This is a genomic window from Tessaracoccus pujii, assembly GCF_055326215.1.
Map to the genome: position 1 here is coordinate 127,270 of NZ_JBUZNP010000007.1, position 53,211 is coordinate 180,480.

The 53,211-nt window shown below is 68.1% G+C and carries 44 protein-coding genes (1 of these 44 only partly in view); 24 read left to right on the forward strand and 20 right to left on the reverse strand.

Annotated elements, in window-relative coordinates:
- Both ACZK5N_RS11270 and ACZK5N_RS11275 read left to right on the forward strand, forming a co-directional pair.
- A protein-coding gene (locus ACZK5N_RS11270) for a transglycosylase domain-containing protein (RefSeq protein WP_459018549.1) crosses the window boundary here: on the forward strand, positions 1-789 show its 3' end. It extends 1,497 nt beyond the left edge of the window; the window shows 789 of its 2,286 coding nt (coding positions 1,498-2,286); the start codon falls outside the window, past its left edge; the stop codon is at positions 787-789.
- Positions 790-835: 46 nt separating this feature from the next.
- Positions 836-2,197 carry a glycosyltransferase family protein gene (locus ACZK5N_RS11275; protein ID WP_459018550.1) on the forward strand — a complete coding sequence of 454 codons (1,362 nt, stop codon included), beginning with the start codon at positions 836-838 and terminating at the stop codon, positions 2,195-2,197.
- Here ACZK5N_RS11275 and ACZK5N_RS11280 read toward each other — a convergent pair.
- A complete protein-coding gene (locus tag ACZK5N_RS11280; RefSeq protein ID WP_459018551.1) occupies positions 2,194-3,219 on the reverse strand; it encodes an alanine racemase in 1,026 nt (341 codons plus the stop codon). The two genes, ACZK5N_RS11275 and ACZK5N_RS11280, sit on opposite strands and share 4 nt — an antisense overlap.
- Positions 3,220-3,221: 2 nt before the next feature.
- Positions 3,222-4,349 (reverse strand): lipid II:glycine glycyltransferase FemX, encoded by a 1,128-nt coding sequence (locus tag ACZK5N_RS11285; protein ID WP_459018552.1) that lies wholly within the window; start codon positions 4,347-4,349, stop codon positions 3,222-3,224.
- A gap of 63 nt (positions 4,350-4,412) precedes the next feature.
- Here ACZK5N_RS11285 and ACZK5N_RS11290 point away from each other — a divergent pair, with 63 nt between their 5' ends.
- Positions 4,413-4,784 (forward strand): FKBP-type peptidyl-prolyl cis-trans isomerase, encoded by a 372-nt coding sequence (locus ACZK5N_RS11290; RefSeq protein WP_459020456.1) that lies wholly within the window; start codon positions 4,413-4,415, stop codon positions 4,782-4,784.
- Positions 4,785-4,878: 94 nt separating this feature from the next.
- Here the strand turns inward: ACZK5N_RS11290 and ACZK5N_RS11295 are convergent, their stop codons facing one another.
- The 3 genes from ACZK5N_RS11295 to ACZK5N_RS11305 all read right to left on the reverse strand — a co-directional run bounded on the left by ACZK5N_RS11295 (position 4,879) and on the right by ACZK5N_RS11305 (position 8,576).
- The gene (locus ACZK5N_RS11295; protein ID WP_459018553.1) at positions 4,879-5,277 is read right to left on the reverse strand and encodes a VOC family protein; all 399 of its coding nucleotides are present in this window, start codon (positions 5,275-5,277) and stop codon (positions 4,879-4,881) included.
- Between the two features lie 103 nt (positions 5,278-5,380).
- Positions 5,381-7,909, reverse strand: coding sequence for a sodium-translocating pyrophosphatase (locus ACZK5N_RS11300; protein WP_459020457.1), 2,529 nt, complete (start codon positions 7,907-7,909; stop codon positions 5,381-5,383).
- A gap of 268 nt (positions 7,910-8,177) precedes the next feature.
- On the reverse strand, positions 8,178-8,576 hold the full coding sequence (locus ACZK5N_RS11305; RefSeq protein WP_459018554.1) for an SRPBCC family protein: 399 nt from the start codon (positions 8,574-8,576) through the stop codon (positions 8,178-8,180).
- A gap of 129 nt (positions 8,577-8,705) precedes the next feature.
- Between ACZK5N_RS11305 and ACZK5N_RS11310 the strand changes: the two genes are divergently transcribed.
- The 3 genes from ACZK5N_RS11310 to ACZK5N_RS11320 all read left to right on the forward strand — a co-directional run bounded on the left by ACZK5N_RS11310 (position 8,706) and on the right by ACZK5N_RS11320 (position 12,975).
- Positions 8,706-9,593: a pyruvate, water dikinase regulatory protein gene (locus ACZK5N_RS11310; protein ID WP_459018555.1), complete on the forward strand. Its 888-nt coding sequence runs from the start codon at positions 8,706-8,708 to the stop codon at positions 9,591-9,593.
- A gap of 112 nt (positions 9,594-9,705) precedes the next feature.
- Entirely contained in the window at positions 9,706-12,354 is a 2,649-nt protein-coding gene (ppdK, locus tag ACZK5N_RS11315) for a pyruvate, phosphate dikinase (RefSeq protein WP_459018556.1), read from the forward strand.
- A 192-nt stretch (positions 12,355-12,546) separates the two neighbouring features.
- Positions 12,547-12,975 (forward strand): DUF222 domain-containing protein, encoded by a 429-nt coding sequence (locus tag ACZK5N_RS11320; protein WP_463624959.1) that lies wholly within the window; start codon positions 12,547-12,549, stop codon positions 12,973-12,975.
- On the opposite strand, the gene ACZK5N_RS11325 is transcribed toward ACZK5N_RS11320, so the two are convergent.
- Positions 12,929-13,588, reverse strand: a complete 660-nt coding sequence (locus ACZK5N_RS11325) for a TetR/AcrR family transcriptional regulator (protein ID WP_463624960.1) — start codon at positions 13,586-13,588, stop codon at positions 12,929-12,931. The genes ACZK5N_RS11320 and ACZK5N_RS11325 overlap by 47 nt on opposite strands.
- A 138-nt stretch (positions 13,589-13,726) precedes the next feature.
- Between ACZK5N_RS11325 and ACZK5N_RS11330 the strand changes: the two genes are divergently transcribed.
- From ACZK5N_RS11330 to ACZK5N_RS11385, 12 genes are all read left to right on the forward strand, one after another.
- Positions 13,727-15,286 carry an ABC transporter substrate-binding protein gene (locus ACZK5N_RS11330; protein WP_463624961.1) on the forward strand — a complete coding sequence of 520 codons (1,560 nt, stop codon included), beginning with the start codon at positions 13,727-13,729 and terminating at the stop codon, positions 15,284-15,286.
- Positions 15,287-15,301: 15 nt separating this feature from the next.
- Positions 15,302-16,243 carry an ABC transporter permease gene (locus ACZK5N_RS11335; protein ID WP_463624962.1) on the forward strand — a complete coding sequence of 314 codons (942 nt, stop codon included), beginning with the start codon at positions 15,302-15,304 and terminating at the stop codon, positions 16,241-16,243.
- Positions 16,240-18,036 (forward strand): dipeptide/oligopeptide/nickel ABC transporter permease/ATP-binding protein, encoded by a 1,797-nt coding sequence (locus tag ACZK5N_RS11340; protein ID WP_463624963.1) that lies wholly within the window; start codon positions 16,240-16,242, stop codon positions 18,034-18,036. The genes ACZK5N_RS11335 and ACZK5N_RS11340 overlap by 4 nt, the downstream gene beginning before the upstream one ends.
- Positions 18,033-18,908 carry an ATP-binding cassette domain-containing protein gene (locus ACZK5N_RS11345; RefSeq protein ID WP_459018562.1) on the forward strand — a complete coding sequence of 292 codons (876 nt, stop codon included), beginning with the start codon at positions 18,033-18,035 and terminating at the stop codon, positions 18,906-18,908. Before ACZK5N_RS11340 ends, ACZK5N_RS11345 begins: the two co-directional genes overlap by 4 nt.
- A gap of 82 nt (positions 18,909-18,990) precedes the next feature.
- Positions 18,991-21,399: a glycoside hydrolase family 3 protein gene (locus ACZK5N_RS11350; protein WP_463624964.1), complete on the forward strand. Its 2,409-nt coding sequence runs from the start codon at positions 18,991-18,993 to the stop codon at positions 21,397-21,399.
- Positions 21,396-22,883 (forward strand): glycoside hydrolase family 43 protein, encoded by a 1,488-nt coding sequence (locus ACZK5N_RS11355; protein ID WP_463624965.1) that lies wholly within the window; start codon positions 21,396-21,398, stop codon positions 22,881-22,883. Before ACZK5N_RS11350 ends, ACZK5N_RS11355 begins: the two co-directional genes overlap by 4 nt.
- A gap of 209 nt (positions 22,884-23,092) precedes the next feature.
- Entirely contained in the window at positions 23,093-23,752 is a 660-nt protein-coding gene (locus tag ACZK5N_RS11360; protein ID WP_463624966.1) for a DUF2291 family protein, read from the forward strand.
- Complete coding sequence (locus ACZK5N_RS11365) at positions 23,749-25,320, forward strand: sugar ABC transporter ATP-binding protein (protein ID WP_463624967.1); 1,572 nt, start codon at positions 23,749-23,751, stop codon at positions 25,318-25,320. The genes ACZK5N_RS11360 and ACZK5N_RS11365 overlap by 4 nt, the downstream gene beginning before the upstream one ends.
- Positions 25,317-26,444 carry an ABC transporter permease gene (locus ACZK5N_RS11370; RefSeq protein WP_459018567.1) on the forward strand — a complete coding sequence of 376 codons (1,128 nt, stop codon included), beginning with the start codon at positions 25,317-25,319 and terminating at the stop codon, positions 26,442-26,444. The genes ACZK5N_RS11365 and ACZK5N_RS11370 overlap by 4 nt, the downstream gene beginning before the upstream one ends.
- A 63-nt stretch (positions 26,445-26,507) precedes the next feature.
- Positions 26,508-27,521, forward strand: a complete 1,014-nt coding sequence (locus ACZK5N_RS11375; protein ID WP_463624968.1) for a D-ribose ABC transporter substrate-binding protein — start codon at positions 26,508-26,510, stop codon at positions 27,519-27,521.
- A gap of 94 nt (positions 27,522-27,615) precedes the next feature.
- On the forward strand, positions 27,616-29,013 hold the full coding sequence (locus ACZK5N_RS11380; protein ID WP_459018569.1) for an FGGY-family carbohydrate kinase: 1,398 nt from the start codon (positions 27,616-27,618) through the stop codon (positions 29,011-29,013).
- Positions 29,014-29,018: 5 nt separating this feature from the next.
- Entirely contained in the window at positions 29,019-30,020 is a 1,002-nt protein-coding gene (locus ACZK5N_RS11385; protein WP_463624969.1) for a sugar-binding transcriptional regulator, read from the forward strand.
- An 80-nt stretch (positions 30,021-30,100) separates the two neighbouring features.
- Here the strand turns inward: ACZK5N_RS11385 and rbsD are convergent, their stop codons facing one another.
- From rbsD to ACZK5N_RS11410, 5 genes are all read right to left on the reverse strand, one after another.
- Complete coding sequence (gene rbsD / locus ACZK5N_RS11390; protein WP_463624970.1) at positions 30,101-30,487, reverse strand: D-ribose pyranase; 387 nt, start codon at positions 30,485-30,487, stop codon at positions 30,101-30,103.
- Positions 30,484-31,383, reverse strand: coding sequence for a ribokinase (locus ACZK5N_RS11395; RefSeq protein ID WP_463624971.1), 900 nt, complete (start codon positions 31,381-31,383; stop codon positions 30,484-30,486). Before ACZK5N_RS11395 ends, rbsD begins: the two co-directional genes overlap by 4 nt.
- 1,124 nt (positions 31,384-32,507) lie before the next feature.
- On the reverse strand, positions 32,508-32,663 hold the full coding sequence (locus ACZK5N_RS11400) for a hypothetical protein (protein WP_463624972.1): 156 nt from the start codon (positions 32,661-32,663) through the stop codon (positions 32,508-32,510).
- A gap of 95 nt (positions 32,664-32,758) precedes the next feature.
- On the reverse strand, positions 32,759-33,541 hold the full coding sequence (locus ACZK5N_RS11405; protein WP_463624973.1) for an IclR family transcriptional regulator: 783 nt from the start codon (positions 33,539-33,541) through the stop codon (positions 32,759-32,761).
- 164 nt (positions 33,542-33,705) lie between these two features.
- Positions 33,706-34,125: a PfkB family carbohydrate kinase gene (locus ACZK5N_RS11410; protein WP_463624974.1), complete on the reverse strand. Its 420-nt coding sequence runs from the start codon at positions 34,123-34,125 to the stop codon at positions 33,706-33,708.
- Positions 34,126-34,168: 43 nt separating this feature from the next.
- Between ACZK5N_RS11410 and ACZK5N_RS11415 the strand changes: the two genes are divergently transcribed.
- The 5 genes from ACZK5N_RS11415 (at position 34,169) to ACZK5N_RS11435 (ending at position 38,849) form a co-directional block, all read left to right on the forward strand.
- Positions 34,169-35,158, forward strand: coding sequence for a TIM barrel protein (locus ACZK5N_RS11415; RefSeq protein WP_463624975.1), 990 nt, complete (start codon positions 34,169-34,171; stop codon positions 35,156-35,158).
- A complete protein-coding gene (locus tag ACZK5N_RS11420; protein WP_463624976.1) occupies positions 35,155-36,042 on the forward strand; it encodes a transketolase in 888 nt (295 codons plus the stop codon). The genes ACZK5N_RS11415 and ACZK5N_RS11420 overlap by 4 nt, the downstream gene beginning before the upstream one ends.
- The gene (locus tag ACZK5N_RS11425; RefSeq protein WP_459018578.1) at positions 36,039-36,974 is read left to right on the forward strand and encodes a transketolase family protein; all 936 of its coding nucleotides are present in this window, start codon (positions 36,039-36,041) and stop codon (positions 36,972-36,974) included. Before ACZK5N_RS11420 ends, ACZK5N_RS11425 begins: the two co-directional genes overlap by 4 nt.
- A gap of 133 nt (positions 36,975-37,107) precedes the next feature.
- A complete protein-coding gene (locus ACZK5N_RS11430; RefSeq protein ID WP_459018579.1) occupies positions 37,108-38,097 on the forward strand; it encodes a nucleoside hydrolase in 990 nt (329 codons plus the stop codon).
- Positions 38,098-38,195: 98 nt separating this feature from the next.
- Positions 38,196-38,849, forward strand: coding sequence for a hypothetical protein (locus tag ACZK5N_RS11435; protein WP_463624977.1), 654 nt, complete (start codon positions 38,196-38,198; stop codon positions 38,847-38,849).
- Between the two features lie 67 nt (positions 38,850-38,916).
- Here ACZK5N_RS11435 and ACZK5N_RS11440 read toward each other — a convergent pair whose 3' ends face one another.
- From ACZK5N_RS11440 to ACZK5N_RS11480, 9 genes are all read right to left on the reverse strand, one after another.
- Positions 38,917-39,039 (reverse strand): methionine/alanine import family NSS transporter small subunit, encoded by a 123-nt coding sequence (locus tag ACZK5N_RS11440; protein ID WP_459018581.1) that lies wholly within the window; start codon positions 39,037-39,039, stop codon positions 38,917-38,919.
- Complete coding sequence (locus tag ACZK5N_RS11445; protein ID WP_459018582.1) at positions 39,036-40,589, reverse strand: sodium-dependent transporter; 1,554 nt, start codon at positions 40,587-40,589, stop codon at positions 39,036-39,038. Before ACZK5N_RS11445 ends, ACZK5N_RS11440 begins: the two co-directional genes overlap by 4 nt.
- A 141-nt stretch (positions 40,590-40,730) precedes the next feature.
- Positions 40,731-41,501 carry a peroxide stress protein YaaA gene (yaaA, locus tag ACZK5N_RS11450; RefSeq protein WP_463624978.1) on the reverse strand — a complete coding sequence of 257 codons (771 nt, stop codon included), beginning with the start codon at positions 41,499-41,501 and terminating at the stop codon, positions 40,731-40,733.
- A 92-nt stretch (positions 41,502-41,593) separates the two neighbouring features.
- Positions 41,594-43,300 (reverse strand): FAD-binding oxidoreductase, encoded by a 1,707-nt coding sequence (locus tag ACZK5N_RS11455; protein WP_463624979.1) that lies wholly within the window; start codon positions 43,298-43,300, stop codon positions 41,594-41,596.
- Positions 43,297-44,097, reverse strand: coding sequence for a lysophospholipid acyltransferase family protein (locus tag ACZK5N_RS11460; protein WP_459018585.1), 801 nt, complete (start codon positions 44,095-44,097; stop codon positions 43,297-43,299). The genes ACZK5N_RS11455 and ACZK5N_RS11460 overlap by 4 nt, the downstream gene beginning before the upstream one ends.
- 1 nt (position 44,098) lies before the next feature.
- On the reverse strand, positions 44,099-44,875 hold the full coding sequence (locus ACZK5N_RS11465; RefSeq protein WP_459018586.1) for an SDR family NAD(P)-dependent oxidoreductase: 777 nt from the start codon (positions 44,873-44,875) through the stop codon (positions 44,099-44,101).
- Positions 44,876-45,041: 166 nt separating this feature from the next.
- Entirely contained in the window at positions 45,042-46,229 is a 1,188-nt protein-coding gene (locus ACZK5N_RS11470; RefSeq protein WP_463624980.1) for an acetate kinase, read from the reverse strand.
- A gap of 15 nt (positions 46,230-46,244) precedes the next feature.
- Positions 46,245-48,302, reverse strand: a complete 2,058-nt coding sequence (gene pta, locus ACZK5N_RS11475; RefSeq protein WP_463624981.1) for a phosphate acetyltransferase — start codon at positions 48,300-48,302, stop codon at positions 46,245-46,247.
- A 139-nt stretch (positions 48,303-48,441) separates the two neighbouring features.
- Positions 48,442-51,528 carry a S8 family peptidase gene (locus ACZK5N_RS11480; protein ID WP_463624982.1) on the reverse strand — a complete coding sequence of 1,029 codons (3,087 nt, stop codon included), beginning with the start codon at positions 51,526-51,528 and terminating at the stop codon, positions 48,442-48,444.
- A gap of 116 nt (positions 51,529-51,644) precedes the next feature.
- Here ACZK5N_RS11480 and ACZK5N_RS11485 point away from each other — a divergent pair, with 116 nt between their 5' ends.
- A complete protein-coding gene (locus ACZK5N_RS11485) occupies positions 51,645-53,054 on the forward strand; it encodes an IS1380 family transposase (RefSeq protein ID WP_459020375.1) in 1,410 nt (469 codons plus the stop codon).
- Positions 53,055-53,211: the final 157 nt, after the last annotated feature.

A 53,211-nucleotide genomic window follows, 5' to 3' on the forward strand; every position in this document is an offset into this window, starting at 1 on the left:
AACGGCGGCACCCGCAACACGCCGCACGTCGTGGCCAAGGTGGAGGGCCGCGGCGGCGCGGTGCTCTACGAGGCGCAACAAGAAGGCGAGCGGACCATCGACCGGAATATCGCGGCCAACGTGACCGACGCGCTGACGTCCGTCGTCAAGGAGGGCACCGGGCGCCGCGCCGCCGAGCTCGGCCGCCCCGTCGCGGGCAAGACCGGCACCAACGGCGTCGAGGACACCATCACCTCGGCGTGGTTCGTCGGCTACACCCGGCAGATCTCCACCGCCGTCATGTACGTGGCGGGTGACTCGGGCAGTGAAGATCTGGAGGAGTACAAGCGCCCCCAGGACCGCACCTTCTTCGGGTCCAGCTACCCGCTCATGACGTGGGTGGAATACATGGCGCAGGCCAGCGAGGGCATGCCGGTGGAGGAGTTCGACGAGCCCCGCGAGATCCGGGCGACGACGGGCTCCGAGAGCGCGTCCCCCACGGCGACCCGGAGCCATAGCCCGTCGCCCACTCCCTCGGAGACACCGTCGCCCACCCCGTCGGAGGAGCCGTCCGAGGAACCCACCACCGAGGCCCCGTCGGAGGAGCCCACCACCGAGCCGCCGACCGAGGAACCGACCCAGGAGCCGTCGCCGGAACCCACCCCGGATCCGAAGCCCAGCAAGGAGCCAGGTCCCCCCGAGCCGGACCCCAGCGTGAGCGAGACTGCCGGGTCAGCCGGGGCCGGCGCCGGCGTCGAGATCCCGCCCGGACAGAGCCGCCCCACGCCGACGGCGACCGCGACCGCCTAGCTGCCGAGGCCGTCCGACGGCTGAGGGCGGGGCTAGAGTGACGGGCGTGACGAACGCTCTGGTGCCCGGCCTCGGCGGGCCGATGGGTCGCCACGCCGCGAGCCGCGGGGCTTGGTTCACGCCGCTGCCGTGGGCGCTCGGGGCGGGCACCGTCCTCTACCTCGTCCTGTTCCTCCGGCACACGCCCTGCGTGCAGACCGACGCCACGGCCCAGGCCAACAGCTACGCGTTGCTCTGCTACTCCGACATCCAGGCCACCTTCCTCGGCCAGGGCTACGGACTGGGCGGCACCCCCTTCTCTGCCGACGCCCTGATGTTCGCCCCGCTGGCGGCGGTGGCCGTCCTGCTCGCGTCCCGCCTTGCCACGTTCATCGCAGGCGCCGGGGCGCCTGGCGCGGAGATGCAGGATCAGGTGGACGCGAGTGTCGCGTTCTTCGGCGTCACGGCCGTCGGTCTCTTCGTCTGCTTCATGGTGCTGATCCTGGCGACGGCGGCCCTGGGGCGGCGGGCCGACGGCCGATTCGCGTCCTGGGACGTGATGCTGGTGGCGGCCTCGCCCATCGTGCTCGCCTCGGGGTTGATCAGCTGGGACCTGCTGCCACTGGCCATCACGGCGGTGGGCCTGGCGCAGTACGCGCGGGGACGCGCGATGGAGGCCGGCATCGCGCTCGGTCTCGCCGCGTCCGCCGGGACGATGCCGCTGGCCGTGGTGCTGGCCGTGACCGTCGCGGCCGGGCTCCGGGGTGGGGTGTGGCCCGCGGTGAGGTTCGCAGCCCCGGCGGCCGTCACCTTCGCCGTGGTGCACCTGCCTCTCCTGCTGACGAATGCCGGCGCGGTGTACGGCTTCTACCACCGGGAGGTCCACAAGGAGGCCGGCTACGGTTCGCTCTTTTACCTCCTGTCACTGCTGGGACGGCCGCTGCGGCACGCCGGATCCCTCGGATTCATCATCCTCGTGCTGGCCCTCGGAATCCTGGTGGCGTACCTGTACGTGACGCGGAAGCGGCCCCGCGTCGGATCGCTTGTGGCGGTGATGATCCTGACCACCACTGTCCTCGGGCCGTCGTTCCCGCCGCAGACGTCGTTGTGGGTGCTGTTCGCCGTGGTGGTGTCGCGGCCGCTGCGTCCCGAACTGATCGCAGTGACCGTCGCCCACGTCGTGCACTGCCTCGCCATCTGGGGCTGGCTGGCGGGCAGCCTCACCACCAGCCAGTTCGGCCCCTACGGCGTGTACTGGGGGGCCATCGTGGCGCGTGCCGCCGTGGAGGCGTGGGTGCTGGCGGCGTCCTTGGCGGACATCGTCGAGCCTGGCCGCGATCCACTCCGCACGCCCGACGAACCGGACCCGCTCGGGGGCGAGCTCAACGCCGGCGAGCTTCAGCCACGCCCCGCGCACGCCGTCGGCTAGACCAGATGCGTCTCGTCGACGGTCACCGTGGTCATGCGGGTGGTGACCGGCACCTCGTCGCCGATCCTGGCGGGCGCGTCGGCTCCAGGCACGAAGACCATCGACGAATGCATGTGCGGCGGCTCGGCGAAGGCGCGCTTCCGGCCGGCGATCGAGAAGGGCGACAGGGTCCTGCCCACTGCGTCGAGCAGGCCTTGCGCCACCGTGACCCCCCGCTGGCGGAGCGAGCGCTGCGGTGTGGGTGCCGTCATCGCGACGCCGTGGGCCGTGCCGCCGGAGACGATCACGAGCCAGCCGTCCCTGGGGGCCTTGACCCCGTGGTAGCCGAGCGTCGCGCCCGCCCTGATGCGGTGTACGTCGAGCACTGTGGCGGTGGTGCGGTAGGCGCGCTTCTCACCCAGCCAGAGCCGAGTGCCCACCCGCAGGTGGGTCCGGACGCCGAGGGCGGTGCGGAGGACTCGGTAGTCCGTCACGCTCAGGTGCGACACCCATACCGGCGCACGGCGCACCGCAAGGGCAGCTCCGGCGAGACGCCTGGCCTCGTCGAGCGATCCCTGGGCAGGGAGATGGATGGCCCACCCCTCGAACGTCATGGCACCCAGATCACGCTCCGTGAGCTCGCCGGGAGCCAGGCCGTGCCGGTGCATCGAGGTCTCGATCTCGACGATCACCCGGGTGCGCGGATGCGAGGCGGCCAGCGCCCGGAGGTCCTCCGCGCGCGACACGGTCGTGATGACGCCGGGATCGTCGAGCAGGGCGGTCGCGGCATCGTCGAACGGGCGCCAGGGGTTGAGGACCACGACGTCTCCGGTGAAGCCCCCGTCGCGCACGGCGGGGACCTCCTGGGCGATGCCGACCGCGATGGTCTTCACGCCGAGCCGCGCAGACTCGGCGGCGAGCAGCCTCAGACCGAACCCGTACCCGTTGCCCTTCGCCACCGGGACCAGGCCGGGCGCGTCGTCGAGGAGCCCGCGGTGATGGGCGTGCCAGAGCTGGCGATCGATCGTGAGGGTCAGGGGCATCGTCAGCGCTTCTTCAGGTAGAGGTCGAACGCCCAGTACAGGGGCTTGTTGATGGGGAAGTCCCATTCCCCGAGGTACGCCACCGCTTCCCCGCCCGTGCCCACCTTGAACTGGATCAGCCCGATCTCCGGGTCGTCGGCGCCGACACCTTCGACGATGCCGCGCAGGTCGTAGACGGCGCAGCCGGCGGCGCTGGCGTCGCGGATCATCCGCCACTGCACCGCGTTGGAGCCACGGACCTCCCGCTTGGCGTTGGTGGAGGCGCCGTAGGAGTACCAGGCGTGCTCACCGACACGGACGAAGGTGGTGCCCGCCACCAGATCCCCGTCGTGTTCGGCGAGGTACACGCGCATGCGGTCGGCGTCCTCGGCGTTGAGGGCGTCCCACATGGTCTGGAAATAGGACAGCGAGCGCCCGGTGAAGCCGTCGCGCTGGGCGGTCTCGAGGTAGATGCGGTGGAAGGCTGCGAGGTCGCCGCGGCCGCCTCGGCGCACTTCGACCCCCTCCTTGTCCGCCTTCTTGATGTTGCGCCGCCACAGCTGGTTCATGCCCTTGAGCAGCTCGTCGTCAGTCTTCTGCGTGCCGTCGTCGTGGCGCAACGGAAGCTGGAAGTTGAACATGGGCTGGCCGGCCGCGAAGCCGTGGCCCGATTCGTCGGTGTGCCACCCAGCGTGGATGAGCGTGTTGATCACGCGGGTGCCGACGAGGGTGGTCTCATCCGGGGTGACGTCCGAGAGCCGGGTGACGGCTTCGTCGGCGATGGCGGACTTGATGGTGTCCGCCTTCCACCGCCGGTGCACCACGGCGGGGCCGATGCGCACGGCGAACGCCCTGCTGCGTCTGGCGTGGGCGACGAGGGCGGCCAGGTGATCCGCGACGTCCGCACGGGACCAGTCGAGCACCGGGCCCTCGGGTAGATAGGCCAGGTAGCGCTTGAGCCTGGGCAGCTGCCGGTAGAGGATGAGCGCGGCGCCGGTGAGGGTGCCGTCGGAGAAGAAGCCCACCGACTCCCCACGCCACTCCGGCTTCACCGTCGCCCAGGCGGGGGTCTGCAGGAACGACGCGGCCCCGCGCTGCTCGATGAACGCCAGATGCTGCTCGGCGGAGATGGGTCGACAGGTGATGCTCACCTGCTCAGGCTACCTTCTGGCCTGCGGGAGGCGCAGGTCGCTAGGCTCGGCGGCATGACGAACATGAACGAGAAGCCCGAAGTCGACTTCCCCGGTGGCGAGGCCCCCGAGGACCTTGAGATCACCGAGATCGTGGAGGGCGACGGCGCTGAGGCCAAAGCCGGCGATCTCGCCCACGTGCACTACGTCGGTGTCGCGTTCAGCTCCGGCGAGGAGTTCGACTCCTCCTGGGGTCGCGGCGCGCCGTTGTCGTTTCCGTTGGGCGCGGGGCGCGTCATCCAGGGTTGGGACCAGGGCATCCAGGGCATGAAGGTGGGCGGTCGCCGCCAGCTGGTGATCCCGTCGCACCTCGCCTACGGCGACCGCGGCGCCGGCGGCGTCATCGCTCCCGGAGAGACGCTGGTCTTCGTCTGCGACCTCGTCGCCCTCAACTGATCGACAGCCCCGAACCCGAGCTTTCAGCGCACCCCGACCCTCGCACCTGACAGCGGCTCCCCGGACAAGAGGGGCCACACAGGAGCCGGGGGGTCTACTTGCCGGCGTTCTCGTCGGGCTGGTGAATGCCGAACACGTTGCCCTCGGTGTCCATGTAGTACCCCTGCCAGGCCATGCCCGTCAGCGGGAACTTCGGCATCGCGACGGTGCCGCCCGCCGCCTCGATCCGGTCCGCGGTGACATCGAAGTCGTCCACCTGGATGGTGATCACCGCGCCCACCACCGCGCTTCCCTGCTCGGGGTTGGCGCCTTCGCGCTGCATGATGGCTCCGTGGATGCCTGGCGCGCCCTCATCGTGGGTGGTGACCCCGATGTAGGGCGAGCCGGTGAATGCGGTCCAATCCTCTGTCTTCCACCCGAAGGCGGCCACATAGAAGTCGACGGCCCGTTGCACGTCCTCGGCGTGGATTTCGAAATGGACGACGCTGCTCATCTTCTGCACCTTTCGTGGGGCTCCTCATCCCAGTCTTACACCGGGACGCGGCGAGGGCCAGAGGCAGCAACTGCCCCCGGCCCTCGTCGTGGTGAGCGTGTGATCAGGCGATGGTGACCTTCTCTGCGGTCTCGGCCCTTGATGCTGCCGCGTCTTCCTTGAGGTAGGCGAAGTCGGCGGAGGTGAGCATGGGGGCGTCGATGCGCATCTGGTAGAAGGAGCGCCACACCATGTAGGCGCTGGCGAGGCCGAAGGTGACGGCGAGGATGCCGTTGACCAGCGGGTTGCCGATGATGATGGACAGTTCGATGGCGAGCATGCCGAACAGGGTGGTGAACTTGATCACCGGGTTCAGCGCCACGGAGGAGGTGTCCTTGAAGGGGTCGCCGACGGTGTCGCCCACGATGCTGGCGTCGTGGAGTTCGGTGCCCTTGGCCTGAAGGTCGACTTCGACGATCTTCTTGGCGTTGTCCCAGGCGCCGCCGGCGTTGGCCATGAAGATGGCCTGGTAGAGCCCGAAGATGGCGATCGAGATCAGGTAGCCGATGAAGAAGTACGGCTCGACGAACGCGAACGCGAGGGTGGCGAAGAAGATGCCCAGGAAGATGTTGAACATGCCCTTCTGGGCGTACTGGGTGCAGATCTCGACGACCTTGCGGGAGGTTTCGACGGAGGCCTTGGTGGTGCCTTCGAGGTCGATGTTGGCCTTGATGAACTCGACGGCGCGGAACGCTCCGGTGGTGACGGCCTGCATGGAGGCGCCGGTGAACCAGTAGATGATCGCGCCGCCGGTGATCAGGCCGAGCAGGAACGGCACGTGGAGCAGGGACAGGTTCTCGACGTTGGTGGTCAGGCCGGAGGTGAGCCCCATGATGATGGAGAAGATCATGGTGGTGGCGCCGACGGCCGCGGTGCCGATCAGGACGGGCTTGGCGGTGGCCTTGAAGGTGTTGCCGGCGCCGTCGTTGGCTTCGAGGAGGTACTTGGCCCGTTCGAAGTTGGGTGTGATGCCGAAGTCGCGCTCGAGTTCCTCACGGATGCCGGGCACGGATTCGATCTGGGACAGTTCGTAGACGCTCTGGGCGTTGTCGGTGACGGGGCCGTAGGAGTCCACGGCGATGGTGACCGGGCCCATGCCGAGGAACCCGAAGGCCACCAGGCCGAGGGCGAACACGCCGGGGACGAGCATGACGCCGCCCGTGACCACGCCGTCGACCATGGAGCCGGGCGTGATCAGGGTGGAGACGCCGTAGGCGCCGGCCATCAGGGCCACGATCGCGCTGCCGAGCCAATAGGCGGAGAAGTTGCCGGCGACGAGTCCGGAGAGGATGTCGAGGGAGGCGCCGCCCTCCTTGGCGGACTTGACGACTTCCTGGACGTGCTTGGCGCGGACGCCGGTGAAGACCTTGACCAGCTCGGGGATCACGGCGCCGGCCAGGGTGCCGAAGGAGATGATCAGGGACAGCTTCCACCACAGGGTGGTGTCGCCGCCGACGTCGGGGATCAGGATGGCCGACATGATGAATGTCAGGACAATAGAGACGATCGAGGTGACCCATACCAGTGAGGTCAGCGGGGTCTCGAACTCCATGTGGTCGGCGTTGCCGAACTTGGACTTGGCCCACATGGCGTTGCCGAAGTAGGACAGCGCGGAGGCCACCAGCATGATGGCGCGGATGAAGAAGATCCAGATCAGGAAGTGGGCCTGCAGGTCCGACTGGACACCCAGCAGGATGAAGGTGATCAGCGCGACCCCGGTGACGCCGTAGGTCTCGAAGCCGTCGGCCGACGGGCCCACGGAGTCTCCCGCGTTGTCGCCGACGCAGTCGGCGATCGTGCCGGGGTTACGCGGGTCGTCCTCGCCGATCTTGAACACGATCTTCATCAGGTCCGAGCCGATGTCGGCGATCTTGGTGAAGATGCCGCCGGCGATACGCAGCGCGGAGGCGCCCAGGGACTCGCCGATGGCGAAGCCGAGGAAGCAGGCGGTGGCGATGTCGCCGGGCACGAACATGAGGATGGCCAGCATCATGATCAGTTCGGTGGAGATCAGCACCATGCCCACGCTCATACCGGAGCGCATCGGGATGTCGTAGACCTTGAACGGCTTGCCCTCGAGGGCGGCGAAGGAGGTCCGCGAGTTGGCGAACGTGTTGAGCCGGATGCCGTACCAGGCGATGGCGTAGGAGCCCGCCATGCCGATGATCGCGAACCCGAGCACGATCACCACACGGCCCCAGCCGCCGGTGGTGTTGAGGAAGCCGAAGTAGACGAAGATCACGGTGCCGATGAACGCGAACAGCAACATCAGGAACTTGCCCTGCTGTACCAGGTAGGCCTTGCAGGTGGCGTAGATCAGCTCGGACACGTCGCGCATGGATGCGTGCACGGGGAGGTTCTTCAGCTTCAGGTAGCTGAAGATGCCGAACACGAACCCGGCCACGCAGATCAGCATGCCGACCATCAGGAGCCACCAGCCGCTGATGGCGCCGCCGAAGAAGGTCACCGCGTGCAGATCCGGCAGCGGCAGGTCGAACTCAGAAGTGTGGGAGCCCGTCTCGGCGGGCTCACCGGCACACGCGGACAGGGTCAGAGCCAGGAACCCGAACACGCCGTACAAGGCGGCACGCACGACACCGCGCGGCCTTCCGGTGGCTGGTCGGGTGGCGAGCGAGGGAGTCGTCACGATGTCTTCCTTGTGGTTGCTTGAGCTTCCATGTCCATCTCATGTCCTTCGAAACAGGTCACGGCGTCCATGCCGTCGCGAACATCCTACGCCCGGTAGTAATGACAATGAGGCGGGGTTAGTTAGTACATTTCCCCGTCGTCGGGCGCGTCCGGGCGTGCGCCGTCCCTCAACACGACACTGGCCCGGGATCACTCCCGGGCCAGTGTCCGCGTCACGAGGCAGCGCCCTCGATCCGCTCCAGTGCGGACTCCCACCGATGCTCCAGAGCGTCGGCGTCCACGTCCTCAGGGAGGTGATCGTGGATCAACTCCAGTTCGGTCTGGTCTCCGCTCGGGCGCATGTGGAGGTCGACGACGGTGCGCGGTGCCCCGTCGCTGGCATGCCACGAGAATCTGATCTGCTCCTTGGGGTGGAAGCTGCGCGTGACCCCGTAGGTGCCGTCCGCTGCTCGCCAGTCCTCACCCTTGTTTCCGAGTTGTCCTCCGGCGCCCAGGAGCGCCTCTGCTCCGTGGGGTTTCATGAGGACAGCCCACACGCTCTCCAGCGGACGGGCGACCACCCGGGTCACCTTCACGCTTCTTGGCTCGGTGGTTTCCTCCATGGTGTCCATGACGCACCTCCTGCTCAACCGGGCAACAACTGCGGTGCCCTGGTTCGACCAAGCGTAGTACCGCCCGCGAGGCGCCGACAGGGGGATGGCGAGAAACACCGGATACGGCCTGCCCCTAAAGTGTGGAGCATGTCAGCAGAGCCGCTGGAAATCCACATCCTCGCCGACTCGACGGGGGAGACCGCAGCGCGTATCGCCCGAGCCGCGATCACGCAGTTCCCGAGCCGTGAGTTCTCCATCGTGCGCCACCGCAGGATCACCTCGCCGGCCGCGCTCATGCGCGCCCTGGAGGCCGTCCGCGACAGCGCCGCACCCGCCGTGGTCTTCTTCACGCTCGTCAGTGAGGAGAGCGCCGAACTGGTGAAGAACTATTGCCGTGACGCAGACATCCCGTTCGCGGACCTCATGACCGAGGCCATGCACGCGCTGGAGAAGGTCACCGGCCTCGAGGCCGATCAGGTGGCGATGCGCGCCGTGGGCGTCGAGGCGGAGTACTTCGTGCGGATGGCGGCCATCGACTTCGCGGTCCGGATGGACGACGGGGCCCTCCCAGCCGCGCTGCGCGAGTGCGACATCTGCCTCGTCGGCCCGTCGCGCTCCGGCAAGACCCCCCTGTCGATCTACCTCGGTTACCTCGGCTACAAGGCCGTCAACGTGCCGCTGGTACCGGGGATCGAGCCGCCGAAAGATCTCTGGGAGCTGGACCGCTGGCGCATCGTCGGCTTGACGATGAACGCCGAGCGGCTGCTGATGATCCGCGGGCAGCGCGTCCGCGGCATGGGCGGATTCGGCACGAAGGACGGCTACGCCGACCTGGCGAAGATCTACGACGAACTCGACGAGATCGGCAGGACCCAACGCAGGCTCGGGTGCCCGATCATCGACACGACGGGGGTTGCGATCGAGGAGGCGGCGTCACGGATCATCGAGATGGTGGACGACCGGGCGAAGACGCTTGGCGCGCGTCTGCGTCGCCCCCCGGGAGTGATCCGCACCGGCAGCCACTGGTCTCCATGACCCTCCTGGCGGAACTTCACCCCTAGCCCGCCTGAGGTGGGCGTCGGGTCTAGGCTGGGCGACGGATGGGGACATCGAGGTCCCCAGGGTTGTCAAAGGAGATTCCCCCAGTATGAGCGAGGATCGTTACATCTATGACCTGTCGGAGGGCGACGCCACCATGCGTAACCTTCTCGGCGGTAAGGGCGCCGGCGTCGCAGAGATGAACCGCGTGGGCGTACCCGTGCCCGACGCGTTCACTGTCACCACGACGGCGTGCGTCGAGACCACCAAGCTGGGCGGCGAATGGCCCGAGGGCCTCGCGGACCAGATCGCGGCCGGGCTGGCCCGCCTCGAGGAGCGCACGGGACGCAAGCTCGGCGGGCGCGAGAAGCCGTTGCTGGTCTCCGTGCGCTCCGGGGCCGTGCACTCCATGCCGGGAATGATGGACACCATCCTCAACCTCGGCATCTCCGACGAGTCGGTCACGGCCGTCGCTGAGGAATCCGGCAACGAGCGCTTCGCGTGGGACTGCTACCGGCGCTTCATCCAGATGTACGGCGAGGTGGTCGAGGACGTCCCCGGGCACGCCTACGAGGACGCGCTGTCGGCACTCAAGCACAAGCGGGGCGTGGAGCAGGACACGGACCTGACCGCTGAGGACCTCAAGGAGCTCGTGCAGTCCTTCAAGGACATCTCCAACGACCACCTGGGCGGCGAATGGACCTCGGACCCCGTCGAGCAGCTCAACCGCGCGATCAACGCGGTGTTCAAGTCCTGGCTCAACCCGCGCGCCGAGGTGTACCGCCGCGCCCACAACATTCCGGCCGATCTCGGCACCGCCGTCAACATCATGCAGATGGTCTTCGGCAACCGCGGAGACACCTCCGCCACCGGCGTCTGCTTCACGCGCAACCCGTCGACGGGTGAGAAGTCGCTCTACGGCGAGTTCCTCGTCAACGCCCAGGGTGAGGACGTCGTCGCCGGTATCCGCACCCCGCGGCCGCTCGAGGAGATGAGGGAGGTGCTGCCCGAGGCGTACGACGAGCTCATCGCGACCATGCACAAGATGGAGCAGCACTACAAGGACATGCAGGACATGGAGTTCACCGTCGAGAACGGCAAGCTCTACCTCCTGCAGACCCGCAACGGGAAGCGCACCGCCGCAGCGGCGTTGAAGGTGGCCTCGGACCTGGTGGACGAGGGCCTCCTCACGCACGAGGAGGCGCTGATGCGCATCGAGCCCAGCCAGCTCGATCAGCTGCTGCACCCCGCCATCGACCCGCAGCACGGCAAGACCCCCATCGCGCAGGGTCTGCCGGCCTCGCCCGGTGCCGCCGTCGGCGAGGTCGTCTTCGATGCGGACACGGCCGCGGAGCGCGGGGGTCGCGGCGAGCCCGTGGTCCTCGTCCGCTTCGAGACCACCCCGGACGACATCCACGGCGTCATCGTGTGCCAGGGCATCCTCACCGCCCACGGCGGCATGACGTCGCACGCGGCTGTCGTGGCACGCGGCATGGGCAAGCCGTGCGTGGCCGGTGCGCAGGGCATCCGGATCGACACGGCCGGCAAGACACTGACCATCGGCGACAAGGTCATCCGGGAGGGCGACGTCATCACCCTCGACGGCACCGAGGGCCTCGTCTACGGCGAGGGGCTGGAGCTCATCCCGCCGCAGATCAACGAGGACTTCTCCCGCGTGGTGGAATGGGCCGACGAGGTGCGGCGGCTGGGCGTGCGCGCCAACGCGGACAACTTCGAGGATGCGACGAAGGCCCGCGAGTTGGGCGCCGAGGGCATCGGCCTGTGCCGCACGGAGCACATGTTCATGGCGCAGGACCGCCTCCCGGCGGTGCGCAAGATGATCCTGGCCGAGGGCCCCGAGCAGCGCTCCGCTGCGCTGGCGGAGATTCTCCCCATGCAACAGGCGGATTTCGAGGGCATCTTCACCGCCATGAAGGGCCTGCCGGTCACGGTGCGGCTGCTGGACCCGCCGCTGCACGAGTTCCTCCCCAACCTCGTCGAACAGTCTCTGCTGGTGCAGCGCCTCGAGTTCGAGGGCGGCGACGAGGAGAGGCTGGGTGAGGCCAGGGCCACGCTGGCGCAGGTGAAGAGGCTCAACGAGGTGAACCCCATGCTGGGCACCCGCGGCTGCCGCCTGGCGATGCTGTACCCGGAGATCCCGGACATGCAGGCCCGCGCCATCGTCCGGGCCGCGCTCGCCGTCCTGGACCGCGAGGGTGAGACGGTGGGGGTCGAGATCATGATCCCGCTCGTGGCCCTGACCCAGGAGTTGCAGACCCAGCGCGGCATCGTCGTGGCGGCTGTCGAGGACGAGTTGGCCAAGGCCGGCCGCGAGTTGGACTACACCGTCGGCACCATGATCGAGCTGCCGCGCGCCGCGCTGGTGGCGGACAAGATCGCCGAGTTCGCGGACTTCTTCTCCTTCGGTACCAACGACCTGACCCAGACGGCCATCGGCATCTCCCGCGACGACGCCGAGAACGGCTTCCTCACCACCTACGTGATGGAGCGCGTGCTGGAGCGCAACCCCTTCGAGACGATCGACGTCGAGGGCGTGGGGCAGCTGGTGCAGATGGGCGTGGAGCGGGGTCGCTCGGTCAAGCCGACGCTCAAGACGGGCGTCTGTGGTGAGCACGGCGGGGATCCGGACTCCATCGAGTTCTTCAACTCGGTGGGCCTGGACTACGTGAGCTGCTCGCCGTTCCGGGTTCCGATCGCCCGTTTCGCAGCGGCGAAGGCGGTACTGAAGCAGCGCTGATGCAGTGAAGAGGGGGCCGTGACGTGAGCGTTGCGGCCCCTCTCTCTGTGCCCCGGCCAAGAGCGTGCACGGCTCGACCAGGTGGAGGCGATGGGGCCGTGGGTTCCCAACGCCCCGGAAATTTCATGCCGTGGCTCTTTCAAGCCCCGAGCGCTGGTGCTAGAATAGTACGCGTGAGCGATTCGATGCGGGATGTGGGGCAGCGGTACATCGCTGCGCTGTGGGGTGTCGCGGGGTCGTTGGGGTCGGATGGACCGGCCCCAGGTCCACATCACCCTGGACCTGGAGACGCTGACCACTGGTCTCGGGACGGTCACCCTCCTCGACACCGGCGGGGCGGGCGGGGCGGAAGGGGCGGAAGGGCTATCCGCCGCGGAGGCCCGCCGCCTGGCCTGCGATGCCGGGCTGATCCCCGTCGTGCTCGGCTCGGCGTCTCGGCCGTTGGATGTGGGCCGGGCCCATCGCCTGTTCACCCCCGCGATCCGTGGGGCGCTGCTGCAGCGGGACCAGGGATGTGTGTTCCCCGGCTGCACCGCCGCCCCCCGGGGGGGGGGGTGGGGGGAGGGGACAACACTCAGCGTTCGGCCGCGGCCTCGCGGAGGAGTTCGCGGAGGGGCTTGACGAGGTGCAGGTCGAGGAAGTGCTCGATCCCCTCGGCGATATTGACGTCGTTGACCTTCAGTAGCCACTGGATCTGGAGCCCGTCCCAGAGGGCGAACATCTGCGACGCAACCCTCAGCGGGTCAGCGTCGGGCTTCAGGTGGCCCTGGTCGCGTGCGGCGGTCAGCGACTCCACCGCGATGTCGGTGACCCACTCGTAGCGGCGCCGCATGTAGGCGTTGGCCGGGTGCTCGGGGCGGGTCGCCTCGGCGGACAGGACCGCGAAGAGTTCGATCTCGCCAGGCTTGAACGCGCTCTGCCGTGCATAGTCCACCAGTGCGCCCAGGCTGTGGATCCCGGGTGGTGTCGCGGCGGTCTCGTCGCTCGCTCCTTCGTCCCGGCGTTCCAGTACGGCCGACAGCAGGGCCACCTTGTTCGGGAAGTGGTGGAGTAGACCGGCCTGACTGATGTCGGCGAGCGCTGCGACCTCCCGCAATGATCCGCTCTCGTATCCCTTCTCCCCGAATACCTCCAGGGCGGCATCGAGGATCCGGGCACGTGTGACCGCCGTCTTGCGGTAGGCGCCGCGCGGGCCTGTGGCGGCCTCCTCCGAGACGATCGGCGACAGCGTCATGGCAACCTCCTTTGGTCCGCGCGTCGGAACGATTGTAACGACTTCATATCAAAACCTACCACTTGCTCGGTTTTCTTGCTAGGGTTCCTCCACAGGTCGCAGCAAGGGTGCGGCGGCCACAGTGTGAAGGGACCAAAGATGATCCGTAGGGACTTCCTCAAGATCGGCGCCGCATCTGTCGCAGTGGCCGCGTTGGGAATCACCACCGCCTGCTCCGACGACGCAGGGACCGGCACGCAGAGCGGTGGGGCCACTCCCAGCGGCAGCGGCACCGGAGGGGGCCAGCTCGTGATGGGCCTCATCGCCGCCCCCATGTCCTTCGACCCGGCCATCGCCGAATGGGGCAACCGCCTGCCCTTCTACCAGGCGGCATACGACACGATGCTGGTGGCCACGCCGGAGAACACCATCGAGCCCTGGCTCGCCACCAAGTTCGAGTACGACGAGGCGCAGACCACCCTCACCCTGACCCTGCGCGACGATGTCAAGTTCTCCGACGGCGAGAAGCTGACCGCCGAGGCCGCGGCCCTGAGCATGAACCGGTTCAAGGACGGCACCGGCCCCGACGCCGGCTACATGACCAACGTGGACACCATCACGGCCGACGGCGAGTCCACGGTCGTCGTGACGTTCACGGCCCCCGACCCGGCCTTCCTGAACTACCTGACGCGCACCGCCGGCCTCGTGGCGAGCCCCGCCGCGCTCTCCAACGCGGATCTGGCCACCAACCCCGTCGGCTCCGGCCCCTACACGCTCGACTTGGCCAACACCGTCACCAACACCAGCTACACCTTCGTCAAGCGCGACGGCTACTGGAACCCCGACGTGCAGCACTACGACACCATCGTCATGCGCGTGTTCCAGGACACCACCGCGATGCTCAACGCGTTGCGCGCCGGTGAGGTCAACTACGCCAAGCTCTCCTCCGCAGAGACCTTCCCGGAGGCCGAGGGCGCCGGCTGGACGCTCAACAAGAACGAGCTCGACTTCCAGGGCCTGCTGCTGCTCGACCGCGGCGGCGTGCAGACCCCCGAGCTGGGCGACGTCCGGGTCCGGCAGGCCATCAACCATGTCTTCGACCGCCCTGCGATGCTCCAGGCCGTGGCGCTCGGCTACGGCACGGTCACGGGCCAGGTGTTCCCGCCCACCTCGGCCGCCTACGACGAGGCGCTCGACGAGCGTTACCCCTACGACATCGAGAAGGCCAAGTCCCTGATGGCTGAGGCCGGCTACGAGGCCGGGTTCTCCATGGACATGCCCAGCTCCCCCATCCTGGGCAGCACGGTGTACGCGCTCGTCGCCCAGGCCCTGTCGGAGATCAACATCACCGTCAACGACGTCCAGCCCGGCCAGAACTTCATTGCAGACCTGCTTGCCCCGAAGTTCTCCGCGGCATTCATGGCGCTTGAGCAGAACCCCGACTGGCAGCTGACGCAGTTCATGATCGCCGAGACCGCCGTGTTCAACCCGTTCAAGTACGCCGACCCCAAGGTCGCCGAGATCCTGGACGAGTACCGGACCGCGGATGACTCCCGTCGTGACGAGCTGATCAAGGAACTCAACACCCACATCGTCGAGGAGGCATGGTTCGCCCCCTTCTACCGGGTCAACGGCGTGATCGCCACCGATCCCGAGACCACGGTGACGATGCTCCCCACGAACACCATCCCCAACCTCTACGACACCAAGCCGGCCTGATCGGAACTGGGACACATGCTGCGTTTCATCGGACGCAGGTTGCTCGCCGGGGTGGTGCTGGTCTTCGCCATCACCACCCTGGCGTTCCTCCTGCTGTATCTCGGCGGTGGCGACATCGCCCGTCGACTCGTCGGACAGACCGCCACCCAGGAACAGGTGGCGGCCAAGGCGGCACAACTCGGTCTGGACCGCCCCATCTGGGAGCAGTACGGAGCCTGGTTCGGTAACGCCCTCACCGGGGACTTCGGCCGGTCCTGGTTCTCCGGGCAGCTCGTCATCGACGGCGTGACCAGCCGCCTCATGGTGACGCTCTCGCTGGTCGTCGGTGCCACGCTCATCACCGCCTTGGTGGCGGTGATCCTCGGAGTCCTGGCGGCGCTGTCCGGTGGCTGGGTGGATCGCGGCATCCAGTTCCTGACCGTGCTCGGCATGGCCGTTCCCGGCTTCCTCATCGCGGTGGGCCTGGTCTTCGTGTTCGCCATCGAACTCGGCTGGTTCAACGCCACCGGCTTCACCCCGCTGAGGGACGGATTCGGGGGCTGGGCCCGTTCGGTGGCGCTGCCGATCACGGCGCTCGCCATCGGCGGCTCGTCCTCGGTCGCGCAACAGATCCGGGGATCCGTGGTCGACGCGCTGCAGAGGGACTACGTCCGCACTCTCCGCTCGCGGGGTCTGGGTACCCGGAGCGTGGTCTTCAAGCACGTCCTCCGTAACTCCCTCAGCCCCGCACTCGCGGTGTTGAACGTCCAGTTCATCGGCATGCTCGGCGGCGCCGTCATCGTCGAGCAGGTCTTCCAGATGCCCGGCCTCGGCCAGCTCTCGGTCGGCGCCACGACGCAGGGCGACATCCCCATGGTGATGGGATTGGTGGTGGCCACGGCGGTCATCGTCATCATCGTCAACCTCCTGATCGACATCGCACAAGGCCTGCTGAACCCGAAGGTGAGACTCGGATGAGCCAAGAAGCCCCGCTCCAGATACCGGTCGCGCCCCGCGCCGCCAAGCGGTCAGGCGTCCTGCGCCGCGTGTTCCGCAACCCGGTGGCCGTGGCCGCGATCGCCTTCCTCGGCATCATCGGTGTGGCCGCGGTCTTCGGCCCGATGCTCGCCCCCCTCGACGGCAACCGCGCCGACGCGTACAAGATCCTCGCCCCCGCCGGGGACGGGTCCCTGCTCGGGTACGACGGTGCCGGCCGCGACATTTTCTCCCGGCTGCTCTCCGCCACCCAGATCTCCATCGGGGCGGCGCTCGTCGCCCTCGTCGTCGCCCTCGTCATCGGCGTCACCGCCGGCCTCCTGGCCGGCTACTACAAGGGCTGGCTGGACACCACCTTTACGTGGGTGACCTCGCTCACCATGGCTCTCCCCGGCATCATCGTCCTGCTGGCCGCACGAGCGGTGGTCGGTCCGTCGGTGTACTGGTCCATGGTGATCTTCGGCCTCCTCATGAGCCCGTCGTTCTACCGGCTCGTCTACGCCTCGGTCAGTGCGGTGCGCGAGGAGCTCTACGTCGACGCGGCCCGCGTGGCCGGCCTGTCCGACGCGCGCATCATGAGCCGGCACATCCTCGGCGTCGTCCGGGCTCCGATCATCATCCAGGCCTCGATGATCATGGCTATCGCGATCGCCATCCAGTCCGGCCTCGAGTTCCTCGGCATCGGTGATCCGCAGACCCCCACCTGGGGTTCGATGCTCAAGGACGGGTTCGAGGTCATGTACCGCCAGCCGATCAACATGCTGTGGCCGTCGCTGGCCATCGGCCTGACCACGATCTCCCTGACGCTGCTGGCCAACGCCATGCGCGACGCCCTGGAGCGCACCGCGACCGCGGGCCGGAAGAAGAAGCGGTCCGACCCCCAGCAGAAGGCGGCCCCGGCCTCCCTCCGCCACGACGACGACGCCCGCATCGCGGAGCGCACCGGCGAGGTGCTGCTCGAAGTCAAGGACCTGCGGGTGGGCTACGACCAGCCCGACGGCAGCGTCATCGAGGTGGTGCACGGCGTGGACCTCACGATCAGGCGCGGCGAGGTCCACGGACTGATCGGTGAGTCCGGCTCCGGAAAGACCCAGACGTCTTTCGCTGTGCTGGGGCTCCTCCCGACGGGTGGGCGGGTCCTCGGCGGGTCCATCGTGTTCGAGGGCACCGACCTGGTCTCCGGCAGCGCCCGCGGCCACGCGGCCGTGCGGGGCAAGAAGATCGCCTACATTCCGCAGGAGCCGATGAGCAACCTGGACCCGATGTTCACCATCGGCAGCCAGCTCGTCGAGCCCCTCCGCACGACGATGGGGCTGGACAAGCAGGCCGCCAAGGCCCGGGCGCTCGCTCTCTTGGAGCGGGTGGGAATCCCCGAGCCTGAGCGCACGTTCAACGCGTACCCCCACCAGGTCTCCGGCGGCATGGCGCAACGCGTCCTCATCGCCGGCGCCGTGTCCTCGGACCCGGACCTGCTCATCGCCGACGAGCCCACCACGGCCCTCGACGTCACCATCCAGGCCGAGGTGCTGGACCTCATCCGGGACCTGCAGAGCGAGTTCCACATGGCCGTGCTCCTGGTCACGCACAACTTCGGTGTCGTCGCGGACCTCTGCGACCGCGTCTCGGTGATGAAGGAGGGGCTGATCGTGGAGACCGGGCCCGTCCGCTCGATCTTCACGTCCCCGAAGCACGACTACACCCGCTCCCTCCTCGACGCCATGCTCGACGAGGACGGACCCGTCCGCCCCCCACTCGTCCAAGGAGGCGTCGCATGAGCCGCTCACTGCTTGAGGTCAAGAACCTCGACGTCATCTACCCAGGTGGCGGCGGACGCAAGCCCTTCCACGCCCTCAAGTCCGTCTCCCTGGACATCCAGCCGGGCGAGACGGTGGGGCTGGTGGGCGAGTCCGGATCCGGCAAGACCACGCTGGGCCGGGCCGTCCTCGGGCTTGCCCCGGTCAGCGGCGGGTCCATCACCTTCGACGGCCAGGACATCTCGCATCTGCACCGTCGGGAGCGCCGGAAGCTGGCCAAGGACATCCAGGTGGTCTTCCAGGATCCCTACTCGTCGCTCAACCCGTCGATGACGATCGAGCAGATCCTCGCCGAGCCCCTCACAGCCAACGGTGTGGAGGGCAAGGCGGCGCGGGCACGGGTGAAGGACCTACTGGACAAGGTCCACATGCCCACCGATGCCGGTAGCCGGCTCCCCAAGGAGTTCTCCGGCGGCCAGCGGCAGCGCATCGCCATCGCCCGTGCGTTGGCCCTGGATCCGAAGCTGATCGTCGCTGACGAGGCGGTCTCGGCGCTGGACCTGTCGACGCAGGCCCGCGTGTTGGACCTGTTCGTCGAGATCCAGGAGGCCACCGGCGTGGCACTGCTCTTCGTCACCCACGACCTCGCCGTCGTGCGGCACGTCAGCCACCGGGTGGCCGTGTTGTACCGGGGCGAGATCGTCGAGTCCGGCCTCGTCGACGCCGTGACCAAGCACCCCGAGCACCCCTACACGCAGCGGTTGTTCATGGCGGCCCCCGTCCCTGACCCCGACCGCCAGGAGCAGCGGCGCGCCCAGCGGCTGCGGATGCTCGCCGAGCAGGCGGCCATGAAGGAACAGGCCGGCGCAGGGCTGGAGCTCGACGCGCTCTGAACCGCACGACATTGCCATGGAGGGCGCGGGCTGCGGCCTCCCTGGCACCCACACCCCTCGACTCCACGATGAGAGAGAACCAATGTCAGACATCAACGCCCTCGTGGCAACGCTCGACCTGCCCACCAAGATCCGGCTCCTCACCGGTGAGGACTTCTGGACCACCATCGAGGTTCCCGAGATCGGGCTCCGGAAGATGACGCTGTCCGACGGCCCCTCCGGCGTCCGCGGGCCGGTCTGGGACGAGCGGTCCCCGTCACTGAACATGCCGTCGGCGACGGCGCTGGCCTCCTCCTGGGACACCAGGCTTGCCGGTGAGTACGGGGCGGCGGCGGCGGCAGAGGCGCGTCGCAAGGGCGTGGACTGGGTTCTCGGCCCCACCATCAACCTGCACCGCTCGCCCCTGGGCGGCCGTCACTTCGAGTGCTTCAGCGAGGACCCGGTGCTCACCGGAGAACTGGCCGCCTCCTACGTGGCCGGCCTGCAGGACAACGGTGTGGCCGCCACCCCGAAGCACTACGTGGCCAACGACTTCGAGACCGACCGCTTCACCGTGGACGTCGTCGCTGACGAGCGGACGCTCCGTGAGCTGTACCTCGCCCCGTTCGAGCGGGCAGTCGAAGCCGGCACCTGGTCGATCATGAGCGCCTACAACTCCGTCAACGGTGCCACCATGACCGAGAACGCCCTGCTGCGGGACCCCCTGCGCAGCGAGTGGGGCTGGGACGGCGTGGTGGTCAGCGACTGGACCGCGGTGCGCAGCACCGCCGCCGCCGACGCGGAGCAGGACCTCGAGATGCCGGCCCCCGGCGTGTGGGGAGCGGCGCTGCTGAAGGCCGTCGAGGCCGGAGAGGTGTCCGAGGAGGCCATCGACCGACACGTGGCGCGGCTGCTGTTGCTGGCGGAGCGTGTCGGCGCCCTGGGTGACGCGCGGTCGAAGGCTCCGGCCGACGTGGATGGGATCGCCTTCGTGCGCCGCGCCGCGGCCGAAGGCATGGTGCTGCTCTCCAACGACGGCATCCTCCCGCTGGACGGCGGCGCGCTGGCCACGGTGGCGCTCATCGGCCACAACGCCGACGAGGCCCGCACGCAAGGCGGCGGCAGCGCCACCGTCATCCCGGAGCGTGTGGTCAATCCGCTCGACGGGCTTCGCGCCGCGCTGCCGGGCGCCCAGGTCACCTACAGCCTCGGGGCGGTGGTGCAGGAAGGTGTCGCGGCCCTCAACCCGGACCAGCTGACCAACCCGCGCACGGGCGGGCCCGGCCTGGTGGCGAGCTTCCTCGACGCCGACGGCAACGAGTTGATGACCGAGGACCGCTTCGCCACCTCGCTGACCTGGTTCGGCGGCGGCGTGGACGTCATCCAGCGGTCCTCTGTCCTGGCCCTCGACACCCGGTTCACGCCTGACGTCACCGAGGAGCGGGAGCTCGGCTTCGCCACGTCGATGCGCGGCCGCGTCTTCGTCGACGGCGAGCTCCTCTTCGAGGACCAGCCCATCGTCACGGGCACCGACCTGGGGGCGGCGCTGCTGGCGCCCCCGTCGGAGACCCGCCCGGTGCAGTTCACCGCCGGTCAGGCCGTCGACCTGCGCGTCGAGTTCGACCTCGGGTCCACCCAGTTCGCCGTGGCCGGCGCCATCGGCCTCACCTTCGGCACGGCGCCGTCCAACCACAACCCGGAGGACCTGATCCGCGAGGCCGCCGAGGCCGCGGCGGCGGCGGACGCCGCCGTCGTGGTGGTCGGCACCAACTCCAAGGTCGAGTCAGAGGGCTACGACCGGGAGAACCTCGACCTGCCCGGCCACCAGGACGACCTGGTCCGCGCCGTCGCGGCCGCCAACCCGCGCACCATCGTCATCGTCAACTCGGGCTCTCCTGTGCTCATGCCCTGGCGCGACGATGTCGCCGCAGTCCTGCTGGGCTACTTCGGCGGCCAGGAGTTCGGCAACGCCATCGCCGACGTTCTCCTCGGCCTGGCCGAGCCGGGCGGCCGGCTGCCCACCACCTGGCCCGCCAGGCTCGCGGACGTGCCGGTGCTCAACTGCACCCCCGAAGGGGGCGCCCTGCGGTACGACGAGGGGATCCATATCGGCCACCGTGCCTGGCTCAAGGCCGGCGTCAGCCCGGCCTTCGAGTTCGGTCACGGCCTCGGCTACACGTCATGGGAGCTCGCCGACGCCACCGCCGGGGTGGCCGAGGACGTCGTCGTGAAGGTGGAGGTCACCAACGCGGGAACCCGCGCCGGCAAGCACGTGGTGCAGGTCTACGCCTCCCGAGCGGACACCGCCGTGGACCGCCCGGTCAGGTGGCTGGCCGGCTTCGCCCCCGTCCGCCTCGACGCAGGCCAGAGCGCCACCGTCGAGGTCACAGTCGCGCGTCGTCGGTTCCAGCACTTCGACGGCGGATGGCAACTGGAGCCCGGCGTCTTCGCGCTCCACGTCGGTGCGAGCGTGACCGACACCCCCCTCACCATGGAAGTTGAACTGTCGTGACACTGCCCAACCCCCTCCTCCCCGGCTTCAACCCCGACCCGAGCATCGTGCGCGTCGGCGACGACTACTACCTCGCCACCTCCACGTTCGAGTACCTCCCGGGCCTGCCCATCTACCATTCCCGGGACCTCGTCACCTGGGCCCATGTGGCCAACGTGGCGGTGCGGGACGTGCAGCTGGGGGTGCCGAACGCGCCCACCAACCTCGGCGTGTGGGCGCCCACCATCCGGCACCACGACGGGCTGTTCCACCTCATCGTCACCGACACCGCCGGCCGCGGCACGTGCATCTTCACCGCCACCGATCCGGCCGGCGAGTGGAGCGACGGCGTCGTGGTGGACCTGGAGGGGATCGACCCCGACCTCGCCTGGGACGACGAGGGCAACGCCTACGTCACCTACTCCGGCCTGGTGCTCTCCGGCCCCGACATCGGCGCCCACCGCGGCATCGAGCAGATCCGCGTGGACGTCGCCACCGGCGAGGTGCTGGGGGAGAAGCGGTCCCTGTGGTCCGGTGACGGGGGGATGTTCCCGGAGGCGCCGCACCTCTACCACATCGGCAGCTACTGGTACCTGATGGTGGCCGAGGGCGGCACCGAGCGGGGGCACTCGATCTCGATCGCACGCGCCACCGCCCCCGAGGGGCCGTTCACGTCGTGCCCGGCCAACCCGTTGGTCACCGCCCGCGGGACCGCCAGGCCGGTCCAGTGCACCGGCCACGGCGACCTCGTCGAGGGGCCGGACGGCCAGTGGTACGTCGTGATGCTCGGCACCCGCCCGCGCGGCATGGTGCGCTCCTTCTCCGCGCTGGGTCGAGAGACGTTCATCTCCCCGGCCCGCTGGAACGGCGACGACTGGCTCGAGATCGATCCGGTGGAGCTCAACCCGCGCGCCGGCTTCGGGTGGTCCGAGGACTTCGACGGACCGCTCGGGCCGGAGTGGATGGGCGTGCGCCGTCGCCCGGATCAGGTGGCGGAACTCACCTCCCGGCCAGGCTGGCTCACGCTCAGCGGCGAAGGCGACGGGATGGGCGCCTTCCGCCCGGTCTTCGTCGGTCACCGCCAGGAACACCAGACGTGCGAGATCCGCGCCGTCGTGGATGCTTCCCAGGGCGTCGGCGGCCTCGCGGTGCGCTACGACGAGGGCTTCCACTACGAGGTCGAAGCGGGCAACGGGAGGATGACTGCGAGGGCAGTCGTCCCGGGCTTCGTCCGCGAGTCGTCCGTGGAGGTGCCGGACGAGGTGGTCACGCTCGTCCTGTCCTCCGCGCCGGCGCGGGCGGAGGGAATGGGCCACCAGTCGTCGGACATGGTCTCCCTCGGTTTCCTGGGCGCTGACGGCTCCGTCACGGTGATGGAGGAGGTGGACGGCCGCTACCTGTCCAACGAGGTGGCCGCCTCGTTCACGGGGCGCGTGTTCGGCGTCTACGCGACGCAGGGGACGGTGGCCGTCGACCGGATCGACTACCGCGGCGACAATTCCTGATCTGGACCACGCACCCACAGCGGCCCGCCCACACCCTCACGGGTGGGCGGGCCGCTTCTGTGTCGGCGCCTGAGTGCGTGACTTTCGATGCCACATGCCTGCATTGCCTGGCGCGCTAGCCTATTCGTCATTGACAGGATACCCGACCCGTGGAAGACTGGCATCAGTGCAACGGTGAGTATGTATTCACCCTCACAGGGAAGTGACACATGCAATCATCAGGAACCATTCCATTGTGGAAGCGGCCGGCGCTGTCGCGGATGGCGATCATGGCGGTCCTCCTGGTGGCCATTCTCGCTGGGACAAGGTTCTACGCTCCCGGCACCGAACCCTTCACCGACGCTGTCGCCGACAGCGACGTCGTCTCCGATCCGGTGGCGTACGCGCAGGCGTCCTACGATGCCGAGGTCGTCCCCGCCATCGAGGCGAAGGCCGTCGAGTTGCCCACGTTGCTCGACGAGTTGGCGGCGGACGAGGGTTCGGCAGAGGACTATGGGTTCCGCAATGGTGGATCCCCGTACTCGTTCCCGGTCCGTGTGACGGGCACCGTCGTGGAGGGATCGTTCGGCGAGGTAGGGCTTGAGGTCGCGGGGATCCCGGACGTCACCGTCGGAGTGCAGACCGGGCCCGCGGTCACGGGGACCGCGATCCGGGATGCCACCGGCCTCATGACCTTCGAGATGTTCCTCAACCAGATCGACTTCGCTTCGGTCGCCACCGAACTCAACAACAGGGTCAAGGAGACCGTCCTCAGCGAGACCGACTTCGATTCGCTCCTGGGCCAGGAGGTGACCGTGCTCGGCGCCTTCACCCACGACAACGAGACGCACGTCAAGATCACGCCCATCTCCATCGAGACGGTGTCATGAGTCCTACCCCTGCCGCTGCGGTCGACCAGGTGGTCATGTCTGCGCGAAACGTCTCCAAGGTCTACGGCGGAACACGCGCGCTTCGCAATGTCGACTTCGACATCCGGGCGGGCAAGGTCACGGTCCTGTTCGGCGAGAACGGCGCAGGCAAGTCCACCCTGATGCGCGTCATGTCGGGCATCGAGCCACCTACCGACGGGACCCTCACCTTGGATGGGGAGGGTGTCACCTTTTCCAGCCCGACCGCTGCGGTTGCGCGCGGCGTGGCGATCATCCACCAGGAACTGAATCTCAGCCCCAACCTGACGGTGGCCGAGTCCATCTTCCTCGGGCGCGAACTCACCCGCGGGGGTCTGGTGGATACGCAGGCTCAGCGTAGGCGTGCCGAGGCCGCCCTCGCCCGCTTGAAGGAACCGATCAGCCCCCGGTCGATCGTCGGCGACCTTCGGCTGGGTCAGCAGCAGTTGGTGGAGATCGCCCGCGCCCTGGATCAGGAGGCGAGGGTCCTGATCATGGACGAGCCGACGTCGGCACTGTCGGCCACCGAGGTCGAGGTGTTGTTCGGTGTCATCCGTGATCTGACGTCGAAGGGGGTGGCGATCGTCTACATCTCCCACCACCTGGACGAGACGCTGGAGATCGGAGACCACGCCGTGGTCCTTCGGGACGGTTCGGTCGTGGCCACCGAGGAGATCGCCAACATCGACATCGGGTGGATCGTCTCCGCGATGGTGGGACGCGCGCACGACGACCTGTTCACAGCGATCGACGCCGAGATCGGCGACGTGGCGCTGGAGGTCGAGGGGCTGACTCTGGCCGACCCCAGCCAGCCCGGGCGTCTCGCCGTCGATGACCTGTCCCTGGAAGTCCGTGCCGGTGAGGTGGTAGGCGTCTACGGACTCATGGGGGCCGGTAGAACGGAACTGTTCGAAACCCTCATCGGACGCAACAAGCCTCAAGCAGGGGCGATCATGCTGTTCGGTGAAGACATCACAGCGACGAGCATTCGTCAGCGGATCGACCGTGGGATGTTCCTCGTGCCGGAGGACCGTCAGAAGGACGGCCTGATCCAGGGCCAGTCGGTGGGCGTCAACCTGTCGCTGGCCTCTGTTGCTGCATTCACCCGCCGCTTCATCACCAACAGCGCGCGAGAACGCGTGCGCAATGACGAGGTGATCGCCTCCGTGAGGGTCAAGGCGTCAGGCCAGGGGGCGCCCATCGGCTCGTTGTCCGGCGGCAACCAGCAGAAGGTCGTCGTGGGCAAGGCCCTCCTGACCAAGCCCAAAGTCATCCTGTTGGATGAACCGACCCGCGGGGTCGACGTGGGGGCCAAGGCGGACATCTTCGCGTTCATGGCTGAACTTGCCACCGAAGGCGTCGCCGTTCTCTTCGCCACATCGGAAGTAGCGGAGGCGCTGAACTCGACCTCCCGCCTCCTCATCATGTCGCGAGGCCGGATCGTCGCCGAGATGTCGCCCGCCCACGCCACGCGCGAGCACGTGCTCGCCGCGGCCGACGACTCAGAGCTCGTCGCCCTTGAACACACGATGGAAGGACAAGCCCGATGAGCTCAGCCGCAACCGGGAATCCGCAAAGGGGTCTCACCCGATCGATCCTCGGCGACCGTTCGATCGGGGAGTTCATCCTCGACCAACGAGCGTTCATCGCCCTGCTGATCCTGATAGTCGTCTTCGCCAGCCTGTCGGACGCATTCCTGTCGGGCTCGAACCTGCTCACGATGACGCGGCATGTGGCGTACAACGCCATCCTGGCTCTGGGAATGCTCCTGGTCATCCTCACCGGAGGTATCGACCTGTCGGTGGGCTCCATCGTCGGCCTCTCCGGAATCGTCGCGGGTGTGATGCTGGACGGGGTCGGCCTCGGCATCGGTGACCTGTTCAACGTCAACGCCTACCCGTCGGTCCTGGTCGTCGTTCTCGTGGCCCTGTTGGTGGGCACGGTGGTCGGATGGCTCAACGGCACTCTGGTGACCAGGCTGAACGTCGCTCCATTCATCGCCACGCTCGGCACGCTGTACATGGCGCGCGGTGCCGCACTGCTGATCTCCAACGGCTCGACCTTCCCTAACCTCAAGGGCGATCCCGCCATCGGCAACACGGGCTTCTGGTTCATCGGGACCGGCCGGCCGCTGGGCGTACCCACGCAGGTCTGGCTCATGATCGTCATCGCGATCGCGGTGTGGCTGCTCATCGCCAAGACCCCCTTCGGGCGTTGGCTCTACGCCACTGGCGGCAACCCCCGGGCGGCCGAACTGTCCGGCGTGCCCGTGAAGCGTGTCACGACGACGGTCTACATGATCTCCGGTGCCTGTGCGGCGATGGCGGGGTTGATCATCGCATCCGAGCTCACCTCCGCCGCGCCCCAAGCCGGCACGTCCTTCGAACTCAACGCCATCGCCGCGGTCGTGATCGGCGGCGCCTCGCTCGCGGGCGGACGAGGCAGCGTCAAGGGCACCTTGATCGGCGCGTTCGTCATCGGGTTCCTCTCCGACGGCCTGGTGCTGGTGGGAGTCTCGAGCTTCTGGCAGGTGTTCATCAAGGGCGCCGTCATCGTCCTGGCGGTCATGCTCGACCAGGTCCAACAGCGACTGCAGACCGCGCGAGCGGCGGCCGCAGCGGCAGCGAGCGTCCGTCGAGAGAAGGAGGTGGCAGCCCCGTCCGTCTCCGCCTAGTCATCTGACCGCCGGTCAGCAAGTCCACTCCGATATCCGCGCACGTTCACGATGGAGAAAACAATGCGCACACCCCTTCTTTCCCTGGCCGCAACCCTCATCGCGGCCTCCTTCGCTCTGGCCGGCTGCGCCGGCACCTCAGAATCGCCGACGAGCACAACCGCCGCACCCTCGACCTCGGCCGCCGAGTCCACTCAGCCCGCGGCTGAAGCGGGTGGCACGATCGCCGTCATCACCCCTTCCCACTCCAACGCCTTCTTCAAGGCGGAGGCGGACGCTGCCGTCGCCAAGGCCGAGGAACTCGGCTACGAGACCACGTCCGACTCCCACGATGACGACCCGAACAAGCAGTCCGAGCTGATCGACTCCGCGATCTCGAACGGGGCCGTCGCGATCATCCTCGACAACGCCGGAGCCGACGTCACGATCGGGGCGGTGCAGAAGGCCGTGGATGCGGGCATTCCGGTCTTCCTCATCGACCGCGAGATCAACCAGACCGGGCTCGCGACCTCCCAGATCGTGGCAAACAACTCCCAGGGTGCGGCCTTGGTGGCCGAGGCCTTCGGCGCTGCGCTCGAGGGCAAGGGCACGTACGTCGAACTGAAGGGCCGCGAGACGGATACCAACGCGGCCGTCCGGTCCGAGGCCTTCCACAGCGTGCTCGACCAGTACACGGACATGGAGATGGTCGCGCAGGAGACCGCCAACTGGGATCAGCAGGAGGCCTTCTCGAAGGTCGAGACACTCCTGCAGCGCTACCCCGACCTGACCGGGATCATCGCAGCCAACGACACCATGGCTCTCGGCGCAGTGGCCGCTGTGGATGCGGCGGGTAAGGCTGATCAGATCACGATCGCCGGGTTCGACGGCGCCCCGGATGCGGTGCAGGCGATCAAGGACGGCAAGCTCCTGGCCACCGGCCTGCAGCCTGCTGTCGCGATCTCGGAGCTCGCTGTGGAGCAGGCAGACACCTTCATCCGCACCGGCGAGACCGGCCAGCCGGAGAAGCAGTCGATCGACTGCGTCCTGATCGACGCGTCGAATGCAGACCGCTACACGGTGTTCGCCCTCGAGTGACGACACACTGACGGGGTGGTGGTGATCGGTGATCATCGCCACCCCGTCACCGCTTCTGGCTGAGCGCCAACCACACCACCGGAAAGGCACACCTGTGATCCTCGCGGTCGATCAAGGAACCAGCAGCACCAAAGCCACCCTCTTCGACGCGACGGGCGCGGCGCTCGCGTCCGCTTCGGTCCCCTTGGGGCAGGCCCATCCGCGACCCGGCTGGGTCGAGCAGGATGCGACTGAGATCCTGGACGGAGTGCGGCAGGTCATCACGGAGATCGCGTCCGCCCATGAGGTGGCGGCGGTGGCGTTGAGTACGCAACGCGAGTCGGCTCTGGTGTGGGACCGGGCCACGGGCGAACCTGTCGGGCCCATGCTTGGATGGCAGGACCGGCGCACTGCGCACCGTGTCACCGAGCTGGCCGAGCATGCGGACAGAGTCCGCGCCATCAGTGGCCTGCCCTTGGATCCCATGTTCTCGGCACTCAAACTGCAGTGGCTTCTCGAAGCCGTGGACCCGGATCGCAGCCGGTCACGACGCGGTGAACTGGCGATCGGCACCGTCGACTCCTGGCTCGTCACCCGGCTGACGGGTGAACACCGGATCGAAGCGGGCAACGCGTCGCGGACCCAGCTTCTGGACCTGGCCACGGGCCAGTGGAGCGAAGAGCTGTGTGGCCTGTTCAACATTCCGCAGGAACTCCTGCCCCGGGTGGCCGCGTCGGACGAACCGAGCCGCGCGCTGGATGTGCTGCCCGGCAGCAGGATCCAGGCCGTCCTCGGGGACTCCCACGCCGCGCTGTACGGGCACGGGGTTCGGGGCCCCGGTGCCCTGAAGGCCACCTACGGGACCGGCTCGTCGGTCATGGGCCTGGTCGACGATGCGGCGAGCGTCCCACCGGGCCTGGTGGGGACGGTCGCGTGGCGACTGGGGAACCGGTCCGCCGTCGCCGTCGAAGGAAACATCCTGGCCAGTGGCGCCACCGTCGCGTGGCTGTCTCGTCTGCTGGGGCGCAGCGTCCAGGAACTCGCGACGCTCGCGCGAACAGCTCCCGAAGACCACGGCGTGGTGCTCGTACCCGCGGTCGCGGGGCTCGGCGCCCCCCATTGGGATCCCCATGCCCGCGCCGTGCTGGTGGGCTTCGACCTCGGCACAGATCCGGCGATCCTGGCACGGGCCGCTATGGAGGCCATCGCCCACCAGATCACGGATGTGGTCGACGCTGCCGAGTCCGCGGGGCCCATCGATGTCATCCTCGCCGACGGCGCACCGAGCGCCGACGACTTCCTCATGCAGCTGCAGGCGGATCTCGGAGGCCGCGCCGTCCAGCGGCCGAGCCATGCCGGGTTGTCTGCCCGTGGCGCTGCCCAGCTGGCGGCCGACACACTGGGAGTAGAGTTCGACAGCGTCCCGTCCGCGCGTTTCACGCCTCAGCGCGACAATGCTGCTGCTCGCGCCGAATGGGCCTCAGCACTGTCGCTTACCCGTCAGGAGCACTGATCGACATGTCAAGGGATGACGACGGCGTCGTGGCTCCGTCACTGCTGCAGAACGATCGCCTTCAACTCATCGTGAAGGTGGCCCGCCTCTATCACGAGGGAGGGCTACGCCAGCCGGAAATCGCCACCCGGCTCAATATGAGCCAGTCGCGGGTCTCGCGCCTCCTGAAGGAGGCAACGCAGGTGGGAGTGGTTCGTACGGTCGTTGTGGACCCCCCCGGTTCCTTCACCGAGGTGGAGGAACGCGTCCGCGACACGTACGGTCTCCGTGACGTCGTGGTCACCGGTGTCGACGACGACGAGTCGGGACTGCTGTCCGCGCTCGGTGCGGCAGGTGCCCGATACCTCGAGTCGACGATGCTGCCGACGGACCGCGTGGGGTTGAGTTCATGGTCCACTTCGCTCTTGGCAGTCGTCGACGCGATGTCGCCTCGGACCACCCGCTCGGCGAAGTCGATCGTGCAGCTCCTGGGAGGTGTCGGTGACCCCCGGGCGCAGGTGTCGGCAACCCGCCTGGCCGAACGACTGGCGCAGGTGACGGGCGGTGAGGTGAACTACTTCCCGGCCCCTGGAGTCGTGTCCTCCCCCCAAGTCCGGGACTCACTGATGGCCGACCCGCATATCGCTGCGGTCCGTGACTCGTGGGCCCATCTGACGATGGCTCTCGTGGGGATCGGAAACGTGCAGCCCTCGCCTCTGCTCGTCTCATCCGGCAACACCCTCTCCGCCACGGATCTCGCCGGACTCAGCGCCCAGGGAGCTGTGGGGGACGTGTGCCTGAACTTCTACGACGCTGCCGGCCAACAAGTCGACAACGACCTGCACGACAGGACCCTCGGGATCGATGCCGCGACCCTGAAGAAGATCCCCCGCCGGATAGGCGTGGCCGGGGGGCACAGCAAGTTCGCGGCGATCCGCGGGGCGCTCCTCGGTGGTTGGTGCGATGTGCTGATCACCGACGTCAATACGGCGCGGGCGCTGATCTCCTCCGGAACAACGCCCGGCTAGGCAGTAGGGCTGAGCCGCCGGTCTCCCGACGGGAGGTGAACGGGTGCGATGTCAGCGCGTTCCCAACTCCCCGGGGTCGTCTAGAAGGGAACCCCTGAGCGCAGTATCAGGTTGGCGTACGGGGTGCACTCGCCGGTGCGTATCACGAATGACGCCTCCCGCACCAGCCGCTTGAACTCCTCGTGCGGTACCCACTCGACATCGACCTCCAGGGTGCTCGCGAGGAGCGCCCCCACCTCGCCGGCCCGCGCTTCCTCGGCGGCGACAGCACCTTCCACCACCACCTCGGAGAGAACCGCTCCGAGCACGTCGGCGAACCGCGGGATCCCGAAGACCAGGCTCAGGTCGATCACGCGGACGCCGCCCGGGATGGGCAGTCCGCAGTCGGCGATGACGAAGGTGTCCGTGTGGCCGAGCCTCGCAATTGCCGAGGCCAGGTCGGGGTTGAGCAGGCCGGCACGTTTCATGGGATCTCCGGGAGTTGGGTATCTGGGCGGGGATAGGAGGACTGGGCGCCCTCGAACTGAACTGAGTAGGCGGCGAACCGTGCGGCGTAGCGCGCGGCCTCAACCAGCCCGACGCCCTCGGCCAGGCGTGCTGCGAGGGCGCCGGTGAATGCGTCCCCCGCGCCAACTGTGTCGACCGCATCGACACGGGGACTGGTGATGCGGTCGACGCCCTCCTTGCCGGCTATGAGCGCACCTTGGGCGCCCAGCGTCAGCACGACCGAGGCCACTCCCTGTGCGCGGAGAGCCAGAACCAGGTCCTGGGGCCCGCCTGTGTAGGATCCGCCCAGCTGAGCCAGGACAGCTTCTGCTTCGTGTTCGTTGACCACCAACGGGTCGGCTCGACGGATGACCGCTGGGTCGAGTTCGATGACGGGGGCAAGGTTGAGGAGCCAACGCCCGGACACCACATCCGAGACCGCACGCAATGCGTCGGCCGAGATCTCGCCCTGGGAAACCACCAGGCCGGCCTCTGCGATGAGCGGCGCCCATCGCCGGATCATCGCCGGATCAACCTGGGCATTGGCTCCAGACACCACGACCACGGTGTTCTCCCCGTCGGCGGAGACTGAAACCACGGCGAGGCCAGTAGGCCCGTCCACGCCGACGATGTGGCTGAGGTCGACCCCGGCCTCGCTCAGGAGGCGGAGCGCTGTGTGGCGGGAGTCGTCGGAGCCCACCGCCCCCAACAGTGTCGTTTGCGCACCGGCCAAGGCGGCGGCGCAGGCCTGGTTGGCGCCCTTGCCGCCGGGGGAGAGGTTGCCACCCTCGGCCAGGAGCGTTTCCCCCGGGATCGGGTGTCGGGCCAGCCGCAGGTGAAGGTCGACGTTGAGCGAACCGACGACAACAACGTTCATGCTCCTCAAGCCCCATTTCTCGTCAGTGATCGCAGGTCCCGCGACCCTGTGGCGGCGATTCGAGAGATCACTCGCTCTGGAGAGCCTAGTGGTCCCCCCCGCGCCTCAACACGTTCCTTCGGGGAAGCGGGCCGGGCCGCCCGCTGGGGAACTGCGTGACAACCTCACTATCTACGACGCCGCCTACGTTGCCCTCTCCGTAGCACTCCAAGCGCCCCTGGTCACCGGCGACAGGCGCCTCTCAAGATCCACCGGCCCACGCTGCGCCATCGAATGTCATCAAGACCCATCGCTGACGTCACGGTCATGCCGCCGCGCGGACGGATAAGTCGTCGGGTTCTGCATCGGCGCCGCGGTGGTGATGGCCGCTGTCATCGAGGGTGTCCGCGGTGGCGGGACGCCAGTGCGGGAGTCCACGCTCAGCGGGTGGAGCACGGGGTGCCACTGGGGGCGCGTTTCCGCGTCTGGAAGGTTCATCACCTGGAGGTGGGCGGTGGCCTTGTCCGCGGAGGAGTGCCGGTAGTGGTGGTGGCCTAGGACCGGGTTGAGCGTGGGGGGCGGCACTGGGGGACCGTCTCCGCGGTGGAGGCTCGGGTTGGATCCCGCGTCTGAGGTGGAGCGGCCCTCTAGCTCGACGGGACATGTCCCCACAACGAACGGGCTGACACTGTCGAGTCACGAACCGCCTGAACGCCCGAAACTGCCGCGCGGGGGGCAGAGCTGCCACGCGAGCCCGTGGGTCCGGGAAACAGGTCAAGCGGCGTCGTCTAGACCGCCGCTTGACGGTTGAAGCCACTCGCGAGCGGTGTTTGATCCGTTGATGAACTCGTCTCTTGTGTTCCCTAGAGGGATCGCGATGCCGCTGTCGTGGAGGAGGGTAAGCCCCGCGGCTCGAATCGGGCCTTGCAGAAGGGGGTACAGGTCCTTCTTGACCCAGTCGGGGGTCAACTCGGACGCGCGCTGCGAGTCGCGTCGGGGGCATGCGGTTCGGGACTCCCGCCGCCCTCCGCTGGCGACGGGACGCGTCGGGATTCGTCAGTCGGGGGGCCGCCGACGTCGGCCCCGCACCCTGTTTCACGCAGGATGGATCCGGGGGTGGTGGTCGTCTGGTACCTCCTCCAGTGTCACCCCAGGCTCTGCTGTTGGGAGACTTCCACGGTGCCCTGGCCGGTCACGGGCGTGGGGTCGGGGTTGCCGAACAGCACGGCAAAGACCAGGAAGACTGCGATGACGGCAGCGGCGGCGTGGGTGTTGACGGCGGCGAATGGTGAGGTCTTCATGATGTGTTCCTCCGGTGTGCGGGCATGGCGGGGCCAGGCCGGGTTGTGGGTGGTCTTGCTGCCCCGGCGGCGACCGGGGACGTGTGGGGCGGCGATCAGGCGGGGGTGTCGACGATCGCCTGGGTGAGTTGGTTCGCTACGAGGGTGACTTGCCTTGCGAGGTCCTCGATGGTTGCTGGGTTGATGCGCTGGATGGGGCCGCCTATCCCGATACAACCCACCGGCGGTCCGTCCTGACCTTCGAACACCGGCGCCGAGATCCCGCAGCCCCCGGTGTGGTTCTCCTCGCTGTCGACGGCGTAGCCGAGAGAGCGGACCGTCGCCAGGTGATCTCGAAGCAGGTCTGGATCGGTGATGGTGTGACCGGTGCGGGCGGGTAGCTGGACGGGTAGCGGGGCCAGCTCCCAGGCGAGCAGGCACTTGCCGACCGACGTGGAGTGGAGGGGCAGCAACCGGCCCTTCTCCAGCACGACACGCAGCGACTGGGCCGTCTCGATGGCGTCCACGACCAGAGCCTCGCCGTCCGCGGCCACCGCCCCGTGTGCGCATTCCCCGGTCAGGCCGACGAGTTCCTGCAGGAACGGCGAAGCGAGATGGCGAAAACGCCGCTGGGCGGTGGTGAGGCCGAACCGTGAACGCAGCGCCGGCCCGAGCCGGTAGCCTCGCCGGGAACGCGCGGGCGCGACGGCGAATCCTTCCTGGGCGAGCGTCCGCAGGATGCGCGAGGCAGTGCTCTTGTGGACCCCAAGCTCGTAGGAGACCTGCTGAACAGAAAGGCCACGGTGTTGCAGGGCGGGGTCACTCTCCAACTCGATGAGAAGACGGATGACACGCAGGCCGCGCTCAAGGCCGCTGCGTTCGATGCCCTGCTGACTCACCTCCAACCTCCCTCCAAGGCCCCTTGTTCCGATGACTCGAGGCTAGACATCGCGAAGCGTCCGCACAACCGGAACACGTGGATGCGTTGCGCACAATGCAACGCGGCACCCTCCCCGTCGCACAGTTTCCAGAGCGTTGCGTTCAGCGCAACTTCTCGCTGACATCACTCGGGTCGCCACCGCCGCGTTGGCCTCGGCCGGAATGTCTCCCTGGGAAACGGCGATGTCGGCGTCCCTGATGAGCGCAGCCCACTGTTCCACGTGCTGCACGGACACCTGCGCGCTTGCCCCGACACCACCACGACCGTGTTCTCGCCGTCGCTCGACACCGACACCACGGCGAGACCGGTGGGGTCTGGCGGCTTAAGGACGTGTTCGATGTCAACCCCCGCCTCGTTCAGTAGTCGCAGCGCCGTGTGCCGGGATTCGTCGGAGCCGACGGCGCCGAGCATGGTTGTCGGCGCGCGCGAGTGCGGCCCCGGCCTGATTGGCGCCCTTACCGAGGCGAGCGCCGACCTAAGCGTTGACATGGATGGGCCCTGGCGTATACTTGAATGTAAACCCAGGAATGAATGAATATGCATACTGGCGGAACGCCCGCCCGGACCTCATCGAAGGAGACGCAACATGACGACACCCGAGTTCGGAGCAGGCCTCTGGAACTTCGCCACCTACGTCGACCGGTACGCCACGGACGGCTATGGCGAACCGCGCGGCACGCTCGACCAGATCGACCTGGCCGCGCAGGTCGGCGACATCACGTGGGTCGACCTGAACTTCCCCTTCTCGCCCGGGGTGTCCGTCGCCGACGTGAAGGCCAAGCTGGCAGAGCACGGCATCAAGGCCATCGGCCTCACGCCGGACATCTACCTCCGTGAGCACTGCAAGGGCGCGTTCACCAACCCCGATCCCGCGAAACGCGCCTCGGCGATGGCGATCATGAACGACGCGGCCGACGCGGTGCGTGAGCTCGGCGCGAAGTACGTGAAGATCTGGCCGGGCCAGGACGGCTTCGACTACCCGTTCCAGGTCGACTACCGCGAGCTGAACCGCCTGGCGGTCGAGGGCATGCGTGAGTTGGCTTCCGGGCACCCGGACCTGAAGTTCGTCATCGAGTACAAGCCCCGCGAGCCCCGCACCCACATGTTCTGGAGTTCGGCGCCGAAGACGATCCTCGGCATCCAGCAGATGGGGGTGGACAACGTCGGCGTCCTACTCGACTTCGGCCACGCGATGTTCGGCGGCGAGCCGCCGGCCGAGGCCGCCCAGATGCTCATCGACCACGGCCTACTGTGGGGAATGGACGTCAACGACAACTACCGCGGCTGGGACGACGACATGATGGTCGGGTCCATCCACATGGTCGAGATCTTCGAGTTCTTCCACGTCCTCAAGGTCAACAACTGGGAGGGCGTGTGGAACCTGGACCAGTTCCCGTTCCGTGAGGACGCCGTCGAGAACGCCCAGCTGTCCATCCGATTTTTGAAGGCCATTCACCGCGCCCTTGAGACGCTCGACGAGGAGGGGCTGGCCGCGGCTCAGTCCAAGCAGGACGCGCTCGGTGCGCAGCGGATCATCCAGAACGCGCTGCTGAAGTCGATGGCGGTCGATCTGTGAGTGACACGAGCAAGTGGGACTTCGCCACGCCAGTGCTCGGACGGATCGCGAAGGACGCCGCCCGTGAGGACGTCGTCGCGCACCTGAAGGCCGCGGCGTACGAACTGCGGCGCAGGGACCCGATCATGATCGCCCATTCGGGCAACGGGCACATCGGCGGCGACTTCTCGATCGCGGACGTGCTGGTCACCCTCATGCTGCACGAGCTGAACCTGGACCCGACGGAGCCGCTCGCGCCGGAGCGGGACCGCCTGGTGTTGTCCAAGGGGCACACCGCCGGCGCGTTGTACATCGCGATGGCGCTGGCGGGGTACTTCCCCGTCGATGAGCTGATGACGTTCATGGACCCGGAGTCCCGGCTCAACGGTCACCCGAACCGCACCTACATCCCTGGGATCGAGGCCAACACCGGGCCGCTGGGGCACGGGTTACCGATCGCGGTGGGGACCGCGCTGGCCGCGAAGCTCGACGGCTCTCCCCGTCGCACGGTGGTGCTGCTGGGCGACGGCGAGTTGCAGGAGGGCTCCAACTGGGAGGCCATGATGACGGCGTCGCACTACAAGTTGGAGAACCTCGTCGCGGTCGTGGACCGCAACCACCTCCAGCAGGGCGCCACGGTCGCCGACACCATGGACCTCGAACCGCTGGCCGACAAGCTCCGCGCGTTCGGGTTCACGGTCCGGGAGATGGACGCGCACAACTTCGACGAGATCCTCGACGCGTTCGGGCAGGCCCCTGAGCCTGGCAAGCCGACCTTCATCATTTCCCACTCCCACAAGGGTCATCCGATCTCCTTCATGAGCGACAACGTCGCCTGGCACCACCACGTGCCCACCGAGGCCGAGATCGACGGCATCCTGGCCGAACTGGAGGCAGCCAAGTGAGCACGCAGACCTACGATTGCCGCGAGGCCTACTCGAGCACACTCCTCGAGCTCGCCAGGAACGACCGCAACGTGATCGTCGTCGTCAACGACTCCGTCGGCTCCTCGAAGCTGGACACGTTCAAGAAGGAACTGCCGGCTCAGATGATCAACGTCGGCATCGCTGAGCAGGACATGGTCGGAACGGCCGCCGGCCTGGAGAACGGCGGCAAGGTGCCGTTCGTGTCCGGGGCCGGGTGCTTCCTGAGCGCCCGCGCGACCGAACAGATCAAGGCCGATCTCGCCTACAGCCGGCGGCACGTCGTGCTGTGCGCCCAGAGCCCGGGCGTCGCGTACGGCGCACTCGGCGCCACGCACCACTCCATCGAGGATGTCGCGTGGATGAGGGTTCTGCCGCATATGACCGTGCTGGTCCCGGCGGACCCGATCGAGACCGAGCAGGCAATTCGCTGGGCCTACCGCCACGACGGCCCGGTCTACATCCGGGTCTCCCGCATGAAGGTGCCCGCCGTCCATCCCGACGACTACACCTTCGCCCCCGGCAAGGCTGTCGTCCTGCGTGAGGGGTCAGACGTCACGATCGCCGCCAACGGCACCGTGCTCCATCGGGCTCTCGCTGCGGCCGAACTGCTGGCCGCACAGGGCATCCAGGCCCGGGTCCTGTCCGTCGCGTCCGTCAAGCCGCTCGACGAGGATGCGATCATTGCCGCGGCCAGGGAGACCGGTGGCATCGTCACGGTCGAGGAGGGTCTCGCCAGCGGCGGTCTCGGCGGCGCCGTCGCCGAGACGGTCGCGCGGAACCACCCCGTGCGCGTCGCGATGCTGGGCCTGCCCGACACCTTCGCCCCCACCGGATCCGCTGAGTGGATCCTGGACCACTTCGGCATCAATCCCGAAGGCATCGCGCGGACTGCCGCCAGCCTTCGCAGGTAGCAGCCATGCGGGGATTCATCGTCGGGGGATCGTCTGAGCCCACTGGGTGAGTCCCCGCCCCGGTGGGCGTCGACCGTCCCATCCCGCCGCCGCACTCCTGCCCTGACACACAGACACACCAGTGAGGACCACCATGACGTGGAAGATCGGAACATACCCCTGGCTCGATGACCTGAGCCCCGAACCCCCGGCGATTCGCGTGATCGTCGACAACGACTTCGCCGGGGATCCCGACGACTTCATGCAGCTCGCCCACCACATCCTCAACCCGGGGGCGGAGATCGTCGGCATCGTCGCCTCCCACCTGCGCCCGATGGATCCCTTCACGGACGCCAAGGAAACCGCACTGCAGGCGCGGCTGGACGTGGAGCGGATGGCTGCGGTCATGGACCTGGATCTCGACGGCCGGCTGGTCACCGGGTCCGAGGTGTCGATGCCCGACCCCGGCACGCCCGTGACGAGCGACGGGGTGGACCTCATCATCCGCGAGGCGGGCCGTGAGGACCCTCGGCCGCTGTTCGTGGTGTGCGGCGGGGGGCTCACGGACGTGGCCAGCGCCCTGGTCGCCGAGCCGGGGATCGCGTCACGGCTCACGGTGGTGTGGATCGGCGGGCCGGAGTACCCGGACACCACCGAGCCTGTCCCCGGCAACCCGGTGGAGTACAACCTGAGCATCGACATCCCGGCCGCCCAGGCGCTGTTCGCGTCGGAGGTCGAGCTGTGGCAGGTGCCGCGCGACGTGTACCGCCAGTGCCTGATCAGCGACGCGGAACTCCGCACGCGGATCCGTCCCGTCGGGCGCCTCGGTCAGTTCCTCTACGACGAGCTCCGTCGCGCCGAGCGGTGGGTCTCCGAGATCTTCGGCGTCCGCCGGGCGACCTACGTCATCGGCGACAGCCCCCTGGTGAGCCTGACCTCCCTGCAGACCGTGTTCGAGACCACCCCGGCGTCGTCACAGTTCCAGACCCGCCCCGCCGTCCAGTTGGGCGACGACGGTTACCCCACCGGGTTCGGTGGCCGCGACATCCGCGTCTTCTCGACGGCCGACATGCGGCTGATCGTCGAGGACCTGGTGGCGTGCCTGACGGAATTCGAGGCGTGGCGGGCGTCCGGATCCGACTGACGCGGTGGTGTGGCCCGCCAGATCGGGACCCGCGGGGCTGGCGTGTGACCTCGCCATCGTCGACAATCGAGCAGTAGAGACCGTCGTCAAGGAGCATCATGTCCGACCAGCCCGGATTCCGTCCGCCCGAGTCCCAACCGCCACCCAACTACCAGGGCACGCCGGAGCCGTACACCCAGCCGAGCCAGGGCCAGCCGGGCTACGAGCCGGAGCCCACCTATGGTCAGACCGAACGCATGCCCACGTACCCGCAGAGCGCCCACGATGCCTACGCGCAGCCCAGCTACGGTGAGCTGCCGCGCGACGGCGGCTTCGGCACCGGCACCGGCACCGGCTATGCGCAGCCGTCGCCCTACGGTGCGGAGTACGGCCAGCAGCAGAACCCGTACGGGAACGCCTACGGTCAGGAGCCGTACGGCCAGCCCGCACCCCAGCCCTACGGCGCGGTCGGCTACGGACAACCGTACGGACAGCCGGGCTACGGTTACGGCCAGCCGGAGCACCCCAGCGCCACCACCATCCTGGTGCTGGGCATCCTCGGTTTCTTCGTGCCCGTCGTGCCGTTCGTCGCCTGGTACATGGGGGGACAGATCAAGAGGCAGATCGACGCGGGCGCCCCGTACCAGTGGGAGGGCCAGTTGAAGATCGGCTACCTGATCGGCAAGATCCTGGGCATCATCCAGATCGTCTCCGTGGTGCTGATCGTCCTCTGGTTCGTCCTCCTCTTCGGTTTCGCGGCCACGATGTACTGAAAGTCCCAACGCGCGCAGAGGGCGGGGAGACCAGTGGTCGCCCCGCCCTCTGCGTCGGTTGGTCCGCTCAGTCGTCGCCCTCGTCGACGACAACCTCAGGCGAGCGGAGGAGGTGCACCAGGGAGGCGGCGAGCCCGCCCCACAGCGTCAGCATGGCGACGATCATCATGATCAGTGCGGTGGTGGTCATTTCGCCATGATCTCCTCGTACTTGGTGTCGAGCGCGTCCTCGTCGACATGGGTGATGGTGGAACGCCTCCACGGGGTGAAGGCCAGGGCCACCGCGGCCACGATGAGCAGCGCCGCCATGCCCCAGCCGAAGACGGCCAGCATGCCCAGCGGGTAGCCACCGTAGGGGGTCGTCAGCTTCGTGACCACCTCGTTGATGAGGATGTAGCCCAGCACCACCGGCACCACGACGCCGATGAGAACCAGCCACACCTTGCCGAACCTGACGCTCGAGACGCGGTCCACATGGCGCTGCAGCAGCGGAAGCCTCCGCAACACCCAGGCGATGGCGACCACCATCGCGAAGGCGCCCATGAGGATGCCGAACTTGTTGATGAACTCATCGGTGATGTCCAGGAAGTACAGGCCCGTGGTGGTGGGCAGGAGCAGCATGGACACCAGCGCCATCGGCACCCCGACGGCCAGGGTGGCCTGCACCCGGCCGAGGTCCAGCTTGTCCTGGATGGCCGCCACGACCACCTCGACGATCGAGATCATCGACGTGAAGCCGGCGAACACCAACGAGGCGAAGAACAGGGCGCCCAGGATGGGGCCGATGCCCGTCGACGACACGATGCTCGGGAACGCGATGAACGCCAGGCCGATGCCGCCGGCGGCGACGTCCTCCATGGGCTGGCCCGTGGCCTGCATGAGGAAGCCGAGCGCGGAGAACACGCCGATGCCGGCGAGCAGTTCGAAGCCGGAGTTCGCGAACGCCACGACGAGGCCGGACCCGGCCAGGTTGGTGCGGCGGCGCAGGTACGACGAATAGGTGATCATGATGCCGAAGCCCACCGAGAGCGAGAAGAAGATCTGGCCGTAGGCAGCGGCCCACACGCCAGGCTCCAGGAGCGCCTCCCAGTTGGGCGTGAAGAAGGCGTTGAGCCCGTCCATGGCACCCGGCAGGGTGACGGCCTGGATGACCAGCACCAGGAACATGACAAGCAGGAGCGGGATCATGATGACGTTGGCGCGGGCGATGCCACGCTTGACGCCCAGCGCGATGACGCCGATCGTGAGGATCCAGACCACGGCCATCGGGATCGCGATCTGCGGCACGAAGTCGAAGCTCACCCCCGGCGTCTCGGCCACCTGCAGGAACTCGCCCATGAGGAAGCCGGCCGGGTCGTCGCCCCAGGCCTCGGTGAAGCTGAAGAAGAAGTACATGGCCGCCCACGCGAGGATCGCGGCGTAGTACACAGCGATGACGAAGCACACGAGCACCTGCCACCAGCCCAACGCCTCCGTCCACTTCTTGCCGGCGCGGCGCAGCGCCAGCGGGGGCGCGGAGCGGTAGCGGTGGCCGAGCGCGTAGTCGAAGAACAGCAGCGGGATGCCGGCGCTCAGCAGTGCGACCAGGTAGGGGATGACGAAGGCGCCGCCGCCGTTGGTGTAGGCCACGTACGGAAATCGCCAGATGTTGCCGAGGCCGACGGCGGAGCCGATCGCGGCCAGGATGAAGACATTGCGCGAACTGAACACTTCACGTTTCACGAGGGTGGGTTCGGACATGTGCCCTCCCTTCAGGGAGTGGGGGAACTGACCCGCGTAGCGTAGTCCACACGTGCCCCCGGCAACGGGTGGGCGAGCATTTGGGCCACCGTGTCGTGCGCGTGCGGCAGGGCTATAGTCCGCTCACCGCTCTGCGCACGCTCAGCGGACGAAGACCGGATGGTCCTTTGTGGAGCGCGCCTCGTCGTAGGTGTAGCCGTCACCGTCGAAGTCGACGAGCCGGCCCGGGGTGCGCACCCTGCCGCGGACGAGCCAGGCGGCCATGGTGCCGCGGGCGCGCTTGGCGTGGAAGCTGACCACCCGCGGCTCACCGTGCGGGTCCCTGTCCTCGAACCGGGGGCTGATCACGCGGGCGCCGAGGCGCTCCGCGTCGACGACACCGAAGTACTCCTGCGAGGCCAGGTTGACGAGCACCTGGGCGCCGGGGGACTCGCCGAGGTCCCGGCGCAGCAGGTCCGTGACCTGGCCGCCCCACCAGTCGTACAGCGAGCGGCCCCGCTCGGTCTGCAGCCGGGTGCCCATCTCGAGGCGGTGGGGTTGGATGAGGTCGAGGGGGCGCAGCAGACCGTAGAGCCCGGAGAGGATGCGGAGGCTCTTCTGCGCCTCGGTGAAGTCCCGCTCGCCGAAGGTCTTGGCGGCCAGGCCCTGGTAGACGTCGCCGTTGAAGGCGAGCAGCGCGGGCCGCGACGTCCGGGTGGTGTGCTCGCGCTGGAAGTCGACGTACCTGGTGGCGTTGAGGTGCGCCAGGTCGTCGGAGATGTGCATGAGCGCCGCGATGTCCGCCGGAGACTTCTGCCGCATGACGCCGATGAGGTCAGCCGCGTCGTCGAGGAGGCGCGGCTCCGAGTGCTTCCGCGTGGGCAACGGGGTGTCGAAATCCAGGGACTTCGCCGGTGACAGCACAGTGAGCATGGCGTCGAGTGTAGTCGCGGGCGCCCCCGGAGCACCTTGTCGACGAGCTCAACAGCCGTCGGGCCGCGCCGGGGGCCTGAGGTTGCGGGGTGTCAGGCGTCCTGGGAGTTGCTCGAGATGCCGGGCCGGCCGTCGTGGATGATCTTGCCCGGGTTGAGGTTCCGGCCGGGGTCCACGCCGTCGAACAGTGCCCGTTGGATGGACACACCGGCGGGGGAGATGTCCTGGTCCATCCAGGGGCTGTGCTCCTCTCCCACGCCGTGATGGTGCGAGACGGTGCCGTGGTTGTCCATGAACGACTGCTGCAGGACGCGCTTGGCGTGATCGTAGGTGGCCATCGCCTTGTCCGACTTGTCGGCGATCGCGAACGTGAAGTACTGGCACGCACCCGAGTGGTACGAGTGGCTCAGGTGGCAGAACACCACCCCCCGGACGCCGATCTCGTCCATCGCGCGGTAGAACGCGGCCACCGTGTTGGTGTGGATCTGCTCGACGTACTTCCACGGCGTCGTCGTCTCCGAGACGTCCGCCACCAGCCCCCTGTCCAGCATGAAGTCGCGGATGTAGGGGGTGTCGTACTTCTTCTGGTCGTACAGCGAGCCCGGGCCCTTGCCCACGCCCATGCCGCCGTGCTTGCGCACGATCTTGCCCACGAGACCCTTCTCGTACCTGACGTGCGTGGTAGATCCCTCGAAGCCGACGAAGCTCATGGCGATCTGCTCGAGGTCCCAGCCCTTCTGGAGCATGATCTTCTGGATGGCCTTGCTGCTCAGCGACCCGAGCCGGCTCGACTTCTTGCCGTTGGCCATGATGTATTGCGTCTCCAACGCGTCCGACACCCGCGCCATCATGACCGCCGCGTCGGACTCCACGATCTCCTGGCAGGCGCGCAGCCCGTCCTCGTAGGTGGGGAAGAAGTAGGCCTGCAGCTCGCGGATCTCCGGGATGCGGTGCACGTTGACCCACGCCGAGGTGATGATGCCGAGGCGGCCTTCGGAGCCGAGCACCATCTCCCGAACGCTCGGGCCCGATGACGTGGAGGGCAGCGGGCGCAGCGTGAGGACCTGGCCGGGCATCACCATGGTGAGTCCGCGGCAGATGTCGGCGATGTCGCCGTACTTGTCCGACTGCATGCCTGAGGACCGCGTGGCGATCCAGCCGCCGAGGGTGGACCAGACGAACGAATCGGGGTGGTGGCCCATGGTCCAGCCGCGGGCCTTGAGCTGGTCCTCCATGTCCGGGCCGAACACGCCGGCTTCGATGTGGGCGAGCCCGGAGATCTCGTCGATCTCCAGCACCTTGCGCATCCGGCCGAGGTTGACCGAGACCACCTGACGGTGCTCGCCCGGCTCCGCCTCCAGCGCCGCGACGATGTTGGAGCCGCCGCCGAAGGGGATGACGACGCCGTCTGCCGCGACCACCGCGTCGACGAGGCGCTCCACCTCGCGCTGGGTGCCCGGATAGAGCACCACGTCCGGCACCCGCTCCAGCTGGCCCGCACGGACGCGCATGAGGTCACGGACCCCCTTGCCGAAGGCGTGCACGACGCGGGTCTCGTCGTCGGTCTGGACGTACCGCTCCCCGAGGATCGCGACGAGCTCGGACCGGAGGGAGTCGCTCAGCCGGGTGGCGGGAACCTCGAGCGAGGAGAACGGCGGAATGGGCTCCGTGGGGGCTGTGATGTCCACGCCCACCAGCCTCTTCACGAACGGCGCGAACTTGGGCTTGTCCTCGTGGTGGTATGCCTTGCCCTCTTCGCCCCAGCCCCACCACTTCTGCTGCTTGACGCCCTCGATCATCGATCCTCCTGCTTATCTGCCTGTTCCTTGGCGTCTTCAACCAAGGCGGCTATCTGGGTCTTCTGGGCCAGTTCGATGGCCTCGGTCCGCGCGTACTCGGCGAGGGTTTTCCTGCCGTAGGCGCGCGCGGTGGTGTCGTGGAGTTCCAGCACCTGGCGGCGCATCCGCTCGTTGAACTCGTGCGCGATCTCCCCGGGGTACGCAGCCATGGGGCGTCCGAACACGATGTGGACCTCTGGCCGGCCCTTCGGCAGGTGCTTCTGCCGGGACGGCCACGCGTCGTACGCTCCGACGAGGGCGACAGGCAGCGCCGGGACGCCGCGCGAGATGCACAGCGATGCCACACCGGGGAGGAAGGGCGCCATGGCGCCCGTGCGGGAGCGTGTGCCCTCGGGGAACAGCAGGATGGGCACGCCCTCGTCGAGCAGCTGCGCCGACATGCCGCGCTTGCCCTTGCCCCCCTTGCCGCGGTCGATGGCAAAGGCGTTCATGAAGAGCGACATCGAGGCGGCCTTGACCCAGTTGTCGAAGAAGAAGTCACCCGCGGCGCCGGTGGCGACGAACTTGGACAGGCGCGCCGGCATGGAGCTCAGGATCAGTGGGGCGTCGAGGTGGGAGGAGTGGTTGCCGAAGACGACGAACGCGCCCTCCAGGCCGTCCATGTTGGCCACGCCGTGCACGTGGATCCGGAGCAGGCGCAGCAGTGCGGGCTTGAGCAGCAGTATCTGGGCGGTCTGCCGCGTCGTGGCCTGGATCCGCGAGGTGTACCTGGTGTTCGGGTCGAGGTCCTTGGCCACCTCAGTGCCTCTTCCGCGACGCACTCAGCTTGCGCGAGAACCAGCGCGTGAGGGAACGCGGCCCGTGCACGGCCAGGGCGTTGGCGATCTTCCACATGAGGGTGGGCACGGAGACGAAACGCCCCTTCTCGGCGTCCTTGAGGGCGCCCCGCACCAGGGTGTCGGCGTCGATCCAGACGATGCTGGGCAGCGAACTGGCCTTGATGCCGGCGCGCTCGTGGAACTCGGTGCGCACCCATCCAGGGCACAGTGCGGTGGAGGTCACGCCGGTGCCGGTCAGCTCCAGCGCCAGGGCCTGCGAGTAGGTGGTGCACCAGGCCTTCACGGCGGAGTAGTTGCCGGTGAAGATGGTGCCTGCCGTGGACGACACATTGATGATCCGCCCGTGCCCACGCGACCGCATGGCGCGCGCAGCGGCGCCCCCGAGGATCAGCACCGCCAGGCACATCACGTCGAGGGCCTTGGCGTGCAGGTCGATGTCGTTCTTGTCCAGCAGCGTGGTGTGCAGGCCGAACCCGGCGTTGTTGATCAGCATGTCGACGGGGCGGGCGGGATCCTCGACACGGTCCGCCACGCGGAGCACGTCCTCGCGGACGGCCAGATCCGCCGTGATGACCTCCACCTCCACCCGGTGCTCTGCCCGCAGTTCCGCCGCGACGGCCTCCAGTCGGTCGGCGTCCCGGGCCACGAGGATCAGGTTGGTTCCGCGGCCGGCGAGTTCACGCGCGAACGCGAGTCCGATGCCTGAGGTTCCACCCGTGATCAGTGCTGAAGCCATGGGTATTAAGGTACGCCACCGGAGGAGGTCGCCGCGATGTCGACGGCGGCTACGCAGCCCCGTTAGTGGTGTTTCCACAGCCCACACCTCCGGCGTTTGTAGTGCTGTCACAAGGACGACGCCCCCGGCGCATGGCTGGGGGCGTCGTCATGGGGTGCGCGCGGCCTCAGGCCGAGGCGATCACAGCGACCGTCTCGCGGGCCATCGCCAACTCCTCGTTGGTCGGCACGACGAGCACGCGGACCGCCGATGCCGGTGTGGAGATCTCGCGGGGCTCGCGGGACCGCACCAGGTTGGCCTGCACGTCCAGCTCGAACCCGAGCCCCGCTAGGCGGTCGACGACGAGGCGGCGCACGTGAGCCGCGTTCTCGCCCACACCGGCGGTGAACACCAGGGCGTCACACCCGCCGAGGACTGCCATGTAGGCCCCGATGTAGCTGATGAGCCGGTGGACGTAGACGTCCAGCGCGAGCCGGGAGCGCTCGTCGCCGGCCTCGATCTGGGCCGCGACGTCGCGCATGTCGGTGTAGCCGCACATGCCGCCCATGCCGGAGCGCTTGTTGAGGAGGTCGTCGATCTCCTCGTGGGTCATGCCGTTGCGCGCGAGGTAGGTGTGGAGACCGGGATCCACGTCCCCGGAGCGCGTGCCCATCACGAGGCCCTGCAGCGGCGTGAGCCCCATGGAGGTGTCCACCGCGATGCCGCCGTCGACGGCGGAGATCGACGCCCCGTTGCCGAGGTGGCACACGATGATCCTGGTCTCCGCGATGGGGCGGCCCAGGAAGGTCGCGGCCTCCTTGGACACGAAGCTGTGTGAGGTGCCGTGGAAGCCGTACTTCCGCACGCCGAAGCGCGTCGCCGTGTCGTAGTCGATGGCGTAGGTGTAGGCGGCGGCCGGGAGGGTGGAGAAGAACGCGGTGTCGAAGATGGCCACGTGGGGGACGTCCGGCAGGACCTCCTGGGCGGCACGGATGCCCGCGACGGCCGGGGGGTTGTGCAGCGGCGCGAGGCCGGACAGCTCCTCGAGCTGGGCCACGACGTCGTCGTCGATGAGGGTGGAGTGCACGAGCTTCGAGCCGCCGTGCACGACGCGATGGCCCACGGCCGTCACGTCGGCCAGGTCTGGTCCGTGGGCCCGGAACATGGCCACGACGGCCGCGACGGCCTCCGTGTGGTTCGCGAACGGCCGCTCGTCGTGGTACTCGGCCTCGCCGACCTCGTGCGTGATGGTGGACACCGGCTGCCCGATGCGTTGCACGATGCCGAGGGCCTGCGGCGCTCCGACGTCGGGATCCAGGAGCTGGTACTTGATGGACGACGAGCCGCAGTTGAGCAGGAGGATCGGCTGGGACATGACGCCCTTTCTGGGTCAGACCGCTTGGGCCTGGATGGCTGTGATGGTGATGGTGGAGACGATGTCGTCGACGAGCGCGCCGCGGGACAGGTCGTTGACGGGCTTGCGCAGCCCCTGGAGCATGGGGCCGATGGCGACGGCGCCGGAGGTGCGCTGCACTGCCTTGTAGGTGTTGTTGCCGGTGTTGAGGTCCGGGAAGATGAACACGGTGGCGCGGCCGGCCACCTCCGAGTTCGGCATCTTCTTCTTCGCCACCACCTCGTCGACGGCCGCGTCGAACTGGATGGGGCCCTCCACCTTGATGTGGGGCGCCCGCTCGCGGACCAGGCGGGTGGCCTCGCGGACCTTGTCCACTTCCGCGCCGGAGCCGGAGTCTCCCGTGGAGTACGACAGCATCGCCACGCGCGGCTCGATGCCGAAGCTTTCCGCGGTCTTGGCCGACGAGATGGCGATGTCGGCCAACTGGTCCGCGGTGGGGTCCGGGTTGACGGCGCAGTCCGCGTAGACGAGCACACGGTCGCTCATGCACATGAGGAACGAGCCCGAGACCACTGCGACGCCCGGCTCCGTCTTGATGAACTCCAGCGACGGGCGGATGGTGTTGGCGGTGGTGTTGATGGCGCCGGAGACCATGCCGTCGGCCATCCCGAAGTGGACCATCATGGTGGCGAAGTAGGAGAGGTCCTTGAGCGTCTCGCGGGCCTTCTCGATGCTGACGCCCTTGTGGGCGCGCAGGCGGGCGTACTCCTCGGCGAACTTCTCCACCAGCGCCGGATCATCCGGATTGACGACGGCGGCCTCGGCCAGGTTGAGGCCGAGCTCCGAGGCGCGGCGGCTGATCTTCGCCGAGTCGCCCAGGAGGATGATGTCGGCCACGGAGCGTTGCAGCACGACGGCGGCCGCGGTGAGGACCCTGTCGTCTGCCGATTCGGGCAACACGATGCGCTGCTTCTGGGCGCGCGCCATCTGCATGATCTGGTGCTCGAACATGGTGGGAGTGCGGATCTCGGTGCGCGGAAGGTCGATGGCGGCCAGGAGCGCCGCCTCGTCGACATGGCGTGAGAACAGGGCGCGCGAGACCTCGATCTTCCGCGGCGAGCTGGTGGAGGTGCCCTGCACGCTCTGCAGCCGCACGGCGGTGGGGAACGTGTCGCCCTTGGTGACGGCGATGGGCAGATCGATCTCCGAATCGGCGAACAGCTTCGACACCGATTCCGGCACCTCGAACCCGCCGGTGAGGATGAGCGCCGCGAGAGGACCGTAGTCCGGCGAGCGGTGCGCCATCACCAGGCCGGGCAGCAGGTCCAGCCGGTCCGCGGGGAGGATGACGGTGGCCTCGCGCTTCAGACGGGGCAACAGGTTCGGCAGCGTCATACCGGCGACGAGCGTGTGCAGTGACTCGAGCGCACGGAACTCCGGCTTGCCCAGCCACTGGGTGGCGTCGACGGCGTCGAACTGGGCGCCCACGAGCGGCGCGGTGAGCACCGGATCCTCAGGCAGCACCGAGATGGCCACATCGCGGACGGCGCGCATCGCCTCGCGGAGGGCCTCGGCATCCGCCGCCTCCGCGTGGGTGACCATGATGGCGATGACCGTGTTGTGCTTGGCCTCGTACGCCTCGATGGCGGACTCGGCGGCTCGCGCCACCTGTTCGACGGTGCGGCCGAGGGCCTTGCACACGTAGAGCACGGGGGCGTTGAGGTTGGCGGCGATGAGGGCGTTGTGCCCCAGCTCGGAGGGGGTTTCGATGTCCTCGTAGTCTGAGCCGAGCACCACGACGGCGTCGTGGGTCTGGGCCAGCGCGCTGTACTTCGCCACGATGGTGTCGATCGCCTCGCCGGTGTTGGCCGCGTACTCCGCGTAGGTGACGCCGACGGCGTCGTCGAACGTGCCGGAGACGCCCTTCTGCGAGAGGAGGGCTTCGGTGACCGCGTCCGACTCCGTGGAGTGCACGAGTGGACGGAAGACGCCGATGGAGCGCACCTGGCGCGCGAACAGGTCGATGAGGCCGAGGGCGATCGACGACTTACTGACCTGCCGCTCCGATGAGGCAATGTAAACGCTTTTCGTCACGAAGCCCACCTTATCGCCCTTTCGCGGGGACGTCGGTCCTGTCCCCTGCCGCTGGTCAGACCTGGGCATCGGCTCACGGGGATGCGACGAGGGGGCCCGCGCCCTCATGGAACGGACCCCCTCGTGGGTCATGGCCGGACTACTTCACGGGGACCAACAGGGCCTCGCTGCCGGCCGGGTTGTCGTAGGACACCACCATGAAGCCCTTCGGCTTGTGCGAGGAGAAGACTCCCCGGTCGAGTGTGACGGGAACGGAGACCGTCGCGTCAGGTGCGACCTCTACGTAGGAACCGTCGGTCAATGCCTTCGAGGCGGGGTCGTACGTCGCCCTGCCCGCGAACTGGTCCCAGTCGGCGTCACCGTAGAAGGACGCCGCACTGAATCGGAAGGCCCCCTTGAGGCCGAGGGCGCTCGCCCTGACCGGCAGCAGCACGGTGCTGGAGTCGGTCGGTGAGCCGGCGTAGAAGCCGGCGGCGGAGAGCGCCCGGGTCTTGAAGTTGTAGACGAAGACCTCGTTCACACCGTTGTGGGCGCCCGCCCGGATCGCCCCGGAGTCGTAGCTGAACACGGCGATGTCATCCTTGCCGTCTCTGTTCGTGTCCAGCAGGACGTCGAACTCGATGCTTGCGGCGTTGCTGAACCGGTCGTGTGTCGACACGGCGAACACGAGCAGCGTGTCGTTGCCCTCCAAGGGGAAGGACTGGACGCCGGCGGCCTGCAGGTCGAACCCGCCCTGGACCTCCTGGTCATCGGCGTCCTCGAGCCCCCAGGTGTAGAAGTCGGCATCGCCCGCGATCACAGCGTCCGCATTGGTCAGGACCACGTTCGCGGAGGTGTTCGGGGCCTTGAGGCTGGGCTTGAGCTCTGCCGTGACGTTCGTCGACGGCCTAGGCACCAGCAGCGTGCCGACCGACAGGGTGTCGTCATCACTGGTCAGCACCACATTGCCCGACACCTCGCGGAACTTGTGCTGGCCGCTGCCGGTCAGGCTCGACGGAATGGCGGCGGCCTCGACGTCGAGGGTCACATCGACCGTGGCGCGTCCACCGGCCGGCACGGTGATCGAGGAGTGGTCGAATGTGACGGTCGCGGACAGCGACTGAGCCGACGGCTGATACGCCACTGAGTAGGTGCGCTCAGCGGTTCCCGTGTTCACCACGGTGACCGTCCTGGTGGCGGTGAAGTCCCTGGCCAGCTCGGCGAACCCGAAGCTCAGCGTGGACTCGCGGTAAGGTGCGTCGCCGTCGACGACGGCGTCTCCGTAGGCGAACACGTCGGCCTCCACCAAAGCCTTGGCGTCCACCAGACCGCCGCCGGTCGTCACGCGGTAGTTCAGGATCTCAGCCGGCCTGGCCGTGGTGACGAGGGCCGCGGAGACGTCCTGACCGGTCCAGTCCGGATGGGCCTGCACGCCCAGCGCCGCGACACCCGCGACATGCGGTGCCGCCATCGAGGTGCCGGACATGATGGCGAAGCCGGTGCCTGAACCCACGGCCGCGGAGGCGATGGACACACCCGGAGCGGTGACGGTGGGCTTCAGGGCCGAGTCGTTCGAACGCGGGCCACCGGAGGTGAAGGAGGCGTAGCGCTCGTAACCGGGGTTGGCCAGGGTCTTGGGGGCCATCGTGAGCGTCTCGCCGTCCACGAGCTTGGCGCCGTCGGCCTTCCGGACGCCGAGGAAGGGGATGGTCACGTTCGCGGGCGTGCCGTCGTCCGGGTTCTCCGTGATGGGGCCCTCGTACGGCGGAAGCGAGTCATCCGAGTTGACCATGACCACGGCCTCGAAGCCGGCGGCCTGCCCGTGGATGGCGCGCGCCACCCGAGCGCAGGTGCCGCGGAACGACACGGCGACGTGGGGGCCGGTGCCCGTCGACCCTGCGAGCGCCGCGACGAAGTCCTCGGGTTTGCAGCCCAGGGACTCGTTGTAGTCCGTCGTCGCCGCATCATCCTTCAGGACGACGATCTCGAAATCATCGCCGGGGAGCGGGGCGTCGTTGGCATTGATCGCCTCCACCTCCGTGTCACCGCCGATGGTGAGGGTGGCGCCGGGGAAGCTCTCGGTGGAGTCGCCGGCGGCGACGCTGATCACGCCGTCGGCCGCACCCGGGGATCCGGTCAGGTAGGGGTTGTGGCCGGAGTTGCCTGCCGAGGCGACCACGACGATGCCCGCGGCGGCCGCGTTGGAGGACGCGACAGCGGTGGGGTCGTCGTTGGTGCCGTAGCTGGCGCCCAGCGACATGTTGATGACGTCCATGTCGTTGTCGACGGCCCAGTCGATGGCCTCGACGGTGACGTCGGTGGAACCCTCGCAGCCGAAGACGCGCAGCGCGTAGAGGTCCACCTGGGGCGCCACGCCGGGGCCGACGAGGAAGTCCGTCCCGGAGGTGGTGGAGTCGTAGGGTCCGGCGTAGGCCTCTCCCTCGGCAGTGACGCCGCCGCCGCCGGTGGTGCCGGCGACGTGGGTGCCGTGTCCCTGGCAGTCCAGCGGGTTCGTGTCGGGCTTGAGGACTGGAGAGTCGTCGTTGGCGTCGTAGTTGTCGCCGACGAAGTCCCACCCGCCCTTGACCCGTGGCGCCTCGGGGCCGAAGAGGAGGGGGTCTGCCTCGAGGTGGGAGGCGGCGTCCGCGGCGGCAAATGCTTCCTTGGTGCCCGGGCCGCCGAAGGTGGCGTGCGTGTAGTCGATGCCGGTGTCGATGATCGCGACCTTGACTCCCTCGCCGGTGAAGCCGTTGTCCTCCCACACCTGGTCCACGCCGAGGTACGGCACCGACGTGGCGTTGGTGGGCTCGTAGACCTGCACGCTGTGCACCGCCTTGACGCCGGGGAGACCCTCCAGCGTCGCGACGTCCTTTCGGGCCAGCCGCACCTTGATGCCGTTGTACGCGGACTGGACCTGGGAGGTCACCTGCCCGCCGAGCCTCTCGATGGCGGGCTTGAGCGAGTCCTGTTCCGCCTTGCGGGCGGCCTTGAGCGAGTCCTTCTGGGTCCGGGTGAGTTGCCCCCGGTTGGTGGCGTCGACGACGGCCACCGGCTCCGTCTGCATCTCCACCATGACCGTCACCTTCGCGGCGCCGTCGGCCGACGCCGGCACGAAGCTGGAGGAGATGCGGCCGCCGTCGGTGCGTTCGAAGCGGTCGAGTGGATCCTGGGCCTGTTCCGCGTGGGCCGCGACGGGCGCGGTCATGGCCAGGAGAGCGGAGAGGGCTACGGCGCCGGCTCGCTTCATATGTTCTGCCGATCACTAGCCTCGATCGTTCATGGCGTGTGGGCGACCTGTGCCGTAAATGAGCCAGAGTGCCTTCTGACTACGGGATACTTGGAGTTGCGAAGCTCAAAAGACCCATAGCGGAAGGCACTCGGCAAGTGAAGGATACTGCGTGGTCGTCGGGGTTGTCAGTCACAGGTGACGGGACCGGGGTGGTCGCCCACGCAGGCAGCATCGGGCTTCGCTTGTTGGCTGACCGGGTCGGGCTGACCGGTGGTCTCTCGACAGCGATGGCCAGGCGCGGTTTCGTCCCCTCGGTCCATGACCGCGGCCAGGTGCTGACCGATGTCGCGGTGCTGCTCGCCGACGGCGGTGAGGCGATCTCCGACATCGACGTCCTGCGTCACCAATCCCAAGTGCTGGGGCCGGTCGCCTCAGCTCCGACGGTGTGGCGGGCGCTGGATGAGGTCACGGACGCCAGGCGTAGGAAGATCGCCACGGCCCGGGCCCGTGTCCGGCGCCACGTCTGGGCCCAGCTGACAGGCGCTGGCGGAGTTCCGGCCTCTCGGGTCGCTGGCACCGATCTCGGCAGCACCGTGGTGTTGGATGTCGATGCCACGATCGTGGTCACGCATTCGGAGAAGGAACTCGCGTCGCCGACGTTCAAACGAACCTTCGGGTATCACCCGATCGGTGTGTGGTGCGACAACACGCACGAGTTCCTCGCCGCCGCGCTGCGAACCGGTCGGGCGGGGTCGAACACCGCCGTGGATCACATTCAGGTCCTGGGCGAGGCGATCACCCAGATCCCGATGCCGTATCGCCGCAACCTGTTGATCCGCTGTGACGGGGCCGGCGCCTCCCACCAGTTGCTGGACTGGCTCCATGCGCAAGGCCAAGTCAGAGGCCGGATCTTGCACTACAGCGTGGGGTTCACCATCGGCGAGAACGTGCGCGATGCGATCACGCAGTTGCCGGTCGGGTCATGGTCTCCGGCGCTGAAGGCCGATGGTGAGGTTCGAGAGGGCGGGGAGGTCGCCGAGGTCACAGGACTGCTCAATCTCGATGGTTGGCCGGCGGGGATGCGGGTGATCCTGCGCCGGGAACGCCCGCATCCGGGGGCGCAGTTGTCGCTGTTTGAAGAGGCCGACGGGTGGCGGTATCAAGCGTTTGCCACCAACACAGCCGCGGGGCAGTTGCAGTTCCTTGAGGCCCGGCATCGGGCGCATGCCCGGGTTGAGGACCGGATCCGTCACGCCAAGGACTCGGGCTTGGGACGTTTCCCGTCGCGCGAGTTCAGCATCAACCAGACCTGGCTGACCCTGACGATGATCGCCGCCGACCTGGTCGCCTGGTTCAAGATGCTGGCCCTCGACGGTGACCTCGCCAAGGCCGAACCCAAGGCACTCAGGTATCGGCTGCTGCACGTCCCGGCCCGACTGGTCCACGGCGCCCGGCGGCGACGGCTGCGCCTCCCGAAGAGCTGGCCCTGGGTTGAGCACCTCGTGGCCGCGTTCGCCCGGATCGCCGCGATCCCACCAGCCTGACCCCAACCGACCGCCACTACCCGAGGAAACCTGGAGAACCGCCGCCCGGCAGCGTCAGCCGGCCAACAGTCACGCCCTCAACCGGCCCAGTGTTCAAATCGGGCTCCGACAGCCCAGCTGACAGCTCTCAAGCCGCCTCATGAAAGAGGGAGGCTAG

Bases quoted from the DNA above. Each gene is read 5' to 3' on its own strand.
- ACZK5N_RS11455 (WP_463624979.1), bottom strand. From the start codon at position 43,300: ATGATCGAGGGCGTCAAGCAGCAGAAGTGGTGGGGCTGGGGCGAAGAG.
- ACZK5N_RS11470 (WP_463624980.1), bottom strand. From the start codon at position 46,229: ATGTCCCAGCCGATCCTCCTGCTCAACTGCGGCTCGTCGTCCATCAAG.
- ACZK5N_RS11410 (WP_463624974.1), bottom strand. From the start codon at position 34,125: ATGCATATTCATTCATTCCTGGGTTTACATTCAAGTATACGCCAGGGC.
- ACZK5N_RS11375 (WP_463624968.1), top strand. From the start codon at position 26,508: ATGCGCACACCCCTTCTTTCCCTGGCCGCAACCCTCATCGCGGCCTCC.
- ACZK5N_RS11335 (WP_463624962.1), top strand. From the start codon at position 15,302: ATGCTGCGTTTCATCGGACGCAGGTTGCTCGCCGGGGTGGTGCTGGTC.
- ACZK5N_RS11415 (WP_463624975.1), top strand. From the start codon at position 34,169: ATGACGACACCCGAGTTCGGAGCAGGCCTCTGGAACTTCGCCACCTAC.
- yaaA (WP_463624978.1), bottom strand. From the start codon at position 41,501: ATGCTCACTGTGCTGTCACCGGCGAAGTCCCTGGATTTCGACACCCCG.
- ACZK5N_RS11325 (WP_463624960.1), bottom strand. From the start codon at position 13,588: ATGACGCTGTCGCCGATCGTCTCGGAGGAGGCCGCCACAGGCCCGCGC.
- ACZK5N_RS11370 (WP_459018567.1), top strand. From the start codon at position 25,317: ATGAGCTCAGCCGCAACCGGGAATCCGCAAAGGGGTCTCACCCGATCG.
- ACZK5N_RS11310 (WP_459018555.1), top strand. From the start codon at position 8,706: ATGTCAGCAGAGCCGCTGGAAATCCACATCCTCGCCGACTCGACGGGG.
- ACZK5N_RS11295 (WP_459018553.1), bottom strand. From the start codon at position 5,277: ATGAGCAGCGTCGTCCATTTCGAAATCCACGCCGAGGACGTGCAACGG.
- ACZK5N_RS11445 (WP_459018582.1), bottom strand. From the start codon at position 40,589: ATGTCCGAACCCACCCTCGTGAAACGTGAAGTGTTCAGTTCGCGCAAT.
- ACZK5N_RS11400 (WP_463624972.1), bottom strand. From the start codon at position 32,663: ATGAAGACCTCACCATTCGCCGCCGTCAACACCCACGCCGCCGCTGCC.
- ACZK5N_RS11365 (WP_463624967.1), top strand. From the start codon at position 23,749: ATGAGTCCTACCCCTGCCGCTGCGGTCGACCAGGTGGTCATGTCTGCG.
- ACZK5N_RS11280 (WP_459018551.1), bottom strand. From the start codon at position 3,219: ATGCCCCTGACCCTCACGATCGATCGCCAGCTCTGGCACGCCCATCAC.
- rbsD (WP_463624970.1), bottom strand. From the start codon at position 30,487: ATGAAACGTGCCGGCCTGCTCAACCCCGACCTGGCCTCGGCAATTGCG.
- ACZK5N_RS11320 (WP_463624959.1), top strand. From the start codon at position 12,547: ATGTGGGGCAGCGGTACATCGCTGCGCTGTGGGGTGTCGCGGGGTCGT.
- ACZK5N_RS11440 (WP_459018581.1), bottom strand. From the start codon at position 39,039: ATGACCACCACCGCACTGATCATGATGATCGTCGCCATGCTGACGCTG.
- ppdK (WP_459018556.1), top strand. From the start codon at position 9,706: ATGAGCGAGGATCGTTACATCTATGACCTGTCGGAGGGCGACGCCACC.
- ACZK5N_RS11360 (WP_463624966.1), top strand. From the start codon at position 23,093: ATGCAATCATCAGGAACCATTCCATTGTGGAAGCGGCCGGCGCTGTCG.
- ACZK5N_RS11465 (WP_459018586.1), bottom strand. From the start codon at position 44,875: ATGGCTTCAGCACTGATCACGGGTGGAACCTCAGGCATCGGACTCGCG.
- ACZK5N_RS11330 (WP_463624961.1), top strand. From the start codon at position 13,727: ATGATCCGTAGGGACTTCCTCAAGATCGGCGCCGCATCTGTCGCAGTG.
- ACZK5N_RS11395 (WP_463624971.1), bottom strand. From the start codon at position 31,383: ATGAACGTTGTTGTCGTCGGTTCGCTCAACGTCGACCTTCACCTGCGG.
- ACZK5N_RS11480 (WP_463624982.1), bottom strand. From the start codon at position 51,528: ATGAAGCGAGCCGGCGCCGTAGCCCTCTCCGCTCTCCTGGCCATGACC.
- ACZK5N_RS11305 (WP_459018554.1), bottom strand. From the start codon at position 8,576: ATGGACACCATGGAGGAAACCACCGAGCCAAGAAGCGTGAAGGTGACC.
- ACZK5N_RS11340 (WP_463624963.1), top strand. From the start codon at position 16,240: ATGAGCCAAGAAGCCCCGCTCCAGATACCGGTCGCGCCCCGCGCCGCC.
- ACZK5N_RS11350 (WP_463624964.1), top strand. From the start codon at position 18,991: ATGTCAGACATCAACGCCCTCGTGGCAACGCTCGACCTGCCCACCAAG.
- ACZK5N_RS11385 (WP_463624969.1), top strand. From the start codon at position 29,019: ATGTCAAGGGATGACGACGGCGTCGTGGCTCCGTCACTGCTGCAGAAC.
- ACZK5N_RS11430 (WP_459018579.1), top strand. From the start codon at position 37,108: ATGACGTGGAAGATCGGAACATACCCCTGGCTCGATGACCTGAGCCCC.
- ACZK5N_RS11345 (WP_459018562.1), top strand. From the start codon at position 18,033: ATGAGCCGCTCACTGCTTGAGGTCAAGAACCTCGACGTCATCTACCCA.
- ACZK5N_RS11435 (WP_463624977.1), top strand. From the start codon at position 38,196: ATGTCCGACCAGCCCGGATTCCGTCCGCCCGAGTCCCAACCGCCACCC.
- ACZK5N_RS11290 (WP_459020456.1), top strand. From the start codon at position 4,413: ATGAACGAGAAGCCCGAAGTCGACTTCCCCGGTGGCGAGGCCCCCGAG.